Origin of the sequence: Gemella bergeri ATCC 700627, assembly GCF_000469465.1 — a bacterium.
In the GTDB taxonomy this organism is placed as follows: domain Bacteria; phylum Bacillota; class Bacilli; order Staphylococcales; family Gemellaceae; genus Gemella; species Gemella bergeri.
This window is the reverse complement of the sequence record NZ_KI271806.1, coordinates 18,814-71,560: the sequence shown is the minus strand read 5'-3', so window position 1 is coordinate 71,560 and position 52,747 is coordinate 18,814. Positions and strand designations below refer to the sequence as shown.

48 protein-coding genes, 1 tRNA gene and 2 pseudogenes are annotated in these 52,747 nt (G+C 31.0%); 15 read left to right on the top strand and 36 right to left on the bottom strand.

Features of this window, described 5'->3' with window-relative positions:
* Positions 1-85: 85 nt before the first annotated feature.
* The 6 genes from HMPREF1983_RS01385 to HMPREF1983_RS01360 form a co-directional block, all read right to left on the bottom strand.
* A complete protein-coding gene (locus HMPREF1983_RS01385; RefSeq protein ID WP_021752492.1) occupies positions 86-2,074 on the bottom strand; it encodes an endonuclease/exonuclease/phosphatase family protein in 1,989 nt (662 codons plus the stop codon).
* Positions 2,075-2,211: 137 nt separating this feature from the next.
* Positions 2,212-3,984 (bottom strand): aspartate--tRNA ligase, encoded by a 1,773-nt coding sequence (gene aspS, locus HMPREF1983_RS01380; RefSeq protein WP_021752491.1) that lies wholly within the window; start codon positions 3,982-3,984, stop codon positions 2,212-2,214.
* Positions 3,984-5,264 (bottom strand): histidine--tRNA ligase, encoded by a 1,281-nt coding sequence (gene hisS / locus HMPREF1983_RS01375; protein ID WP_021752490.1) that lies wholly within the window; start codon positions 5,262-5,264, stop codon positions 3,984-3,986. Before hisS ends, aspS begins: the two co-directional genes overlap by 1 nt.
* Before the next feature lie 503 nt (positions 5,265-5,767).
* Positions 5,768-6,151, bottom strand: a complete 384-nt coding sequence (locus tag HMPREF1983_RS01370) for a RidA family protein (RefSeq protein ID WP_021752489.1) — start codon at positions 6,149-6,151, stop codon at positions 5,768-5,770.
* A 24-nt stretch (positions 6,152-6,175) separates the two neighbouring features.
* A complete protein-coding gene (locus tag HMPREF1983_RS01365; RefSeq protein WP_021752488.1) occupies positions 6,176-7,315 on the bottom strand; it encodes a trans-sulfuration enzyme family protein in 1,140 nt (379 codons plus the stop codon).
* A gap of 1 nt (position 7,316) precedes the next feature.
* Positions 7,317-7,979: a helix-turn-helix transcriptional regulator gene (locus tag HMPREF1983_RS01360; protein WP_021752487.1), complete on the bottom strand. Its 663-nt coding sequence runs from the start codon at positions 7,977-7,979 to the stop codon at positions 7,317-7,319.
* A 297-nt stretch (positions 7,980-8,276) separates the two neighbouring features.
* Here HMPREF1983_RS01360 and HMPREF1983_RS01355 point away from each other — a divergent pair, with 297 nt between their 5' ends.
* The 5 genes and pseudogenes from HMPREF1983_RS01355 to HMPREF1983_RS01340 all read left to right on the top strand — a co-directional run bounded on the left by HMPREF1983_RS01355 (position 8,277) and on the right by HMPREF1983_RS01340 (position 10,885).
* Positions 8,277-8,939 (top strand): TIGR01906 family membrane protein, encoded by a 663-nt coding sequence (locus tag HMPREF1983_RS01355; protein WP_040460772.1) that lies wholly within the window; start codon positions 8,277-8,279, stop codon positions 8,937-8,939.
* A 73-nt stretch (positions 8,940-9,012) separates the two neighbouring features.
* Positions 9,013-9,330, top strand: a pseudogene (locus HMPREF1983_RS08045) (YuzB family protein); the annotation flags it as partial.
* Between the two features lie 12 nt (positions 9,331-9,342).
* The gene (locus HMPREF1983_RS08040) at positions 9,343-9,558 is read left to right on the top strand and encodes an immunoglobulin-like domain-containing protein (RefSeq protein WP_425402390.1); all 216 of its coding nucleotides are present in this window, start codon (positions 9,343-9,345) and stop codon (positions 9,556-9,558) included.
* A 124-nt stretch (positions 9,559-9,682) separates the two neighbouring features.
* A complete protein-coding gene (locus tag HMPREF1983_RS01345; RefSeq protein ID WP_021752484.1) occupies positions 9,683-10,171 on the top strand; it encodes a universal stress protein in 489 nt (162 codons plus the stop codon).
* A 213-nt stretch (positions 10,172-10,384) separates the two neighbouring features.
* The gene (locus HMPREF1983_RS01340) at positions 10,385-10,885 is read left to right on the top strand and encodes a universal stress protein (RefSeq protein ID WP_021752483.1); all 501 of its coding nucleotides are present in this window, start codon (positions 10,385-10,387) and stop codon (positions 10,883-10,885) included.
* 98 nt (positions 10,886-10,983) lie between these two features.
* On the opposite strand, the gene HMPREF1983_RS01335 is transcribed toward HMPREF1983_RS01340, so the two are convergent.
* The 8 genes and pseudogenes from HMPREF1983_RS01335 to nrdG all read right to left on the bottom strand — a co-directional run bounded on the left by HMPREF1983_RS01335 (position 10,984) and on the right by nrdG (position 18,201).
* Complete coding sequence (locus tag HMPREF1983_RS01335; RefSeq protein ID WP_021752482.1) at positions 10,984-12,213, bottom strand: sensor histidine kinase; 1,230 nt, start codon at positions 12,211-12,213, stop codon at positions 10,984-10,986.
* Entirely contained in the window at positions 12,197-12,883 is a 687-nt protein-coding gene (locus tag HMPREF1983_RS01330; protein WP_021752481.1) for a response regulator transcription factor, read from the bottom strand. Before HMPREF1983_RS01330 ends, HMPREF1983_RS01335 begins: the two co-directional genes overlap by 17 nt.
* Before the next feature lie 180 nt (positions 12,884-13,063).
* Positions 13,064-14,149, bottom strand: a complete 1,086-nt coding sequence (locus tag HMPREF1983_RS01325; RefSeq protein ID WP_021752480.1) for a GTP-binding protein — start codon at positions 14,147-14,149, stop codon at positions 13,064-13,066.
* Between the two features lie 30 nt (positions 14,150-14,179).
* A complete protein-coding gene (locus tag HMPREF1983_RS01320) occupies positions 14,180-14,992 on the bottom strand; it encodes an MIP/aquaporin family protein (protein ID WP_021752479.1) in 813 nt (270 codons plus the stop codon).
* A 282-nt stretch (positions 14,993-15,274) separates the two neighbouring features.
* Positions 15,275-16,930 carry a YhgE/Pip family protein gene (locus HMPREF1983_RS01315; RefSeq protein WP_021752478.1) on the bottom strand — a complete coding sequence of 552 codons (1,656 nt, stop codon included), beginning with the start codon at positions 16,928-16,930 and terminating at the stop codon, positions 15,275-15,277.
* A 51-nt stretch (positions 16,931-16,981) separates the two neighbouring features.
* Positions 16,982-17,194, bottom strand: a pseudogene (locus HMPREF1983_RS08015) (YhgE/Pip domain-containing protein); the annotation flags it as partial.
* Entirely contained in the window at positions 17,191-17,424 is a 234-nt protein-coding gene (locus HMPREF1983_RS07920) for a YhgE/Pip domain-containing protein (RefSeq protein WP_021752476.1), read from the bottom strand. The gene HMPREF1983_RS07920 and the pseudogene HMPREF1983_RS08015, both read right to left, overlap by 4 nt.
* Positions 17,425-17,646: 222 nt before the next feature.
* Complete coding sequence (nrdG, locus tag HMPREF1983_RS01310; RefSeq protein WP_245576415.1) at positions 17,647-18,201, bottom strand: anaerobic ribonucleoside-triphosphate reductase activating protein; 555 nt, start codon at positions 18,199-18,201, stop codon at positions 17,647-17,649.
* Between the two features lie 416 nt (positions 18,202-18,617).
* Here nrdG and pcp point away from each other — a divergent pair, with 416 nt between their 5' ends.
* From pcp to HMPREF1983_RS01295, 3 genes are all read left to right on the top strand, one after another.
* Complete coding sequence (pcp, locus tag HMPREF1983_RS01305) at positions 18,618-19,265, top strand: pyroglutamyl-peptidase I (RefSeq protein ID WP_021752474.1); 648 nt, start codon at positions 18,618-18,620, stop codon at positions 19,263-19,265.
* A 280-nt stretch (positions 19,266-19,545) separates the two neighbouring features.
* Positions 19,546-19,962 (top strand): MarR family winged helix-turn-helix transcriptional regulator, encoded by a 417-nt coding sequence (locus HMPREF1983_RS01300; protein WP_021752473.1) that lies wholly within the window; start codon positions 19,546-19,548, stop codon positions 19,960-19,962.
* 40 nt (positions 19,963-20,002) lie between these two features.
* A complete protein-coding gene (locus HMPREF1983_RS01295) occupies positions 20,003-21,382 on the top strand; it encodes an MATE family efflux transporter (protein WP_021752472.1) in 1,380 nt (459 codons plus the stop codon).
* Positions 21,383-21,575: 193 nt separating this feature from the next.
* Here HMPREF1983_RS01295 and HMPREF1983_RS01290 read toward each other — a convergent pair whose 3' ends face one another.
* From HMPREF1983_RS01290 to lplA, 5 genes are all read right to left on the bottom strand, one after another.
* Complete coding sequence (locus HMPREF1983_RS01290; RefSeq protein WP_040460771.1) at positions 21,576-21,914, bottom strand: hypothetical protein; 339 nt, start codon at positions 21,912-21,914, stop codon at positions 21,576-21,578.
* A gap of 2 nt (positions 21,915-21,916) precedes the next feature.
* On the bottom strand, positions 21,917-22,168 hold the full coding sequence (locus HMPREF1983_RS01285) for a hypothetical protein (RefSeq protein ID WP_021752470.1): 252 nt from the start codon (positions 22,166-22,168) through the stop codon (positions 21,917-21,919).
* Between the two features lie 307 nt (positions 22,169-22,475).
* Positions 22,476-23,291 (bottom strand): class B sortase, LPKTxAVK-specific, encoded by an 816-nt coding sequence (gene srtB, locus HMPREF1983_RS01280; RefSeq protein ID WP_021752469.1) that lies wholly within the window; start codon positions 23,289-23,291, stop codon positions 22,476-22,478.
* A 90-nt stretch (positions 23,292-23,381) separates the two neighbouring features.
* Entirely contained in the window at positions 23,382-23,702 is a 321-nt protein-coding gene (locus tag HMPREF1983_RS01275) for a heavy metal-binding domain-containing protein (RefSeq protein ID WP_021752468.1), read from the bottom strand.
* Between the two features lie 166 nt (positions 23,703-23,868).
* Entirely contained in the window at positions 23,869-24,858 is a 990-nt protein-coding gene (gene lplA / locus HMPREF1983_RS01270) for a lipoate--protein ligase (RefSeq protein ID WP_021752467.1), read from the bottom strand.
* A gap of 204 nt (positions 24,859-25,062) precedes the next feature.
* Between lplA and trpS the strand changes: the two genes are divergently transcribed.
* The 3 genes from trpS to tehB all read left to right on the top strand — a co-directional run bounded on the left by trpS (position 25,063) and on the right by tehB (position 27,940).
* A complete protein-coding gene (gene trpS / locus HMPREF1983_RS01265) occupies positions 25,063-26,079 on the top strand; it encodes a tryptophan--tRNA ligase (RefSeq protein WP_021752466.1) in 1,017 nt (338 codons plus the stop codon).
* 54 nt (positions 26,080-26,133) lie between these two features.
* Positions 26,134-26,871, top strand: coding sequence for a DNA/RNA non-specific endonuclease (locus HMPREF1983_RS01260; RefSeq protein WP_040460770.1), 738 nt, complete (start codon positions 26,134-26,136; stop codon positions 26,869-26,871).
* Between the two features lie 205 nt (positions 26,872-27,076).
* Positions 27,077-27,940 carry an SAM-dependent methyltransferase TehB gene (gene tehB, locus HMPREF1983_RS01255; protein WP_021752464.1) on the top strand — a complete coding sequence of 288 codons (864 nt, stop codon included), beginning with the start codon at positions 27,077-27,079 and terminating at the stop codon, positions 27,938-27,940.
* Between the two features lie 45 nt (positions 27,941-27,985).
* On the opposite strand, the gene HMPREF1983_RS01250 is transcribed toward tehB, so the two are convergent.
* From HMPREF1983_RS01250 to HMPREF1983_RS01225, 6 genes are all read right to left on the bottom strand, one after another.
* The gene (locus tag HMPREF1983_RS01250; protein WP_021752463.1) at positions 27,986-29,167 is read right to left on the bottom strand and encodes an MFS transporter; all 1,182 of its coding nucleotides are present in this window, start codon (positions 29,165-29,167) and stop codon (positions 27,986-27,988) included.
* A gap of 11 nt (positions 29,168-29,178) precedes the next feature.
* Positions 29,179-29,931, bottom strand: coding sequence for a type I 3-dehydroquinate dehydratase (aroD, locus tag HMPREF1983_RS01245; protein WP_021752462.1), 753 nt, complete (start codon positions 29,929-29,931; stop codon positions 29,179-29,181).
* 251 nt (positions 29,932-30,182) lie between these two features.
* Positions 30,183-31,070, bottom strand: a complete 888-nt coding sequence (locus HMPREF1983_RS01240) for a shikimate dehydrogenase (RefSeq protein WP_021752461.1) — start codon at positions 31,068-31,070, stop codon at positions 30,183-30,185.
* 29 nt (positions 31,071-31,099) lie between these two features.
* Complete coding sequence (locus tag HMPREF1983_RS01235; protein ID WP_021752460.1) at positions 31,100-32,302, bottom strand: MFS transporter; 1,203 nt, start codon at positions 32,300-32,302, stop codon at positions 31,100-31,102.
* 102 nt (positions 32,303-32,404) lie between these two features.
* Positions 32,405-33,256 carry an SDR family NAD(P)-dependent oxidoreductase gene (locus tag HMPREF1983_RS01230; protein WP_021752459.1) on the bottom strand — a complete coding sequence of 284 codons (852 nt, stop codon included), beginning with the start codon at positions 33,254-33,256 and terminating at the stop codon, positions 32,405-32,407.
* A 17-nt stretch (positions 33,257-33,273) separates the two neighbouring features.
* Positions 33,274-34,119 (bottom strand): sugar phosphate isomerase/epimerase family protein, encoded by an 846-nt coding sequence (locus HMPREF1983_RS01225; protein ID WP_021752458.1) that lies wholly within the window; start codon positions 34,117-34,119, stop codon positions 33,274-33,276.
* A gap of 134 nt (positions 34,120-34,253) precedes the next feature.
* Between HMPREF1983_RS01225 and HMPREF1983_RS01220 the strand changes: the two genes are divergently transcribed.
* Positions 34,254-35,138: a LysR family transcriptional regulator gene (locus tag HMPREF1983_RS01220; protein ID WP_021752457.1), complete on the top strand. Its 885-nt coding sequence runs from the start codon at positions 34,254-34,256 to the stop codon at positions 35,136-35,138.
* A gap of 61 nt (positions 35,139-35,199) precedes the next feature.
* Here the strand turns inward: HMPREF1983_RS01220 and HMPREF1983_RS01215 are convergent, their stop codons facing one another.
* Both HMPREF1983_RS01215 and HMPREF1983_RS01210 read right to left on the bottom strand, forming a co-directional pair.
* Positions 35,200-38,103, bottom strand: a complete 2,904-nt coding sequence (locus tag HMPREF1983_RS01215) for an NADH-dependent flavin oxidoreductase (RefSeq protein ID WP_021752456.1) — start codon at positions 38,101-38,103, stop codon at positions 35,200-35,202.
* Between the two features lie 324 nt (positions 38,104-38,427).
* Positions 38,428-38,524, bottom strand: a tRNA-Sec gene (locus HMPREF1983_RS01210).
* Between the two features lie 184 nt (positions 38,525-38,708).
* Between HMPREF1983_RS01210 and HMPREF1983_RS01205 the strand changes: the two genes are divergently transcribed.
* Together HMPREF1983_RS01205 and HMPREF1983_RS01200 are read left to right on the top strand one after the other, a co-directional pair.
* The gene (locus HMPREF1983_RS01205; RefSeq protein WP_004633292.1) at positions 38,709-39,161 is read left to right on the top strand and encodes a LytTR family DNA-binding domain-containing protein; all 453 of its coding nucleotides are present in this window, start codon (positions 38,709-38,711) and stop codon (positions 39,159-39,161) included.
* Positions 39,162-39,167: 6 nt separating this feature from the next.
* The gene (locus HMPREF1983_RS01200; protein WP_021752455.1) at positions 39,168-39,857 is read left to right on the top strand and encodes a LiaF transmembrane domain-containing protein; all 690 of its coding nucleotides are present in this window, start codon (positions 39,168-39,170) and stop codon (positions 39,855-39,857) included.
* 63 nt (positions 39,858-39,920) lie between these two features.
* On the opposite strand, the gene HMPREF1983_RS01195 is transcribed toward HMPREF1983_RS01200, so the two are convergent.
* From HMPREF1983_RS01195 to HMPREF1983_RS01175, 5 genes are all read right to left on the bottom strand, one after another.
* Entirely contained in the window at positions 39,921-40,496 is a 576-nt protein-coding gene (locus HMPREF1983_RS01195; RefSeq protein ID WP_021752454.1) for a TVP38/TMEM64 family protein, read from the bottom strand.
* A gap of 10 nt (positions 40,497-40,506) precedes the next feature.
* Positions 40,507-41,991 carry a TIGR04282 family arsenosugar biosynthesis glycosyltransferase gene (locus HMPREF1983_RS01190; RefSeq protein ID WP_245576413.1) on the bottom strand — a complete coding sequence of 495 codons (1,485 nt, stop codon included), beginning with the start codon at positions 41,989-41,991 and terminating at the stop codon, positions 40,507-40,509.
* Positions 41,992-42,054: 63 nt separating this feature from the next.
* The gene (locus HMPREF1983_RS01185; RefSeq protein ID WP_021752452.1) at positions 42,055-42,879 is read right to left on the bottom strand and encodes a rhodanese-like domain-containing protein; all 825 of its coding nucleotides are present in this window, start codon (positions 42,877-42,879) and stop codon (positions 42,055-42,057) included.
* Positions 42,880-42,911: 32 nt separating this feature from the next.
* On the bottom strand, positions 42,912-43,637 hold the full coding sequence (locus HMPREF1983_RS01180) for a rhodanese-like domain-containing protein (protein WP_021752451.1): 726 nt from the start codon (positions 43,635-43,637) through the stop codon (positions 42,912-42,914).
* A gap of 304 nt (positions 43,638-43,941) precedes the next feature.
* Positions 43,942-44,661: an HAD family hydrolase gene (locus HMPREF1983_RS01175; protein WP_040460765.1), complete on the bottom strand. Its 720-nt coding sequence runs from the start codon at positions 44,659-44,661 to the stop codon at positions 43,942-43,944.
* 416 nt (positions 44,662-45,077) lie between these two features.
* Here HMPREF1983_RS01175 and HMPREF1983_RS01170 point away from each other — a divergent pair, with 416 nt between their 5' ends.
* Entirely contained in the window at positions 45,078-47,021 is a 1,944-nt protein-coding gene (locus HMPREF1983_RS01170; protein WP_021752449.1) for a 5'-nucleotidase C-terminal domain-containing protein, read from the top strand.
* 116 nt (positions 47,022-47,137) lie between these two features.
* Here HMPREF1983_RS01170 and dnaJ read toward each other — a convergent pair whose 3' ends face one another.
* From dnaJ to hrcA, 4 genes are all read right to left on the bottom strand, one after another.
* Positions 47,138-48,292: a molecular chaperone DnaJ gene (gene dnaJ / locus HMPREF1983_RS01165; RefSeq protein WP_021752448.1), complete on the bottom strand. Its 1,155-nt coding sequence runs from the start codon at positions 48,290-48,292 to the stop codon at positions 47,138-47,140.
* Positions 48,293-48,365: 73 nt separating this feature from the next.
* Positions 48,366-50,189 (bottom strand): molecular chaperone DnaK, encoded by a 1,824-nt coding sequence (dnaK, locus tag HMPREF1983_RS01160; RefSeq protein WP_021752447.1) that lies wholly within the window; start codon positions 50,187-50,189, stop codon positions 48,366-48,368.
* A 144-nt stretch (positions 50,190-50,333) separates the two neighbouring features.
* Positions 50,334-50,897: a nucleotide exchange factor GrpE gene (grpE, locus tag HMPREF1983_RS01155; RefSeq protein ID WP_021752446.1), complete on the bottom strand. Its 564-nt coding sequence runs from the start codon at positions 50,895-50,897 to the stop codon at positions 50,334-50,336.
* A 13-nt stretch (positions 50,898-50,910) separates the two neighbouring features.
* Positions 50,911-51,921, bottom strand: coding sequence for a heat-inducible transcriptional repressor HrcA (gene hrcA / locus HMPREF1983_RS01150; RefSeq protein WP_021752445.1), 1,011 nt, complete (start codon positions 51,919-51,921; stop codon positions 50,911-50,913).
* Between the last annotated feature and the right edge of the window lie 826 nt (positions 51,922-52,747).

Below are 52,747 nucleotides of genomic sequence, written 5' to 3'. Positions count from 1 at the left end.
TATTGTCAATACTTTTTTATAAAAAAATATGAACGATTGATAATCGCCCATATTTTACATATTTTATATATTTTTTATAATTAAATTATTTTACTTTTTTTCGCAGTAAATATAATGCACTCACAAGTGTTAATAGTCCTATTAGTGAGGTTTCAGCTACTAATCCCGTTTTAGGCAGTGTTTTACCACCCTTATTATTGTCGCCTTTATTTTCTCCGTCAGGTTTTGTGCCGCCTCCCTGTTCTTCGATTTTTTTACTAAAATCTATTTGAACAATAACAGGGTCATGATCTGATGCTCTTCCATGTTCTTCCATAAACGAAGCATTTATATGAACTGGTGAAAATACCACTTTATTTTCTATATTTTTAGATACAAAAATATTATCTAAACTTTGATTACTTCCACGATAGAAATAAGAATAGCGATCTGCTGCCGGATGTTTTAACATTAAATTCACTAATTCGTCACCAGCTATCAAACGTGCTGTTTCTGAAAAATCAAAGTCATTGAAATCTCCCGTTAAAACAAATTTTAAATCAGGATTTTGATTTAAGCCTTCTTTTATAAAATTATTTAAAATTTTTGCCTCTTCCAATCTTTTTGGTAAAGTATTTTGAACTGCCGGCTGTGTTGAACCGTAAACTGCATCATCACCCAATTTTGATTTCAAATGATTCGCTATAACTACAACTCTTTCTCCCTTAAAATCAAATTCTGCAGCTAATGATTTTCTTACTTTATCAAATGATGGATTCATTGGATCTATTCTTGACGGATTTTTTTCTAAATGTCCGTTTTTGAATACTGCAGCTTCCGTACTGCTACCTTTTTCTTTTTCTACTAAGGTCACTCTTTTCGGATTATATAAATATGCTACTCGAATATTTGCTCCCGGTTTACCTCCATCTTTTCCGTCAACGGGTGCTATTTCTGTATATTTATATTCTTTACCACCTAATTCCGCTATACGTTTAGCTAATTTTTCTCCACTTTTATCTCCATCAACAGTTCCGTCATTTATACCCCCATTATTATCTTGAACTTCTATTAATGTAACAATATCAGGACTATGTATCTCATCAATAAATGATTTTGCTATTTTATTTACTTTTTCTTCAGGTGTTTCATCATGACCATTTGCATTCGCTGAAAAATTCTCAATATTATAAGAAGCTATGGTAAGTTTATCTTCTGCAGGATATATTTTTGAAATTTCTCTAGTTAATCCACCGTCTTGAAGTGCTGGAATATTTTTCGGATCTATCTTGTATGTTTTGTTTTTATATGTCACTACACCTTTAATATCTTCATTAAAGTAGTCTTTAGCTTTAGCTATAAATTTATTCCCCACGATAATTGGTAATGTTTCTGTATTTTGAACATTAGGGCGTAAATTTACACCACCTATATTATTAAGCGTTAATCCGTTATAATCGCTCGGTAAAACGTAAATATCTCCTTTATACTGCGGACCAAGAACACGTGGTTTTTTAACAGTTGTCAGCATCCCTTCTAAACTTTCCCAATAATCTAGCGCTTCAGTTTCCGGTTGATATGAGTTAATATTATTATCCACTATATCTTTCGGCATCTTTTTAGAAATATCTATCGCTTCCGGCAACGATGATGTTCCGTTTTTCTCAACTTTAACATCTACTAACTGTGTAACAGTAAGACTACCTGTTGGAGCTTTGAAAGTTGTACCGGATTTGATACTATATTCTTCCATATACCCTTCTTTAACTGTACCCTCTATTGTCAACTTATCTCCAACTTCTACTTGAACATTACTTACAACATAAATAGCATCTGAAGTTTTACTGTTATTATCGGGAGTTATGTCTTGAACATAAAACCCTGTTTTATCTTTATGTGTAACTACTACATTGCTAACTTTTACTTTTTTTCCTGCTAATACCGATTGATGCCCTTCACCTTGAATCTCTCCAATATTTGCTACTATTTTTGCATCATCTATAGCTTTTACTGCATTTATATTTACGGTAGTACCTATCGTACCTATTGACAGCACCGTAGTTGCCATAATAACTGATATTGTCCTCTTTTTCATTATATAGTCTCCTTTTTTGTTTATTGATAATATTATTTTACTACTTATATCAAAAAAATTCAACAAACGTTTTCATAATATCTTTCTATATTAAGAAAAAACGCCAAAATAATTTCGATTTCAGCGTTTTTATATAATTATTTTCTTAGTAATGAAATATTCAACTCCAATAATTGTTCCAAATCTACCGGCGATGGTGCTTGTGTCATCGGATCAGCTGCATTTGCCGTTTTAGGAAACGCTATTGTATCACGTAAATTATCACGTCCTGCCAATAACATAACAAACCTATCCAACCCTAATGCACACCCACCGTGCGGTGGCACTCCATATTCAAAAGCATCTAATAAGAAACCGAATTGGTCTTGAGCTTGCTCTTCTGTAAATCCTAATGCCTTAAACATTGAAGATTGTATTTCTCTATCGAAAATACGAATACTTCCACCACCTAATTCATACCCGTTAAGAACAATATCATACGCCTGAGCATATGCTTTTTCAGGTGTTGTTTCCAATAACTCAACATCTTCTATTTTCGGCATAGTAAACGGATGGTGTGCTGCACTATAACGACCTTTTTCTTCATCATATTCCAACAACGGCCAATTTACTACCCATAGATAATTATATTTATTTTTATCTATCAAATCTAAATCAGCTGCCAATTTTTGTCGTAAAGCTCCCAATGAAGCGTAACAAACTTTTTTACTATCCGCTGCAAATAAAATAATATCCCCTACTTCCGCATCTACTCTAGCCACTATTTCCTGTGCCACTTCATCTGTAAAGAACTTGGCAATCGCTCCGCTAAAACCATCTTCTGTAACTTTTACCCAAGCTAAACCTTTTGCACCGTAATTGGCTACATATTTTCCTAATGCGTCAATGTCTTTTCTTGAGTATTTTTCTGCACAGTTTTTAGCAACAATACATTTTACAGCTCCGCCTTGTTCCACTGCATTAGAAAATACCTTAAAGTCTAAATTTTTAACTAAATCACTAACATCTTTCAGTTCCATGTCAAAACGAGTATCCGGTTTATCACTACCGAATCTCTCCATTGCTTCTTCATAGTCTAAGCGTGGAAATGGTAAAACTACATCTACTCCTTTTACCTCTTTCATAACATGAGCAATTAACCCTTCAATTATAGAAATAATTTCATCTTGTGACATAAAGCTCATTTCCATATCTATTTGAGTAAAATCCGGTTGTCTATCTGCTCGTAAATCTTCATCTCTGAAACATCTTGCAATTTGATAATATCTGTCAAATCCTGCTACCATTAATAGTTGCTTAAATAATTGTGGTGATTGCGGTAAAGCATAAAATTCTCCGGGATGAACTCTACTTGGTACCAAATAGTCACGTGCTCCTTCCGGTGTTGATTTTGTTAAAATTGGTGTTTCAACATCAATAAATAACTGACTATCTAAATAATCACGTGTTGCTTTAGTTATTTTTGAACGCAGTTGCAAAACTTCTGCTAATTCACTACGTCTTAAATCAAGATAACGGTATTTTAATCTTAATTCTTCGCTTGATAAAGAAGGGTCATCTAAGACGAACGGTAAGGTTTTAGCCGTTGATAAAATTTCCAATTTGTCGGCAATAATCTCTACTTTACCTGATGCTATTTTTTCATTTATTGTATTTTCACTACGAGGAACTACCTCTCCTTCAATAGAAATAACAAACTCATTTCTCAATGTTTCAGCTAGTGAATGTACTTCAGCATTTTTCTCTCCTGAGAAAACACATTGTACTATACCCATTCTATCTCTCACATCAATAAAAATAAGGCTTCCTAAATCACGACGTTTACTTACCCAACCTTTTATCGTTACTCTCTTCCCGATATATTTCTCATCTATATGACCGGCATATTCTGTTCTTCCGTATGCACTCATTACTGTTCTCCTCTCAATTTCATCTCTAAATATGATATTATATTCTCTTGTTTTATATTTTCTTGCTCAAAGTTTTCCATATTTTTAATAATCACTTCTGCCGTTTCAAGCTCACTTTCTCCTACAATAATAGAAAATTTTGCATTATATCTATCGGCTATTTTCATCTGTGTTTTCATTTTCTTATCAAAATAATCATTTTGAACTTTAAAACCTGCTAAACGTAAATCATTTGTTAGTTTTACACCATAAGTTCCGGCTTTTTCTCCCATAGATACTATAAATACATCAATAGTTTCTTCAATAGGTAATTCTATATTTTCGCTCTCTAATGCTAACAATAATCGCTCAATACTAAGTGCAAAACCTATACCTTTTTTATCCTCGGGACCTTCCAATAATTTTATCAATCCATTGTAACGACCACCGCCACAGAGTGTTTTTAATTCTACATTCGGATTATCTATCATTATTTCAAATGCGGTATGAGTATAATAATCTAAGCCTCTAACTAAATTGTGATCAACTTCATATTTTACTCCTAAGTTATCTAAATGCTTAAGAACTTCTGCGAAATATTGTTTTGATTCTTCTCCCAAATATTCTAATAACTTAGGTGCTGTTTTTACTAATTCGTGATCAGCATCTACTTTGCAATCCAATATTCTCATCGGATTCTTATATAACCGATTATTACAGTCCTCATCAAACTCATGAATACGCGGTTCAAAATGTTTAATCAACGCTTCATTATATGCTTGTCTTTCTTCCGGATTACCTAGTGAATTTATACTGACCTTTATATTTTCAATTCCAAACATTTTATATATATTATACGCAAGACTAATTACTTCTGCATCAATTTTAGGACTTTCATCTCCGATAACTTCTACACCATATTGAACAAATTGACGGTAACGCCCTTTTTGTTTTCTTTCATATCTGAACATCGGCCCAACATAATACAATTTTTGCGGTTGAATTGTTTTAGCAAATAATTTATTTTCGATATAAGAACGAACAGTTCCCGCTGTCCCCTCCGGTCTTAAAGTTATTGAACGATTCCCTTTATCTAAAAAAGTATACATTTCTTTTTGAACAATATCCGTTGTATCACCAACACCTCTACTAAATAATTCCGTAGATTCAAACATAGGTGTTCTTATCTCTTCGTAACAAAAGTTATTACTAATTTCTCTTAATTTATTTTCTATATATTGCCACTTTTTGCTCTCTTCCGGCAAAATATCTTGTGTACCTCTCGGCATTGTTATAACCATAATATTCTCCTTTCTCTCTAAATAAAAAAACCCACACAAGCCTCAGCTCATATGGGACGATATTATTTCTCGTGGTGCCACCCTAATTCGTACTAATCAATTACAATTAATACCTTATTATCTCTATTAAATTGTGCAAAAAGCGTTCTTTATTTTACTTATTATTATCTAATCTTTCAGCCATTGGATTAAACTCTCTTCTAAAATTATAAGAATATAAAATAAACTTCTTTTTACCTTATTTGTCACTGTTTACTTAAATATATTATACTAAACTAAAGTTGTTGTCAAGAACTAAAATATATATTCAGTTAATTTCTCCATAAATTTTCATTTTGTTATATTGTAAAATAAAATTAATAGAAATAAACAACTTTCTTTCCATAACTATATTTATTTACTATTCTTAACAAAACTAATAATATAACAATAGCGCATAAAATAATAAATTAAGACCGAAGAACATTAACCCCGATCTTAATTTTATCCTGTCTAATATAATGCTATTTTTCTACAGCAATAACTTCAATTTCTATATTCCCGCCCAACGGCAATGCTGCTACTTGGAACGCTGAACGTGCAGGAAGAACATCGTTAAATTGTTCTGCATAAATTTTATTTACTTCTGCAAAGTCTGCAATATCTTTCAAAAGAACCAATGATTTTACTACGTGATTCATTGAACTTCCTGCTTCTTCTAATACAGCTTCAATATTTTTAAATACTTGTTTTGCTTCTTCTAATACTCCACCTTCTACTATTTTTCCGGTTTCCGGATTAATACCTAATTGTCCTGAACAAAAAATTAAGTTTCCTACTTTATTCGCCTGAACATATGGGCCAACCGCTTTAGGTGCTTTCTGAGTATTTACTTTTTCTATTTTCATCTTAAAATCTCCTTAATTAATTATTTATTTTAATGCCTGTTCTAAATCTTCCACCAAATCTTCTAAATCTTCTACACCACAAGATAATCTTAAAAGAGTATCCGTAACTCCTTGAGCTAATCTGTCCTCTTTACTCATACAAGCGTGCGACATAGTTGCAGGATGTGAAATAATAGATTCAACCCCCCCAAGACTAACCGCAAAAATCGGAATAGTTATTTTCTCTAAAAAACTATCCATATCTTCCTTAGAATAAAAATCGAAAGATAAGACAGCTCCTCCCGAACTAGCTTGTTTAGAATGAATATCAAAATATTGACAACTGGTAAGTTCAGGATAGTAGACTTTTTTAATTTTTTCTTGTCTTTCTAAAAATACAGCTAAACTTAGTGCATTGGTAACTGATTTCTCCATTCTAAGTCCCATAGTCTTCATACCACGAAGAGTTAGCCACGCATCTTCTACCCCCATTATACCACCAAAGTTTTTCTGAAGTAAACAAATTTCTTTGGCAATCTCTTCATTATTTGTAGCTATCGCCCCCGCTACTACATCACTATGACCGTTAATGAATTTTGTCATACTTTCTACAACTATATCACAGCCAAGTTCGAGCGGTTTTTGATATATAGGTGTCATAAAAGTATTATCAGCAATAGTTCTAATATTATTTTTTTTCGCTAACTTAACTATTTCTATTATATCTGAAATCTTTAATAACGGATTTGACGGTGTTTCTATATAAATAATCTTTGTATTATCCTTAATATGTTTTTCAACATTATTTAAATTACTATAATCTATAAACGTAGTTTCTATCCCATATCTCGGTAATATTTCTGAACAAAATTGATAAGTACCGCCATAGACCTCTATCGGAAGTATAATATGCTCTCCTGTTTTCAAAGTCATAAGTGCAGTTGTTATAGCTGCCATTCCGGAAGAAAAAGCAAAGCCATATTTAGCATTTTCCAATTTTTCTATAGCTTTTTGCAAAGCAACTATTGTCGGATTGGCAAATCTGCTATAGCAATATTTTTTCCCGTCAGTATAAAAATCCTTTTGATCAAAAGTAGAAGTTTGATATTTAGGAATAGATGCCGCTCCTGTATAATTATCTATTACCGGATAACCATGAAGTAAATTTGTATTTACCCCTTTCATTTTATTCGTCCTCCTTATTTTTTATTTCTTGAATATATTTATAAATACTCACCTCTGACATATGAAATATAGCAGCAACCTGTGAAATGGATTCTTTTAAGGTGAAAAACCCACGCTCGTTTAAAATGCTCACTATCTTTAATCTATCATCTTTTTTTAATTTTACATTGTCTAAATTATAGTGCCCTGTTACTTTATAAATGGTATCTTCAATTATATTATCAACTGTTCCATATAAATTTTCAATTTCATCACTTTGTTCTTTGTTATAAAAATCTTTATTATTAACCTTAGAAAATTGTTCAAGAAATTCCTCTAACTTGTTAAACATCATCAATTCTTCTGAATAATCTATATTAACACAAATCATTCCAATTAATTCATTACTACTATTTTTTATAAAAAAACTGGATGATTTAAACTTTTTACCATTTTCTGAACGACTTTTATAATTTGTCAGATAATTTTTTTTCTTATATGTTTTTTTATTGAGAACATCAACTAATAAATCCGTCGCGGGTGAACCTATTGTTCTCCCCGATAAACTGTTCTTTATATAAATAACACTCTTATTCAAATCTCCACGCAAATCATGAAGAACTACTTCACATTTTTCGCCGAGAATTTCCGCTATAAAATCGACTATCGGTATGTACTGTTTCATTTTATCTATCCTTTATAAAATTTTATAACTCTATTATAAATTATTATAAAATATAATAAATTTATTTGCAAACGATAACAACTAAAAAATTATAATTTCGTTAAAAATCAATTTTGTTGAGTTCTCCACGTATAATTTATTAGATTCGAGAAAAATTCTTTAAAGTAAATTTTCAAGTTAGTAAACTTTTTGTGTTTAACTACTAATAAGTAATTCCTATTAAAATTTTAACTTTTAGATTAATACTATCATTTTGAATCTTTCAATTTATGATATAATAAAATTATGGAGGACACTATGAACAAAATAAAAATTAATCTACTTATTATTATTCAAACTATTTCTTTATTAATCAGTTCTATTCTAGCTATTATTTTTTATAATTGTTTTAATTTTTCCTTTTATGAAAATTTCTATAAAAAAGAAAATTTAGCTGATAATATTGGTACAACCTATCCTGAGCTTATTAATAATACTCATAATTTATTGGATTATTTAAAAGGAGATGCCGCTTTAAACACCACTTGGTACTCTACTAAAGACATTCTTCATATGGTAGATGTAAAAAAACTTTATGGCATAAGTTATTATATTATGGTTAGCGGTTATATAATTTTTGTTTTTTTGACAATACTTTTATTATTTTTGTTAAAATGGAAATTTTTAAATTACCTGACTGCTATTTTTAACAAAGTATCAATTTCCTTTGTACTTGCAGTTGCTATTCTTGGAATTGTTATTTCTGTTAACTTCAATACATTTTGGTTAAAATTTCACACTATCCTTTTTTCAAATGATTTATGGCTTCTTAGCCCGGATGAGTCTAACTTAATTAAAATGGTTCCTGAAGAATTTTTTACAGCACTCGTTACAAAAATTGTTGTTCATGTTTTAATTTTCTTCGTCTGTTTAATAGTTGCTAATAGTGTTTTTAAAAAATACTTTTCAAAAACAAGGTAAAAAATTTTATTTAAAGTGTATATATGTTATAATTGGTTGGTCAATAATTAAAAATATATGAAAGGATACTACAATGGCTGAAAATAAAAATAAAGACATTATCACAGAAGATAAAGTTACTTTCAGACTATGTGACGATTGTCTTGGAGTAAACTTAAAAACTCTTATTCCAAAATTAAAGAAAAAAGCTCCTAATGCTGAATTTATTATCGGCTGTCAATCATACTGCGGTCCGGGTAGAACACAAACTTTTACCTTAGTAAATAGCAGAATCTGTATCGCAGATACCGAAGTAGAACTTATGCCACTCGTTGATGAAAAATTAAGAGACAGAATGAGTGCCGAAGATGAAGAAAAATATAGAAAACGTCTTGAGCGTCGTCTTGAACGTACATTTTATTTTATTGTACCTGAAAATATCACGGTAAAAGTTGGAACCGAAATCCCCTTAGACGGCACCGATGTTATTGCACGCAAAGCCGGTCAGTCTTATTTAGATAAACTTATAATAGAAAGTAATTTTGACAAAAACTTACCGGGAACTTATGAAGTTATTTACAAAGTAAATATTGATGGAAAAGAACATAAAAGAACCAGATTAATAACCGTAATTGAATAAAGTATATAGTCGGAAGTAATAAATATATTATTTCCGACTATATTTTCTATATAAGAAAACGTTTTATTTTTAAAGTGTAATATGATATGATATAAGTGTATACACTACAAAGGAGGCTTTACATATGGAGAATAATTATTCAAATATTTTAGTTGCTGTTGATGGTTCGTATCTAGCTGAGTGGGCTTTTGAAAATGCGGTATCTATCGCTAAAAAAAATAATGGTTCTCACTTATTTATTGTTTCTGTTGTTGATAAAACAATCTCAAGTACAAATAGTTTAGGAAATAATTATATTACTAAACACTTAGAATTCGCTGAAAAATTAGTTAACAGCTATGCAACCGCAGCAAAAAAACACAGAATTGCTGCTACAGGAATTGCTGTAGTCGGTATTCCTAAAATCGTTATTACTGAAGATATTTTAGAAAAATATAATATTGATTTAATTGTTTGCGGATCTTCCGGACTAACCGGTCTCAAACGTGTCTTAATCGGTTCTGTTTCAGAAGGAATAGTAAGATACGCAAATTGTGATGTTATCGTTATTAAGCATTACTCTATTCCGGAAAATTATACAGCAAAGATTATTTCAGAATTAAGTGATAAATAATTAACTATAAAAAATAAATTTAACTACTATAATGTAATCGTTAACTAAAAAAATAAAAATTATATAACTTTCTATCAATTAATATCTCGATTATCTAATTGTTTTATGGCTTTATCACTAAAAAATTTAAGTAAGTTTTTTGAAAATAATTTTACTTTCTTTCGAAATATGTTATAATGTAAGTAAAGATAATAAGGTTTGGAGGTTCTCGCTATGGAAAACAAATACTCAAAAATATTAGTTGCAGTTGATGGTTCTAAACAAGCTGAATGGGCTTTTAAAAACGCAGTAGCTATTGCCAAAAGAAACGAAGATGCTGAGCTTTATATAGCTTCTGTTATAGATGCAACAATCGCTACTTCCGGATTATCAGACCCTTATATTTTCAATTCATTCTATAAAAGAACAAAAGAATTAGTTGACAGCTATGTGGAATCTGCTAAGAAAGACGGTTTAACAAAAGTATTCGGCATTGTTGAACAAGGTATTCCTAAAATTGTTTTAAGTGAAGACATTGTCGACGAAAAAGGCATTGACCTTGTAGTTTGTGGATCTTCAGGTTTAACAGGATTCAAGCGTATGTTAATGGGTTCTGTATCTGAAGGTATTGTACGTTACGCTAAATCTGATGTAATCATTATCAAACAACGTTCAATACCGGATGATTTTGAAGCTACTATCGCTAAAAAATTCCAAGAAGAACAAAACAACTAAAAAAGTTCAAACAGGAAATTTTAAAATTTCCTGTTTGAACTTTTTTCTAATAAAATAAGAAGGTGTACTTGATAATACAACTTCTTATTTACTATACACTATTTATGCTCATCAAGGGTAAAACGCACTTCAATTTTAAAAATCCCATCTTCAGGTGCATAAGCCTTAATTGTTTCTTTATGTTTTTCTGCGATTACTTGTGCCATCGACAGACCTATTCCATACCCTTTAATATTACTATTTCTTGATTCATCCAAGCGATAAAAACGATCAAATACTTTTCTTAAGTCACCTTTTTTTACGTTTGCCACATTTGATACTTTTAACGTTGCATGACGACGATTTTTCTTCAAGGATACATTTATCTGCGTATCCTTAGGAGCGTATTTTATAGAATTTTCCAGTAATATATCCATTAACTGAACTATTGCCTGTTGTTCTCCGCTATAATGCACATCATTATCTATATCCGTAATAAAATGTTTTTTTTGAAAATTTGCAAGCTCTTCAAAATCTTCTATTCTTGTTTTTAAACATTCTGAAAGATTAAATTTAATTTTCTCTACATTATCTTTTTCTTCCATTCTGCTAAAGACAACCAAACTATTAACTAGGCTGGTCAATCTATCAACTTGATTTTGAATATTTTTTGTCCATTTAGAATCCCCGTTTTCGAGTTCAAGAACATCTGTATTAGAGCGTATTATAGCAAGCGGAGTTTTAAGTTCATGACTGGCATCTGTAATAAACTGCTTTTGTTTTTGATAACCTTGCTGAATTGGCAAAATAACTTTTTTAGACATTAAAACTATTAAAACAAATACGGATAATATAACTATTGTCGATATAATAACAGTATTTCTTACAAATGAATGATATGAATCTAATTCACGCTGAATATTAAGAAATAAAATTAAGTCACCAACACTTGTTTTTACTTTAAGAAACCTATAACTACCTACATAACCATTATTATATGGTCTTTCCACCGCTGCATTAGTCAATTTTTGTACGGATTCGTGATTTTCTAACAGTGAGTCATCTCTATAAGAGCGAATTACCTTCCCTTCCGAATTAACTTTAACTACGGAAAAACCATTATAAGTAGTTGCACTGGAAGCATTTTTGGTAATAACCAAATCATCACCATCTTCACTAAATACTGCTGTTAAAGTTGAAGAATTTGCCGCTTCATACAACGTTGCATCAACACGTTGCCCTATTTTATAATAATTGATAAAATTTAATGTTCCTGCCATAAGAACTATAACTACCGTTACACTCAAAACGGCAGTGGTTATAAATTTTCTTCTAAGACTCTTGAACATCTATTATCTCCAATGTATAACCAACATTTCTTGTTGCTTTAATTTGAATATTTGCATCTAAGGCTTTAAGTTTTTTTCTAAGATATGAAATATTTACCCAAACAACATTTATCTCAGAATCACTGTCATACCCCCATATTCTCTCTAAAAATTGCTCTGTCTGAATAACATTTCCCGGGTTACGCATTAACATCTCCATCATTTGATATTCCTTATTCGATAACCTTACCTTATCTTTTTCAGTAGATAATTCAAAAGTATACTTACTCAGACTTACATTTCCAAGTTCAAGGACATTACTTGTAAATGTAGCTTGTCGTCTTGTCATCGAACGTACACGTGCTAATAGTTCTTTTATAACAAACGGTTTTGTCAAATAATCATCTGCTCCGCTATCAAGACCGTATACTTTGTCCTCAACCTCTGATTTTGCTGTTAATAGTAAAACAGGAGTATTTTTCTTACTTTCTCTTAACTTTTGAACGACGGTTACCCCATCCATTTTAGGCATCATTACATCTAAAATAGCTCCGTCATAATCATCCAGTAATAAATAATCCAACGCATCCTGCCCATTATCAACAGTATCAACTGAATAATTATTATGTTTTAGCATCGCCTCTAGGGCATCTGATAAATCTCTTTCATCTTCAGCAAGTAATAATCTCATTTCTTACACACCTCACTATAATTATAATTGCAACCTAATTATACAAATATTAATTAAAATTTAGTTAAATATAAATCATAAACTATAAACATATTTATAAGATTAAATAACATATCTTTAAAACATTAAAACAGACTATTGCTCTTACAACAACCTGCTTTTAAACTTATCTATACAATCTTATAATTTAACTATTTCTCTGTATCTAAATGTTGGATTTGGTCTGCCCGGAATTAATGCGTTCAGTTTTTCTTGTTTATAACCTACTTTAGCAAACACACGGTCAACCTCTTCTTTAATTATTTCTACCAGTTTATCCGGATGTACTTCTACACGTGCATTAACTGTTAGGAATATCTTATCGCTCTGTCTATCCAATGTTCTTAAACTACCGGTTTCTTTTTTCCCGACAATATTACCGACAATACCTTCATTAGCACCTTGTAATAAAAATTTCACATGACCTACATTTAAGTTAAGCGAGTCAAAACGTTCTCCTAAATTAGCTAAAAAGTTCTTAGCCAATTCATCGAAGTTTTCTTCTTTTTCAATACTGTATGTACCGTTCAACCAACCAAATAATGCTTCTCCGTCTGCATATGTATCATAATCAACTTCTACAATTCTACGTCCAACTTCTTTTTTACTATTGATAATATAATCAAACCACACATCTAAACCTTCACCTGTTTTAACACTGGCTGTTAAAACATTTTCGTTATTAAATTCTTTTTTAGTTTTTTCTACTAAATCGTTTAATTCGTCTTCTGACAATAATTCTATTTTGTTGATTAAAATTACATCAGCTTCTTCAAATTGTTTATAAATAATGTAATCACCTGAATTAGAATGATCTTTTAATACCGCTTTTAAACGTACCGGATCAGCTAATGCTGTTAATTGTTTTAGATTTACACTATTACTATATTTTTCTTTTAGCGGTTGCATAATTGTTGCTGAAAGGTCAGTACAACTACCAACAGATTCTGCTAAAATAATATCGCTGTTGTTCGCTTCTTGTAAATGGGCGATTGCATCTGCAAAACCACCGAAGTTACAACAAAAACAACTTCCGCTTACTTCTTCAACAATGTCATTATTAGTTTCTAAAAACGAAGTATCAACCAGCTCACTTGCTTGGTCGTTAGTAATTAAACCGACTTTTTTCCCTTTTTTATTTAAACGTTTTGCTATTTCCCATAAAAGACTGGTTTTCCCCGCTCCTAAAAAGCCACCTACTAAAATTAAATCTGTTTTATTAGTCATATTAGGACTCTCCTTTGATTATTAAAGTTTTTACTTGTTTAACTCTTTTTGTTTTTTTAATGCCGGTTCTAATACCTTAGTAAAGAAGAAGCCGGCTAATATACCCGCAACAATCGGCGCAAGAATGTATACCCAGAAAAATCCACCGCTTGCATCAGGGAATGCTGCACTACCCCAACCGAACATCCACGCTACCAGACGTGGTGCAAAATCACGTGTCGGATTCATACCGGCTTGAGTAATTGATGCTAATAATGCTAATAATGCTCCAACTGTTAATCCTATTAGAATCGGTGCCGTATTATCATTCGGTCTTCCTACATTTGCTCCTTCCGTAAATAAGAAAATCATAAGAACCAATAAGAATGTTCCCAGTGCTTCGACAAAAATTGCCAATGGCATTGAAATTGAATAACCGCCCGGTTGATTATAATACTCACCGAACATTTTAGCAGTTGTTACCGATTCAAATGTCCCGCGCACAATATTTTTCTTAGCTTCATATTGAGAAATTGACGAACCATATACTCCATATACCGTTAATGCTCCTAAAAATGCACCAACAAACTGTCCTAAAATATAAGTCGGCAATCTCTTAGCACTCATGCGCCCCGTTAAAACCATGGCAACCGATACAGCCGGATTAAAGTGTGCATTACTTAAATTTCTTGTCATATATATACCAAACGTCACAGCTAATGCCCATAGCATTCCTATCTGAAATAAACTTTGATGTGCATCGTATAATACAGCTGCTGCCACAGCCCCCGTTCCAAATAAAACTAAAATAAAAGAACCAATTGCTTCCCCTAGGAAGTCATTTTTTAATGAATATTTCTCCATGAATATCCCCTTTCAAAAATTTATAGTTATATTATAACAAAAAAAGTAAGATATTTACAACCTTTAATTTTATTAAAAATCTCTATATAACTTTTTCAGATAATTATATTTATATAAAAAGTATACTCAGAAATATAATTCTAATTTTATAATTCATCAAAAATCTTGTATTCTATAACAAAACTTTAAAATATAAGAAAAAATATTCTTATATTTATTTTTTGAAAAATTAAGAAAAGAGATAATAACTCTCTCTAAGTTTCTTATCTCTCTTTATTTTAATTATAAAAATAATTTTGATTTCCCTCGTTCTCTACTTAATCTTTCAGATTTTGCTATAAGACTTACTGCAATAACACCTACTACCAACACTATTACCAAGTAAGTTAATAATATTTTCATATCACGCTCGACAGTAGGTATGTAGACTCCACCTACCGCTTCACGCAATAAACCTATTGAATATGTGAACGGAACTTTCGGATATAAAGTTTGGAAAAATTTTGCAGTCATTTGAATAGGAAAAGTTCCCCCTGAACTCCCAAGCTGTAATACCAACAATATAATGCACAGTGCTTTACCAATATTTCCAAAAATATAAACCAATGTATATATAATTGATGAGAATAATAAAGCAATTAACAGACCATATACTACAAAACGATATGGCGATACCGCCTGTGTTCCTAGGACATACATATCCCCAAGTGTTACTATCATACTTTGGAATAATGCTATTATCATAAACAACAACCAACGCCCGAAATATTTTTCATAAGGTTTGTACTTTTTATCTTCATCTTCAACTTTTGTTGTTAATAATGAAGATATTAATAGTGAACCTACCCAAATTGAAAGTACCGTATAAAATGGCGTCATAGCTGAACCGTAATTCGCAATATGATATAATTTATTTTCCTGCAAATTTACAGGATTGGCAAAAAATTCCGCTTGTTTCTTATAATCCACTTTTAAAAGATTAAAAAGTGAATTTGTATCAACTTTACCTTCCGCTTCTTTTATTTCTTCTGACAATTTTTTAATTTTTTCTTTTATTGTCGGCATTTCGGAACTTAATGTCAGTAACTTATTATGAGCCATATTAACTTTCATTTCCGCTTCACTTAATTTACTAGAAACGATCGGAAGTCCCCCTTGTGCTTCATAAATAATATTTGAAAATTTTTCCGCATTTACTTTTGCTTTTGATAATACTTTTTCTATCAACGGTGCTACTTCACCGTTTAATCCTTGATTAAAATTATGTGCCGTTTCATTAATATTGTGTGTCCCCTCTACAAAACGTTCCTTAGCATCTGTAGTTATTTCGTCATACTTATCAATATTATTGTAGAGATTTTTATTTAATTCACTTATTTTTTCAATATCAGCAATTAAATTATTTACTCTATTCAACTGATTGTTAAATAAATTTTCATCAGACAGTTTGTTAAAATAAGAAAAAATATTTTTCGCAAGCTCTAAGCGTTGAATGCCGGTAGAAAATCTACTATCTAAAGTTTGCATTTTAGCTTTTAATTCATCCTTTTTAGTTGGATTATTTTGAAATTCAAGCGCTATTTCATGGGCATCTTTAGAAATATTCTCAACTTCTGATAAATGTTCACTTATCTTTGGTAATAATTTAGCATTAAAACCTTCTATATTGTTAATAGCTATCTCCGCTTTATCAGCCAACATAATACTATTGGTAGCTACCTTATCTACTTCCGGTAGAGTTGTATGTATGGCATTTATAATATTTTTTCCACGTTCTACCTTATTAATTAATTCATTTAAAGCGCTTTCATAATTTAAAAAATTGTCATTTAATTTTAATATTTCTTCTTTTGTTTTCTCAATAGACGGTAAATTTTCTTCAAATTTTATGCCGGCTTCATGAAGTTTTTCAAAGATAATTCCATTTGCCGTTTCCACAAAAGATTTACTAATGTTATTTGCTATTGCTGAAGCTCCACTATTTGTTATTTTAGGGCTAATAGCATTTATTTTTTCATTTACCGTATATTCTATTGTTGCTTTTTCCGGTGTACCTCGTGTAATTGATGTAAGATCTTCGGTGAAATTTTCCGGTATTACTATACTGGCGTAATAATCACCTATCTTAACACCATCTTCTGCTTGTGCCTTTGTTTCTACAAATTGCCAATCAAGATTTTTATTACTTTTTAATCCCTCTATAAGATTTTCCCAAGATTTATCTTATTATTTTCAACTGTTGCTCCCTTATCTTCACTCACAACAGCAACCTTTATCTGATTAGTGTGTCCGTATGGATCCCATGATGACAGTATATTAGGCCACGCATACATCGACGGCAGTACCATAAGACCTATTATAATTAACCACGTTCTTATCTTTCTGAATATTTCTTTAATATCATTTCTAAATATCTGAAATATGTTTTTCAAATAAAAAACTCCTCTCTTTTCTACTGATAATAATACATAAAAATTTTAAAGGGAGCGACTAAAAAATTATGATTTTTAAATAATCATTTTTTAAAGTCACCCCCGCAAGGTTTACTAAATGCTCTGAAAATTTTTTGAAGCAAATTTAAGCACCTGTAAACTACTGCGTCATAATAAATATAGACACTTTTATAAAAAATGGAACTTTCAATAAGCCAATTTTTAGTCCAAATATAAAACAACATTTTCCACTGTTGATTTATGTAAATCTATTATTCTTTGATTACTACTCCCGCGAAATCTAAGCCCTAAATCTTTTAACGCTATTATAAAAGGTCCATCAACAAGAACGTCACAAAGTGCCAATAACTCCTTTTTATCATCGCTGGATTTTAATAGTTGCTCGTAGGTATAACCGCTATACACCCAAATATCTTTAGTATTACCAAATTCCATTCTTACTCTTTTTGCTAATGATAAAGCAACCTTAGTATTTAAAAACGGCTCTCCTCCTAAAATTGTTAATCCCTGAACATAGGGATTTCTTAAATCGGAAATTATTCTATCCTCCAACTCCATAGTATAATCTTTTCCGGCATTAAAATTTTGAATACTTTCATTAAAGCATTCTTTACAACCAAACAAACAGCCGCTAAGATATATTGAGCATCTTACACCTTCACCGTCTACAAATTGAAATGGTTTGTAATCCGCATATTTATTCTTAGAGTATTTTGAAGCCAGCCAAAAATCTTTTGCTTCGCGGAATGTCTTCATTTCACAAGAGTTTACATTAGCCTTTTTTCTTTTACTATAGTCCGATGTATCAATAGTTTGAATAATTGTTTTAAATTTTTCTTCTCTTGACATTCTCTCACCCCTATTTTAAATATAATAGCACTTTTTTAGATGAAATACAATTTTAAATAGTTATTTTTTTAACAGAAAAAAATTATTTCTTTATATTTTTACTTGACAATGTATATTCCGATAACAATACTTATATATGTTTTGTAAAATCAAGAGAGTTAGAAATTCTGACTCTCTTTTTGTATTAACTTTTATATTTTTAAATATATTTTATATGAAGAAAATTCAAAAAAATATATATATCAAAAATGTGAATTTTTTATTTTCAAAAAGAAAAAATTATTTTATAATGAATAATAAAAACTTTATTAGGAGAAAATTTTATGAAAGTATTAATTACAGGATTTGAACCGTTTAATAACGAAAATATAAATCCATCCGAACTTGCAGTCCGATCTTTACCCAATTCTATTAATAATATAACAATTAAAAAAATCATACTCCCTACGGCGTTTAAACATAGTAGCTTATTATTAAAAAAGGAAATCGAAAATTTTAAACCACATATTGTTATTTGTGTTGGACAAGCCGGCGGTAGAAAAAATATTTCATTAGAACGTATCGCCGTTAATATCGATGATGCTCGTATACCGGATAACAATGGCTACGCACCTATTGATACGCCCATTCGTAATGACGGCACAAACGCTTATTTTTCCACCCTCCCGATAAAAGCAATCGTAGAAAACTTAAAAAAAGAGAATATCCCTGCTGATATTTCCAATACAGCAGGAACTTTCGTCTGCAATCATGTTATGTACGATGCTCTGTATTTTTCCGAAAAGGAAGATATCTCTTTTTCCGCCGGTTTTGTTCATATCCCTTATATAAAAGAACAAATAGTAGATAAACCTGATATGCCATTTATGGAACTGAATATTATTGTAAAATCATTGGTATCAATAATAAAAACAGCTACAAAATACTATAAAAAAGATGATATTTCTATACCCGGTGGTAAGGAAAGTTAATAATATTCAAGAAACTTGCCAAAAAATCTCAATTTTTAATAAAAATACTTTTATTTGATTTCGGTTAGTAATTTGTCGGTGTCCAAATTTACCTTACAAACACTTCTGAATACTCGGTAAATTTTATGGTAGGAAAAATTAACAAAATTTGATTTCTTAAAATTATATTTTTAGAATTATTTCCTTTTTTATTATTTTTGATTTAAAAATTATGTTTCTATTGACAAATGATATATCAGGTATATAATATATAGAGTATATTATTTTAAGGAGAATTATTATGCTACTTAAAGACACGCTAAGTCATCAGTTTATAGGTGCATTGGAAATTATTCGAAACTACCCTAAAGATCTCTTAACTGAGATTGGTATTACCTACGGTAACTTTATCACCCTTATTTTTATTGCTGAAAATGAAGGGTCAACGCAAGCACAACTTGCCCAAATTCATAAAAAAGATAGAAATGTAATAGGACGCCACATTGATGTTCTTGAACAAAAAAACTATGTTGAACGTAAACGAGGAATTGTAGATCGCAGATCTTATACATTATTCTTAACAGATAAAGGTAAGGAATTTATTCTTAACAATGAAAATATTATCATCAAAAGTGAGCAACATGCACTAAAAAATTTAACAAATGATGAAATTTCTACATTATATAAACTAATGAATAAAATAACTTCAGATGCGTAAAACATTACTATCACAATTATAACTTTAAAAGGAGATTTTTATGCCACAATCTATGACCCAAAACCCGCTCGGAACAAAGCCGGTAAAAAAACTACTCATATCTTTTGCATGGCCTGCAATTACAGCTAACATAATTAACGCACTCTACAGCATTATTGATCAAATATTTATAGGACAAGGTGTCGGCTATCTGGGTAACGCAGCTACAAATGTTGCTTTCCCTATTACTACTATTTGCCTTGCCGTAGGGCTTATGATTGGAATTGGCGCTGCCGCTAACTTCAATTTGGAACTTGGCCGTGGAAATCCCGACAAGGCAAAATCGGTTGTCGGGACGTCTGTAATGTCATTATTTATTATCGGAATAATACTTACTATTTTAGTTCATATCTTTTTAGAACCATTAATGTACGCATTTGGTTCAACAGATGAAATACTTAGTTATGCCAAAACATTTGCCAGCATTTCATCACTTGGAATACCGTTTCTACTTATTTCTATAAGTACAAATCCTATTGTTCGTTCGGATAACAGTCCAAAATATTCAATGATTGCTATTGTTTTCGGCGCTATCCTTAATACCATTTTAAACCCAATATTTATTTTCGGTTTCAAGTGGGGGATTGCCGGTTCTGCTTGGGCAACAGTAATTAGTCAATTTTTATCAGCTATGATTTTAATATTTTACTTTCCTAGATTTAAGAGCGTTAAATTTGAGAAAAAGGATTTTATTCCCCAAATATCATTGTTAAAAATTTCTATTTCACTTGGAATGACTTCTTTTGTTTTTCAAGGATCTAATATGATTATTCAAATAGTAACAAATAATTTACTAAATATTTATGGTAAAGAATCTGTTTATGGAAATGATATACCTATCGCTGTTGCCGGTATTGTCGCTAAAATTAACATTATTTTTATCGCTATCGTTATCGGTCTTGTTCAAGGCGCTCAACCTATTTTCGGTTTTAACTATGGTGCTAAAAAATATGATAGAGTTAGGGAAACAATGAATTATATGATGAAATATGCAATAATTATTTCTGTAGTGTTCTTTGCAATATTCGAAATATTTCCTAAACAAATTGTCGCTGCTTTTGGTAACGGTAATGAACTATACTTTGAATTTGCTGTTAAGTATATGAGATTTTTCTTGCTATTTACTTTTATTAACGGTATTCAAATTTCCAGTTCAACATTTTTCGCCGCTATTGGAAAACCGAAAATCGGGGTAACTATAGCACTAACTAAACAAATAATTATTCTTCTACCAATGTTATTTATGCTGTCTCATGCATTCGGCATTGAAGGAATTATCTATGCAACACCGATAACTGATATTTGTGCATTTAGTGTGTCGGTATTCTTCTTGATAAGAGAATTTAGACTAATGCCGAAAAATAATATAGTAGAAGTATAAAATAACCTAATAAGAGCAGCCCTTAAATCGATTTTAAAAAATGATTTTTAGAGTTGCTCTTATTGAATTTATTAAATATTCGCTTAACTTAGAAAGTAAAAGTAGATATTAATAAAATATGATTTCTGGTATTAACAAAAAATTGGCCGCACAAAATAAACTATATAAATTCCTTAAATTTTTTATAAACAATCTATCTAATTAAAAACCGTGCGAACACTAACATACCTACTGCTGTAATGATAAATATATACCCCACCATTTTTGCTAATTTTATTACTTTCATTTCTTCTTTAGGATTATTTTTTATTTTAGCTGCTTTTTCTTCCGTCATACCTGCTAGTAAATTATAACTTTTTTTGACTATTAATAAATAGGCTGTATATAGAAACCATATCAATAGAGTAAAATACACTATAATAATTACTATATTTTCATATTTAGTATTATCAAATACCTGTGCTAACAAACATAGTATAAATAGTATAAATGCCGTAATCAACATAATGATTATATAGGTTTTTCTTTTCATTATTAACTTAATACCTCCCTTTCTATAATAGTAAAACATTTATTGCTTTCTCTTAATTCTGAATTTAGTTTTTTTGACAATTTAGTTAATATATACTTCAGTAATTTGACTTTTTCATTAGTATCAAATTTGTCGTTTAATAAATTATCTATATTTTCTAAATTAGGGAATATTGTATACGCTATATTTTTAATTCTTTCTTTTGACTGATTTATACTATATCCATAATATTTAGTTTTAATACTTACTACCATATAAGCATTTTCATCTTCAATGTAGCACTATTAGAGTACGCTGTCAAATATTAACTAAAAATCCATTAAAATATTAATATAAATATATTTATGTTATGCTTTTAACCATTGAATATACAACACTTAGCTTGGTTTACGATTTTTTATAAAAATGAGAATAAATATTAACATTCATTCTCATTTTAGTTTCATTTTCACTTAACTTATTTTTATACTCAAACTATTTTACATATCTATAAATCACTATTATCTAAATCAAGAAAAAACAACCTGCCGATTTTCATCAATAGATTGTTTTTATTATTTATTATCTTGTTGCTACGTATTTTAATTCATCTTTATGTTCTGCCAAAAAATCATTCATTTCTTCATCCGGAATTAAACGTAAGTAAAGATTAGAACGAATTGTTTCATCTTCTTCACGGCATGTTGATAATACAAGATATTTATCATTACCTTTTAATACCACATTATCATTTTTAGTCTTAGCGTCTTTTTTAACATCTGTTAATTGCTTTAAAAAATCATTATCATTTTCAAAGTCTAAACGATAGAATGATGTTGTTTCCGGCACAATAGTTAAAAATGCCGCTTCGTAGTAATACTTACGTTCCGGTGTTTCTACAACCACATATTTATGTTTATTCATATAATCTTGCTTGTCGTAAAAGTTAACATCATTAAACATTCTATGATCCCCTACTTTACTACCACGAGCATGTCCGAATAACCACGTCAGCCTATCACTAAAATTCTTTTTATTGTCCATATCCATAAACACAGTTCCTAAATATGGTACATTTCCACCTTCAAATGTTTTATTCAAATATGTTTCATTATCATTTGTTTGCACAACAGGTTCATCTAACTCAGTTCCCGGTGCATATATATATGCTACTGTTTCATTATTTACTTTTGATAATTCTGAAAAACGCTTATTTAAATAATCTTTTTCCTCTTGACTTACTTTATACCCTGCAGTTGTAGTTGTTGCTGTATTTGATGAAGGAGAATTTGAACTGCTTTTTTTATTATACTCAGTCACCGCCACAGCTGTGATTACTAAAGTAAATACTAACAATAAGATAGCAAATAACTTCTTAATGTTAAATACTTTTTTCATTATTTAAGTCCTTCCTTTTATAAAAAATTTTACTGTATATACGTTTTGTTACATACATTATAAACTATTTTTTATTATTTTTCTATTATTTTAGCGAACTACCACCGCTGTACCGGTAGCTGTGACCAATAACATAGACCCTCCTTGACCAAGTGTGTCAAAGTCTACCCTTATACCAATCACAGCATTTGTTCCCATATTAGCGGCACGTTCTTGTAATTCTATCAATGCCTCTTTTCGTGCTTGAATAATTTCTTCTTCATAGCCTTGACTACGTCCGCCAAAAAAGTTACGTAAACCTGCTCCCATGTCCCGTAAAAAATTAATCCCTGCAACTACTTCCCCGGTAGCGAAACCTCTATATTCTACTATTTCCATTCCCGGAACATTAGATGTTGTTGTTATAATCATGATTATAATCCTCCTTATTTATAAATAATATAAAGTTTAAAAATTATACATAACATTTTAGTAACTGAGAATTTCATTATAGTCATACTTCTTGAAATTCAAGTTCTTGTTATATGTTTTACTTTATTTGTTAAATTTATTAAATTGATAAAATAATGTATACTTTTTAATCTACTAAAATATCCACTACTTCTTCTAGTGTCGCACCTAAAAAGTAAGAATTAATGTCCACTTGTTCCAGTGCTTTTTTTACAGCTTGCTTGTTATATTTTATTCCTATCAATTTTTCAGCAATATCTTCTACATCCATAACACCGAAAAAATCTCCAAAAAACTTAATACTGGTGATAATACCATGTTCAACCATTATATTAGCTTCTATTTTTCCTGTTTTTAATCTTCTGTTACGTTTAATATTGAAATCCGGATTTTTTCCATATACCCAATCCCAAGAATTATTTTTTTCATCTTGAATTTTTGCTATTGCTTTTTCGTCTTCTTCAGTTGGTATAAAATCCACCATATCATATTTTTCATTCATATAATTTTTAAGTGCTTTTTCAAAATCTTGAACGGTCATTTCTTGATTTGGTAGATGTTCTTTAATATTTGTTACCCTTGAACGAACAGATTTAATTCCTTTTGATTCAATTTTATCTTTTGACACTTTAAGGGCATTTGCTAAAACGGTCGTGTCAACATCAAATAATAAACATCCATGGTGCATAATTCTTCCAGAACGAATATATTGTGCATTCCCACAAAACTTTCGCCCGTCTATTTCAAGATCATTACGTCCGGTAAATTCTGCTTTTACTCCCATTGAAGCCAGAGCATCTATTACCGGTTGTGAAAATGATTTAAAGTCAAACTCTTCTCCACTTCTTCCGTTAGAAATAATAGTGTAATTTAAGTTGTTCAAATCATGATACACTGCACCACCACCACTTACACGACGTACTATTTTTATTCCATGTTCATCACAATATTTTTGATTAATTTCTTCTGTTGTATTTTGGTTTTTCCCAACAACAATACAAGGTTCATTTATCCATAACATGAATACATCATCTTCTTTCGCAAGTTCATTAAAAGCATAAAATTCCAACGCTGTATTGTAACGGGGGTCGTTACTTTTTGATTCAATATAAATCATATTTTTTCTCCTAACATAAATTATTTACTCGTTATACATTATACAACAAAAAGGATTTTTTCAAAATAAAATTACACTTTTTTTCTTTATTTCAACCACTTAACTTTAATTATATGATATAATTTAAAGGATATTAGTTATAAATAATATTTTTTATGACATTATTTTAGAAATTTATAAATTAAATAAAAGGAGTTTGCTATTATGACAAAAATTATTTTAACCGGAGATAGACCAACCGGAAAGTTACATTTAGGTCACTTCGTTGGCTCTCTTCAAAATCGTGTAAAATTACAAGCTGAAAATGATACAAATGTTTTTATTATGATTGCAGATCAACAAGCCTTAACAGATAATGCCAATAACCCCACTAAAGTTATTGAAAACATTACAGAAGTCGCACTTGATTATTTGGCAGTTGGTATAGATCCGACAAAAACAACGATTTTTATCCAATCACAAATACCGCAACTTGCTGAACTGAATATGTACTACTTAAACTTGGTTACTGTTTCCAGATTGCACCGTAATCCGACTGTTAAACAGGAAATTAGCGACAAAAAATTCGGTGAGAGTATTCCGGCAGGATTTTTCACCTACCCTGTAAGCCAAGCAGCCGATATTACAGCATTTAAAGCAACACATGTACCGGTAGGTGAAGATCAGAAACCGATGATTGAACAAACCCGTGAAATTGTCCGTGATTTTAATAGAACATACAACAAAGAGGTACTTGTTTTACCTGAAATAGTCCTACCTCCAAAAAATCACGCCCGTCTTGTTGGAATTGACGGACAAGGCAAAATGAGTAAATCACTAAATAACGGTATTTATCTTGGAGATAGTGAAAAAAATATTAAAGCAAAAATTATGAAAATGTATACTGATCCCAATCATATTCGCATTGAAGATCCCGGCCAAGTAGAAGGAAATGTTGTCTTTAAATATCTTGACATTTTTGATCCACGTAAAGATGAAATTGCCGAGTTGAAAGAACATTACAGCCGTGGCGGTCTTGGTGATGTTAAGTTGAAAAATAGATTAAATGAAGTAATGCAAGAATTTTTACTGCCTATTCGCTCACGTCGTGAAGAATTTGCTAAAGATAAGGCGGAATTATACAATATGTTAAAAGCCGGCAGTGAAAAAGCGGAACGTGTAGCAGCAACTACACTTGATGAAGTAAAAGATGCGATGGGAATTAACTATTTTAAAAAATAACGATAACTATTAAGAGTGGCTCATCCACTCTTAATTATTTTACAAGGAGAATATATGGCAAGAAAAAGAAAAAATAATCTATTTACTATTATATCAATTATACTTGTTATTCTAATTGCAATTTTTATTGCTAAACATACTTATAAGTCAAGTCATTCCACACAAAACACTGATTTTTCCACTACCGGAGATATTCCTCGAGAAATTATAACTTCTCTTAATGCTCCTGATGAGAGTAAGGCAACTAATAATAATAGCTATAAAGTATTAAATAACAATACCCCCTACTTTAGCAAAGAAGATCTATCTATTAAATCATTCGAAAATTATTCTAACTTAGACAATCTGGGTAGAGTTGGACAAGCCAATGCCGTTATTGGTGTTGATCTTATGCCTACAAATAAGCGAGAAGAAATCTCTCATATTCGTCCTAGCGGCTGGCAATCTAATAAAACCGCACATGTTTACGATCGCTCCCACTTAATCGCTTTCCAACTATCCGGAGAAAATGCAAATGAAAAGAACCTTATGACAGGAACAAGATTTATGAATCATAATATGATTCCTTTTGAAAATCAAGTCGCTGAATATGTTAAAAAAACAAAAAAACATGTTCGCTATCGTGTTACGCCAGTGTTTAAAGATAATGATTTAGTCGCACAAGGTGTAATTATGGAAGCTATGTCCGTTGAAGATAATGGTGCCGATATTAAATATAACGTCTTTATTTACAATTTTCAAAAAGGAGTAAATATTGACTATAAAACCGGAAAATATACTTTATCAAAATAAACATTATTGTTATCCTTTTTTAAATTTTAATTTATTGGATTGGGATTGATTCAAAAATAATAAAAATCTATATCTGTAAAAATGAAATGCAAACAAAAGTGCCACACTTAGCCAATTATAAATATAAAGATCAATTTAAAATTTTGATTTTATTTAAGTTAGTATCATGTTATAATAGAAAAGAATTATATTAAAGGAGATAATTATGAACAAAGATCTTGTCTGTTGTAAACGGCTACCTAACTGGAATGCTTTATCTATTCCTAAAGAGTTTAGAGAAAAACATAACACCCGTACGGGTATTTGGGCTAAATTGACTATTTTAAAAGGAAAGTTAAAATTTGTTTCTCTTACTGAACATGGTGATATTATAGAAGAATTTATCTTTACACCCGAAACTGATATTCCTTTCATTGAACCCGAAGTTTGGTATAGAATAGCACCGATGTCTAAAAACTTGGAATGTTATTTCGAACTTTATTGTGAACCTAAAGATTACTTTTCTAATAGATATAACCTTAATCCTGCACATTCTGAAATAGTAGAAGCTGTTCAAACTATTCCAAAATGTAAAGCACTTGATCTTGGTTCCGGTCAAGGAAGAAATGCTTTATTTTTGTCTTCTCTCGGTTTCAATGTAACCGCCCTTGACACAAACTTTGAAAATTTACAATACTTAGCTAATATTTCACAAGAAGAAAATCTGAATATTATTGTAGCTAACTACGATATTAATACAGCCAATATTCGAGATAAGTATGATTTTATTTATTCAACTGTTGTTTTTATGTTTCTTAATCCTACGAGAATTCAAAGTATTATTTATAATATGCAAAAACAAACAAATATTGGCGGTTATAACTTAATCGTTTCTGCTATGTCTACAGATGACGCCCCATCTCCTATGCCATTTCCTTTTACATTTAGAGAAAACGAATTAAAAGATTTTTATAAAGATTGGGAGCTTATCAAATATAATGAAGATTTTGGACATCTACATAAAACAGATGCTAATGGCAATCGGTATAAGCTAAGATTTGCTACATTGTTAGCGAAAAAAATAAAATAATAGCAAAAAGCACTCAATATGAAAAATCATACCAAGTGCTTTTTATTATGCCAATTTTAATTTGAATTGTTTTCTTACATACAATGCCAATAAAACTCCGATTAATGTTATACCCGCATTAAATAAAACAATATTTACCGGACCATTAGCCGGACTTGCTTTTGTGATATACCCCGCAATTTCAAGTATTACATAGTTGGCAACACTTGATGAAATCATTACGATTGAGGTGATTTTACCTTTATTTGTTGGGAATAATTCATTGGCTGTTGATACCGCAAGTTGTAATACTCCACCCGCTCCTGCATATCCAATAACAAAACCTGCTACTAAACAAATAGTTGGAGTTTTAATGAAGTATGTAACTAACAACATTATAAATGAAATAGCTGGATATAATACCAAAACATCAACAGGTTTTAATTTCTTCAATACTACCAACGCTGTAAATAATACCGCACAGATAGTTCCGGCTGCATACATAGTTTGAATCATTCTCGGGTTGGCTAAGCCATACATTTTTCCTAATTCTTGATTACAATTTAACCATAGTTGGAATGTTGCTGTACATGTTAGACCGATTAGTATTAATGAGATTGCTGTAGAATCAAATTTCATTTTTGTTTCTTGTGCTTTTTCTCCGGCATCAGCATTCATTTTCGGGAATTTTAAGAAGATAATTAGTAATCCGTCCAATGCAATTAAAATACCTGCCAAATAAAATAGTGTTGTATATGGCAAACTCATACCTGATACTATTCCAATACAAAATGGCAGTACTAATTGCCCAATAGAAATTGAGAATTTAGTAAACATATTTGCTACCGCACCTTTTTCTTTAAAAATTTCCAAAATTGACGGTGTTACACATGTATCTAAAAACGAGTTAGCAATACCGCCCATAACGGCAAAAGCATATGCGATCCACATTGAAGTTGACGTTGCTACTCCGATAAAATACAATACATAAAAGGCTATACCAATTAATCCTGACGTTTTACGCCCAAATTTATCTGAAATAACACCTGAAAACGGCAGTGAAATAAGACACCCTAATCCTAGTGCGGCACTGACACGAATTACTAACCCTAGGTTACTTTCACCCCATGCAGCTACCAAATCACTTTTATATTGTGCTAAAATTGATACACCTATACCATGAATAAAATATGTAAAATACAGTGCTAATGCTGTAAGAATAAATGGATTTTTTGCTTTTTGTACCATTGTTTTCTCCTTTAATTTAATTTTAATGTATCCAGTATCTCTCTTAACTGGGCTACCGGTACTTGTCCCGGTGCTGATGATTGTTTTGCAGCACCAAATGTTGCTGTTGAACCGAATACTTCTCCTGAAACACGACTAGTCATCCCCAATGCTCCCATTGACATTGTAATCAGGGGTTTATTAATTTTTTCTTTTGCAATACGTGTTGCATCTAATAATGTTATAACATCTTTATTACTATTTGGCATTACCGCAATTTTGCAAATATCTGCACCTTTTTCGCTCATTGTTGTTAAACGATTTACAATTTCATCACGCTCCGGTGTTTTATCAAAATCGTGATTACACATAACTATTTTTACGTTATTGGCGTGTGCTTTTTCTATCAGTGCCGATACTTCTTCAACAGGCATAAATAACTCAACATCTAATAAATCTATATTACCATTTTCTACTACTTCATTATAAACTTCAAAATATTTATTATCCGATAATTCCAGCACCCCACCTTCTTTTTTAGTTCTAAACGTTACTAAAAGAGGTCTGTTAATTATTTTTCTTATCTTTTTAGACAGTTCGGATACTTCACCTTGTTCTTCCACTTTATCAAAAAAATCTATTCGCCACTCTACCAAATCACAGTCAATAGTTTTAATATCACTTGCTGCTTCTAGTATTTCTTGTTCATTTTTCCCAACGATAGGTACTATTATTTTCGGACGCCCTTCTCCAAAAACTACACCACCAACAGTTAGTTTAGCCATAATTTTTCTCCTTATAAAATTTATTTCCAAAACTGATAACTTACAAATTTTATTCTTTTTTTATTATTTGACAATGTTATATAGCTGAGCAAAAATTTTTCAACATCTCTTCTTATAGATGAATTTTATATATTTTCAGTTAGAACATAAGAAAAAACTTCTAAAAATAAAATGTCTAAATTATTTTTAATTACTCCGCTATAAACATTGCTCAAAAATTAAGTATAATATTATTTTTTATCAGCTAATTTTTATTCATCAAATAGCACACTTTTAACATGATCTACAGGCATATCTTCTCCGGTAAATAGTTTGAATGCTTCTGCTCCTTGATAAATCATCATGCCAAGACCGTTAATCGCTTTTTTAGCTCCATGTTCTTTAGCAAATTTTAATAATTTAGTTTCTCTCGGTGAATAAACTACATCAAATACTACTAAATCAGGACGAATTACCGCCGGATCATCGATTAATTTTTCATTTTCTAACGGTTTCATACCAACGCCAGTTGCATCAATGTAGATACTGCTTTCTGCAATTGATTGTTTAAATGCTGCTTGATCTGCTAAATCTGTCAGTGTTGCTTTACATTTTGTATGTTCATTAATTTTTTTAACAGTTTCTTCTCCATTGGCAAATGTGGCGTCTTTAATATTAAAGATACGAAGTTCTTTTGCTCCGTCCAATGCTGTTTGTATTGCTATTGCTGTACCGGCTCCACCACAACCAGTTAAGGTAATAATTTGATCTTTAATATCTACACCTTCTTCTGCTAATGCACGAACAGCACCGGTTCCGTCTGTTACATGACCTACTAAATGTCCTTTACCGTCTTTATTGACTACCGTATTAACTGCTCCAACCAATTTTGCTACCGGAGATAATTCATCTAAATAAGGAATAATCGCTTGTTTATTTGGCATTGATACATTTGAACCACGAATACCTAAAGCACGAATACCTTGAACTGCATCTTTTAATTCTTTATTACCTACTTCAAATGCAAGATAAGCGTAATCTAAACCTAGTTTTTTAAAACTTTCGTTGTGCATTGTTGGTGACATACTGTGTCTAATTGGTGTTGCGATTAAACTGATTAATAATGTGTGTCCTGTTAAACGTTCTGTAATTTTTGTCATTTTCTTTACCTCTTTTTCTTTTTAAGATTTTATTTTACTTTTAACGGTTTTAAAACTTTGTTATAGCGATATGTTACTATTAATAATAAAATCATCCCTATAGTCCCTAAAAGCATATTATAGGCAAAAACCGTTTTTATTGATTGTTTTGCGATTAACCCTGTTAAATATGGTGTTACCATTAATGAAATAGATGTTGATAGCGAATACATACCGGTGAATTTCCCTTTATTATCCGGAAAAAATTCTAGTAGAAGCGATACACCTAATTGCCATATCCCTCCTGCCGCAAAGAAACCTACCGCTAAGCTAACTATAGTTATCGAAGTTATTGAAGTGTTTATCAACATATTAATTTGTGCCAATGCTGTGACTATACAACAAAATGCCATATACATCGGAACATTAAGCCCTTTTTTTACCATAAAGGACGTTACAAATACTGATACTATTGAACAAACACTATAAATAGTTACAAATGTTAAACTCTGAGATTTTCCAATATTTATAGTTTGCTGTGCAAATTTCGGTATCCATATAATAAAAATATTAAATAATGATGCTGATATAAACGAGAACATTAAAAGTGCAGCTCCCTCAATACTTATTTTTGATTTGGGTTTTTGCACAAGATCCTCTTTTTCTTTTACTATTTCTTTATACATCGGAGGAAATTTTATTCTGGAAATTATCACAAAGTTAAATACTATACATATAGCAATAATTATAAACGGCCACCCGAAATATAGATTTCTAAGTAATACAAATTGTGTCATTAAAGGTAGTATAAATTGTCCACCTGATATACCTGCCTTAACAAAGACATTAAACGAACTGCTATCTTCTTTATAAGCATCTGATATTGCCGGATAAGTCGCTGTATCTAAAAACGCATTCCCTATCCCTGCTATCATTGTTAAAATAAATGCTGCTATATAACTTGGAAATAATAACAAGCCTATGTAAAAAATTAAATAACAAACTAGGCCTATATAAATCCCTTTTTTTCTTCCATATCTGTCTGAAAAATATCCTGCATAATTTATACTAATAATTCTACCAACACCTAATGCACTTATTACTAAAGCAACTTTACTCTCCTCAACTCTCCAAAATTCTTCGAATGTTGACATATTTTGAGAAATAATTATTTGATCCATTCCTTGAAATATATAATTTATTAGTAAAAATGCTATAAGTGGAAGATAATTTTTATTATTGTTACTCGCCATACACTATCTCCATAAATTTTCTAATTATAGTATGACAGATAGATAAGTATTAATACTATTTTATTTTCAAAATTTCAACACTTATCTATCTTGTGACATATCTTATTTTTTGTTTATTCTTTTTAGATATGCTTCATGTTCTTTCACAGCAAACTCACGACGTCCACCGGGTTTCGGTGTCTGATCACCCATCATAATTCCGAATCCACCTTCTACTCTTAATTCATGACCATTTGTATAATTAGAGCGATCACTCGCTAAGTACAATACCGCATTAGCAATGTCCATTGTGTTCCCGATACGTTTGTTTGCTGTTAATGCTTTACGACCTTTTTCTACTTCAGGATCTGCATAGAATGATTCTGATAATGGAGTTTTAACAAAACATGGTTGAATACAGTTACTACGTACTCCAAATTCTCCCCATTCTGCAGCTATTTGACGTGACAGCATATTTACCCCGGCTTTACTTGGGCTGTATGCTGCACTATATGTTTCGGGGAATACTGACGCAATCGTTGAAATATGAATCATATTACCATATTTTTGTTCAATCATAAGACGCCCGAAGCGTTGTGATACTAAGAAGTAACCTGTTAAATTAACATCAATAGTTTGTCGCCATTCGTCTAATGGTAAATCTTCCAGTGGGCATGCTCTTAACATCGCTGCTGTATTTACCAAAATATCCACACGTCCAAATTTTTCTTTAACGGCTTCTACCGCTTGATCTACTGTATCTTCTTTTGTTGTATTTACTGCTAAACTCAATGTTTCCACACCGTAAGTAGCTGTTAAGTATTGAGCATATTCATCAGCTTTATCTTTAAATAAGTCCAACAGTACAATTTTTACATTTTGTTTTGCAAATTCTTCACAAATTGTTCTACCCATTCCACCTACAGCACCTGTCACTACTGCTACTTTTCCGTCTAATTCTAACCATTTATCCATTTTTTTACCTCTTTTTCTTATTTATTTTCCGGAAGTTGTTCTTTCCACACTTGACCTAATACTTTAACTGTATTATCAAAATTATACTTAGCAGCTTCTTTTATCCCTTTTGCTAAAATGCTGTCGGAAATCACCTCAACACCAATCACTTTTGGATTAATACCGGATTCTTTAATCATCCTTACAAAACCTGCTGTATCTTTAGCTCCCGTTCCCGGTGCTAAACGATCGTGCATACTCTCATCACGTAAGATTGATTTTGCGTAAGGTCGTTCATAAGCATCATTAATTTGAATTGAAATAATTAGTTCCGCTTCTTCTTTTGTTAATGTACGATATGATTGATCGGCTCTTACCCAATGCCATGAATCTAAAATAATTTTTGCATTTTCTACACCGGCTTTTTTTACTACAGCATACGCTTTATCAAAATCCGGAATTCCGCTATAAGGCATCGGCTCTACTCCGATAACATACGGATATGAACGCTGACAAAGTTCTTTTAATTTTTGTGCTGTATGTTCTACCGAATAATTTTCCATTAGACCGACATTAATGTGATTTACTCCAAAAAGTTTGCACATATGGAAGCATAACTGCTCTTTATATTTTTGTTCATATGAACGTTTATCCTCTGCCCATTGAACTATATATTCAACTTCAGTTACTTTGATATTATATTTTTCTAATATTTTCAATATATCATCATCATGTAACCCTTCTGCTAAGGCATCAACATATGTTTCAGCACGAAGACCGATTCCTTCAAATCCTGCATCTTTAGCTGCTTTTACTCTATCTTCAAATTTACACTCATCTCCAAGTGTCCATGAACTAACCGTTATAGGTGCTTGTTTACTCATTGTTTATTCCCCCTTGAGTATTTGTATATTTTTTATTATTGTTATTTGTAATTTTAATATATTTTATATAAAATTAATGAATTTTTTTAAAATAAATGATAGAATATATTTATCAATAAATAAGGAGTCTATACATGAACATATCACAACTCGAAGCATTCGTACTTTTAGCGGAAACGGAGCATATGACTCAAACCGCTAAAAAACTTAATACTTCTCAACCAAATCTTAGCTACACTATTTCTGAACTTGAAAAAGAAATCGGTATACCGTTATTTAAAAAGGTAGGACGCAATATCCAACTTACTAAATACGGTCACATTTTTTATAACCACGTAGTAGTAGCACTCGGTAAACTTAACCAAGCTATCTCTATTATCAACGAAGAACTTAACCCAAATTCCGGAACGATAAACTTCGGTTTTGTTTATACGGCAGGTTCTGAAATAGCACCAAGCCTTACCAGAAACTTTCTTGAACAAGAAGAAAATCACAATGTGAAACTTTCTTTTACCCAAGGTAATTCATTCCAACTACTAAAAGGTCTTGAAGATGAAACAATAGATATTGCCATTACATCATTTGTTAAGGATATTGATAATATCGTTTTTGAACCGCTTATTGAACAAAATGTTTATTTAGTAGTTCCTAATGATCATCCATTGGCGAATAAAACATCCGTATATCTTAAAGATACTGCCGATTATCCTTACGTATATTTTGATAAAAATAGTGGTCTTCGACCATATCTTGATAATCTGATGAAATCTGTTAACTTTGAACCGAATATTGCTATTGAAGCGAATGAAGACCATACTATCTTAGGCTTTGTTTCTCAAAATCACGGTATAGCAATTATGCCAAATATCGTTACTATACAAGCATATCCTGTCAAAGTTCTTGAAATTCTTGATAAACATGAACCACGTTGGTTATATCTTGCCACAAGAAAAGACGGTTTTATAACTCCGGCTGCTTTACGCTTTAAAGATTTTTGCAGTCATTATTTTGATAAATAAATTTTATATCATTAAGTTGTTTTCTGTGCAATTATAATTATGCACAGAAAACTTTTTTATTTTACTTTTTAAATTTACTTTTTATTGATTCTGCCGCCAGTTTTCCTGAAGTTAATGCCCAAGCATTATTAGCACCTGACGGTGAATCTGTTCCCATTACACCACCGACTACTTCTCCGGCTGCATACAATCCATTTATAACTGTACCTTTTTTGTTAACTACCTCTAAACTGTCATTAACTACTAAACCACCCATAGTTGTTGCAAAACGTGGTTTTTGTTCTACCAGATAATAGGGCCCTGAACCAACTTCTTTTTGTAAGAAACGTAATTCTCTATTAAAATCTTCATCTTTTCCGTTCTTAACAAAACTGTTATAACGTGATACTGTTTGTGATAAACTTTCTTGTGGCATATGTGCTAATTCAGCTAATTTTTCTAGCGTATCAGCATGGAAAAATTGCGGTGTTGTTTCACCATTATTATCTAACCAACGCTCAATATCCTGTTCAGAAATTCCACCTTCCGCTACCGCTTCTTTAAAAATGTCAAAGTGCTCTTGATCTAACAATATATATAAAGTTTGATCTTCTTGCTCCATTAATACATCCAATATATCATGGTTACTTGCTCTTTCATTTACAACACGTACGCCGAATTTATTTACTAACAATCCATTTTCACGAAGTACAACGATGTTCCCTCCGATTGTAGATTTAGCGTACCCTTTTGATACTTCAATCCCATTTGGATAAATTTTTCCATATTCCATTAGGCGAGTCGCTGCATCAACCCCTTCTTTTGTAGCCATAACCAAGCCTTCTCCATTTGAGCTTTTCGTTCCGTAGAATAATACTTTTCCTAATTCTTTACTTAGAAGTTGTTTATTATTACCATACCCACCTGTCGTTAAAATAACAGCTTTTGCAGAAATAATATGTTTTCTACCCGTTTCTTCTCGTGCTATTAATCCTGTAACATTTCCATTATTATCTAAGATTAACTCTTTTGCTTTAGTTTGAAGTAGTAATCTCACATTACTATTAGCTATCTTGTTTCTGGCAGCTCCGGCAAAACCGTGACCGCCATGATTATAAGCTAACTCTCTATCTTTGCGGTATTCCGCTAAAACATGCAATCCTCCTTTAAGGTCATATTCTACACCAACATAATCGGTTAACCAATCTGTTGTTTGACCAACATTATTTGCCAGCAGGTTAAGCAACTCAGGAACATTTTTATTATTCCCATTTTTCATAAAATCTTCAAACATTAATTCAGGAGTATCATCGGTAACCCCTAGTTCTTTTTGTAATTTAGAACCAATTACTACTTGATTACCTCCACTTATCGAAATAGCCCCTCCGATAAATGATTGTTTCTCAATTAAAGTAACTCTTAACCCTAACTCGTCAGCTCTTAATGCTGAGGCAATTCCTGCTGCCCCGCCACCGATGATTATTACATCAGTTTCTTCTTCGACTACTTCTTTAACCCATTTTACCACCGGTTTAGGTCTTACATATAACACCTCCGGATCAGCACCTGCTAATTTAACAGCCTCTTCTACACCTTCTATTAAACCTTTACTTGAAGATGATGCTCCTGAGATAGCATCAACATTTAATGTTTGCCCCTCAATAATCTGTTTTGGAAGTCGTTTAAATACTTGTTCTGATAATCCTTCAGATTCTTCACTATTATCTACTTCAATTTTTTCGATTTTGTTTTTAGAGAATGTTACTTTCATTGGAAGACTATTATTATGCCCTCTTGCTTCTACATCATAACTTCCCTCTTTAAATTCTAACTTAACTTGTTGTAGTTTTTTAATACGTTCATGTTTTGCTTTTTCTATTTCCGGGTCAGATACCATATATGACATAAAATCCCACAATGGCGCCGGTATTAATAACTCGTGTTGTAAATTTTTATCAGCAAAATCCGGTACGGCTTTATCCGCCTTAATTGCACTTACCCAACGTGGTTCTATTAAGAAACCTTTACCTACAGACACTATATCATACCCTAATTTTAACGCCTCTTCTACATCTTTACGTTGTAATATTCCACCTACACCGACGACCGGTATTTTAGCGAGTTCAGATGAACGACGTGCTAAAAATTGTGTAATCAATTCTTCCGGATCATCAGTATCTACTATAGAACTTCTCGTATATATTCCCATTGAAAAATGAACATAATCTAAATCATGTTTTGCAAGCTCATTCAGTAAATACATTGTATCTTCAAATCGAATACCGGGTATTTCTAATTCTTCAGGAGAAAATCTATATCCGATAATAAAATTTTCTTTCTTAGATTCTTTTACAACTTTTTTTATAGCTTCTAAAACTTCAATAGCAAATCTCGCTCTATTCTCTCTATTACCACCCCAACGATCTTCTCTTCTATTTGAATGTGGAGAGAAGAATTGTTGAACGATAAATGTATTTGCGCCATGAATTTCCACTCCGTCAAAACCGGCTTTTATCGCACGTTTTGCCCCGTCAGCAAACATTTGAATCATAGCTAATATTTGCTCTTCACTCATTTCTCTTGGAACAGGTGCATTAGGTCTGAGTGCAGCTACCGGGCTTGGAGCAACCGGTTCAGCACCGCCATTGTATTCCGGCCATGCCATTCTACCTGCGTGATATAATTGAATAAGCGCTTTTGAACCTGAATTTTTAATAGCTGTTGCTAATTTAGTTACACCATATATTTTGTCATCACTATCAATACCTATAGCTCCCGGAAAACCTCGTCCATGTTTTTCAACAAAACAACTTTCTACCACTATCGCACCGGCTTCGCCTGCTCTATGTTCATAATATTTTACAATTTCATCTGTTATTCCGCCGTCATAAAAAGCTGATTGTGTCGTCATTGGTGCCATAAATATTCTATTTTTCAACGTTGCACCGGATTTTAATTTCAGCTTATCAAAAATTTCTTTTGCCATTATTGCCCTCCATGAAATTAATAAATTTAATTTATCAATAATTATTTATGTATAAATATATTATATAACTTCTGTTTCATATTGTAAAGTATTATATACATGTTTTTTAATTAAAAATCCTTGATATAACTGTTTTAATCTGTTATAAAATAAAACAAAACAGTACATTTTTCATACTAACACTTCAATTAATAGCGTTTAACTAAATAAAAAATATACTGTTTCATTTTTTTAAATTAAAAATTTAATTTTTATGGTAACTAAAAAAACGATACAAAGTTAGGAACTCCTAATTTTATACCGATAATACATTATAAAAACATTTGGCGGGAATGTGTGGGAATCGAACCCACCCAAGAGGCTCCTAACCCCTCATACTAGTTTTGAAGACTAGAGAGCACACCAGAACTCATCCACTCCCACGTACAAGAGATATTATACAATAAAAAAATAAAAAAAGCAATAACTTACCATGGAAAGTAACATCACCTTAAACCTACTTTTTCTCCACTTACCACATCTTCTTTACCACTTACTAAAAAACTATTAATTTTCTTTCAAATATGTAGTATGATATACATATAAGAACGAAGAAAGGAGACAATATGAAAATTAATATTAAACTTGATTCAAATATTACGGATATAGAAGTTGTTATAAAATCTCCAGAGTTAAGTAATGATGTTATCGCGATAAAAGATTTAGTGGAAAAAGCTCTTGCAAGCACCCAAAAAATTATTTTTTATAAGGATGACACTGAATATTTTATTCCTCTTAGTGATATTTTATTTTTCGAAACCGATGATAATAAAGTTTACGCACACTCTTATGATAATTTTTACGAAGTGAAATATAAACTTTATGAATTAGAAAGTATAATTCCATTTTATTATTGTCGAGTTTCTAAATCTGCAATAATAAATCTTCGAGCAATTTACTCGCTAGAAAAATCTTTTTCAGGAGCGAGTACCGCATCTTTTTCAAAAAGTAAAAAAACTGTTCACATATCAAGACACTATTACAAAATTGTCAAAGAAAAATTAAAAGAAATGAGGTAAAAACTTATGAGAAAAAAAAGTCTAATAGGTTTACTATTTATTATTTTTGCAATATCAATCGCATTTGGCGAATTAAACTTCTTTCCATCAGGAATTATATTTCTAACTTTAGGAACTATTATTTTAGGATATTTTATTGTAAGAGGGTTAGCTGATTTGGATATTTTTGGAACGATATTACCAATAGCATTACTTGTTATTATTTATAACAAACACTTCCATTTTGCAGCTATATCTTCCGCTAAAATAATTTGGATTGCCATTCTTCTTAGCATAGGTATATCAATACTATTTCCTAAAAAGTTAAAATATAGCTTCCGACGTAAAAAAGATAGATTCCGCGGATATACTAAAAAAACAGAAACACAGGATTATTCTAACATTACTTTTGGTGAAAATGTCCGTTATATCAATATTAATGAACTAGACTATTTCAGATCAACTACAACATTTGGTAGTACAAATATTTATTTTGAAAAGTTAGATACTTATTCTATAAAAGATGTTCATATAAGTATTACAGCTACATTTGGAGATGTAAAAATATTCATCCCTAAAGAATGGTCTGTCGAAAACAGAATCTCTTCAATTTTCGGAGAGGTTAATACTCCATTTTCTTCTCCAAACGCTGATAATGTTAAAGTAATTTTAACTGGGAATGTTACTTTCGGTGAAGTGAGTATAATTTATATATAATAAATTGATAAAAACATGAAAAATCTCTTTAAGAGCTATTAAAGCCCTAAAGAGATTCTTTTTTTATTCTTGAGATTTTTTTTGTTGTTCTCTTTTTTCTACTATTTTTGACAAATAAATTGAACCCACTGTTAATAAAATAACAAGAAGTGATGCTATCAAAAATTCTTTACTAAAAATATTACTGCTTGTTGCTCCAAAGTTTAGAAAGACTATTGTTCCCGGTATAATTCCTAGAACACTTGCTATCATATATTTTGATACTGAAATATTAGTTAACCCATAACCGTAATTTATCATATTGTACGGTACCAATGGTATTAGTCTAAGAATTACTAAACTCATCATTAATTTATCGTCACTTACATTAAAAATCCTATCGTGCTGTTTTGGTGACATTTTTTTCTTTAAATAATTTCTAACCCATTCCCGTCCAAAACGACGTGAAATTATAAACATTAAATAGCAATTCATCGAAGCTCCGACAAAAGTTAGTAAACTACCCTCTACAAAACCGAAAGCAAGCCCACCCGCTACCGCTAATATCGGCACCGGAAAGAAAAATACCGGTAAAATTGTAAACATCAATACATAGATTATTGGTGCTGCAACACCGAAACTTTGAATAAATTCTGTCATTACTTTCCTCCTAACTAAAATACCTTGATATTTTTTCCAAAAATTCTATACTAACATACGCGGATATTTTTTTAAATGTAAACTCATCCATTAACATTTTATCTTTTTCACTATATTGCCTAAATGCCATACTGCACCACGTCACACCTCGCAAACAATTAAAAATAAGATAGCGTTCAAAGCGTTCTTCATTATATGAACGATACTTGTTATATTCGGACAAAAACAAATCTATTTCATTTTTTGTTAATATTTTATCTGTTTTCCAAAATGTTGTCGTAGGCGCTAAAAAATGAGCTAAATCTTGTTCACATTCCCCAATTAATGCTTTTTCCCAATCAATGACATAACTATTTTCTTTAGTATCACCAATTAAAAAATTACCCGAGTTAAGTTCTGTATTGATAATACACGGTTTATCTATAATGTAATCTTCAGGGAGAAGTTTTTTACACTTATCTAAAAATAAATGAATATAACTACTAACAACACTATCTGCATATTCCCAATTAAGATACTCCCCTGCCATCGCACTACATTCATCATACATTAACTGAAACGGGTTAGTCGCATGGATTAAATTATTTTCTCCAAATGCTGTATTATGAATTGAACTAAGTAAATACGCTGCTATATTCATATCTTTATCATAATCTAATACTCTTCCGTTTAAAAATTCCATCGTCAAATATTTATATGGTAATAATTTTGTTTTAGTCACTAAGTCATACACTTTAGGTGTAACCTTACTTTTTTCCAATAATTTTAAAGTTTCGTATTCATACTCAATCTGATTTTCTAAGTTCATCTGACTTTTCATATTAATACGCAATACTTTTTTATCTTTATTGTTATCTGTAAATGTAAAATTGATATTATACTCTCCGGCTCCCAGCAAAACTATATCTTTAAATCCCGTTTCTGCTGATAATAAATCCTCCTTAGTATCAATGTCTAAGGCTGTTTCTCCTAAAAAATAACTAATCTTATTTTTATTACATACTCTTATCAGATTTTCCAGCACACTAGCATCACCATAACTAGGTAGTGCAAAAACCTCTTTTATCAGTTTTTTCATTCCTATTAAAAAATATCCGCCATCTTCACTTGGATTAATGACAACATCATATTCATTTAATTTTTTTAAAGCAAGTTCTATCATATTATTGTTAAGATTAAAAATATCCGATCCCATCAACAGTACTTTGTCAGCATTTACCAACTCTTTACTAATCGCATTGTACATCTTATCACCAAGTGTTTCTCCATTTTGATAATAAAAATCTTTGATTGATAACAAATCTTCCATATCGTTGTCGTCATTTTTATTTCCATCATGATAAATTTTTATTTTTCTGCCGCTATTTTTCAAAGTATTATAATTTTTTATTAATAGTTTTTTTTGAACCTCAACCGCTTGTTTTGGCGTTATAAAATCATAAAGTCTTGTTTTCGTAGTTCCTTCTTTAGGAACACGTGTAAATAATATAATCATTTCTTTCATCTTTATAGAAAAAGGGAAGACGATGTCTTCCCTGCCTTTCATCTTACTAATATTTTAGTGACTGTGCCCTTCATGTTTTTGTTCTGAATTATTATGATTTGAATGGTCATGATTTTCGTGACCTTCTTTGTTACCTTCCTTACAACAATCAGCCATTTCAAATTTATAATCATATTCTTTTGTTCCATCTAAGGCATTAAAAATATTTTTATACCCTAAATCTATCAATTTTTGTGCAATAACAGAAGAACGGTTTCCACTATAGCAATATGTATAAATTGGAGTTTCCTTATTTTCCGGTAAAATATCTTGAAGATTATCTAATTTCTTAGAATCCACATTTTTAGCACCGTCAACATGTTTTTCGTCAAAATCTTTCTTATCTCTGGCATCAAGAAATACTGCATCTTCTTTAGCTAAAATTTTATCTTGGAATTTTGCTCCTGTTAAACTTGTATATTTAACTAAATCATAATTAAAATCTTTAATGTTCTGTGCATTTGAAACATCTTTGAAGCCTTGTTTAACAAGTTTTTCAGCTGCTTCTTTCGTTTTTTTAGTGTCGTCACTATAAACAACAACAGATTTTTCTCTCCATGTTCTTAATTCCTCTATGCTTTTATCAATTTCTTCTACAGGTATATTAATGGCATGTTTTATATGACCTTCTTTATAGCTCTTAGCATCTCTTACGTCAATAACAAGATATTTTTCTTTTTCTTTATCATCTTTCTCAATTTTGTTAAGGTCCTCACCTTTTATTTCTTTTACCGATGTAGTTCCGTTGTTATCCTTTCCTTTACTTGTAGATGAACATCCCGTCAACGTTAATGTCAATAATGTTGCCATTGATACAGCTAATAATTTGCTATTCTTCATTAAATAATTATTCCTTCCTTTTTTACTAATTATTAAAATTTATATTCATGTTCTTTAACACCGTCAAAAGCATTGAACACATTTTTATAACCCAATTCTGTTAATTTTTTAGCTACAACCGCTGAACGATTTCCACTATAACAGTATGTATAAATCGACGCTTCTTTATCTTTCGGTAATTTTGCTTCTAAATCATCTAATTTTTTAGAATCTACATTAATAGCACCTTCAATATGTTTTTTATCATAATCTTTGCTATCTCTGGCATCTATAAATTGACCTTTTTTCTCATCAATAGCTTTTTGGAAATCATCCGCTAATAAAGTAGTAAATTTACTGATTTCGTAATCTTTATAATCTTTAACACCTTGAGCATTAGTTACATCCTTAAATCCTGCTTTAACAAGTTTTTCAGCTGCTTCTTTACTTTTTTTACCTGTATTACATACAGTCACTACTTTTTTATCTTTCCAAGCACTCAAACGATCTACATTTTTTTCAATATCTCCTACCGGAATATTAATAGCGTGTTTTACATGCCCTTCATTATATTCTTTAGCATCTCTTACATCGATAACAAGGTATTTTTCTTTTTCTTTGTCATCTTTTTCAATTTTGTTTAGTTCTTCTCCTTTCATATCTTTTACAGTCGCATTACCATCTGTTGAACTTTGATTTGATGAAGATTTACTACATCCTGCTAATGTAAATGATAGTAAAGTTGCCATTGAGATAGCTAATAATTTATGTTTTTTCATTGTAAATTTCCTCCCCCTTTAATATTTTGATTACTTAAGTAATCGCTAAGGTTTATTTACAATTAGTATTATAACAGATTTATATTTCCAATACAATCACTTTAACTAAAAAAATAATAATTTTTAAACTATCTATTTTTAAATTTATAAAATAAAACTGCTCCCAAACTCAAAAAATCCATTTTAATATTTTATTATTAAACATTTATAAAATCCGATTTTTAATTGATATAAAATAAATATTTTTATATATATTATATATTTTTAAACATAATTTTTAATTATTTTATTTTGTTCTGCACTTTTATACCTTTTTTAATAAGTTATCTAACACAATTTTTACATCATCTACTTTGTAACCGTCATAATTTAAGTTTTTACCGTCATCATCAAAATGCCATCTTCTATTTATAAGACACGTCCTACACCCTAATTTTTTTGCGGGCTTTATATCATAAAAAATAGAATCACCAATCATTAAAGTTTCTTCCGGCAAGAAATTATTTTCTTCCAATATATTAATAAATGCTTCCGGTTTCGGTTTACTAATATGCGTTTCTTCTGAAATATATAACTTAAATAAATTTTCCAAACCTAATTTTTTTATTTTTTGTCGTTGTTCAAGTGCTTTACCATTAGTCAATATCACCAAATTATATTGTTTTTTCAAATCTTTTATTTTATCTATTAACTCTATATCCGGTATAATTAAATCATTAATAAATTCAAACTGCTTTTCGTAATACACTTTACAATCATCATCCGTCAAAAAAATTTCGAATTTTTCAAAAGTGGTTACTAATCTTTCAAAACGTAATTTTTTAAATCTTAATTCACCTCTACGAATTTTCTTGACCAATTCATTGTTTACTTCCTTATACTTTAGAAAAAAATCTGCATAATTTATAAAATTATTATAACCAAAATAGTTAAACGTTCTCTCGTTTGATTCTTTCCATATTGAACTAAAATGATAAAGTGTATTATCTAAATCAAATATAATATTTTTTATATCACCAAACACAACCTCTTCCACCTAACTTTTATATTTAACAATATATTTTACAACTATAAAAAACAAAAACCAAATATTTTGCTTTGTACCTTATTCAAACCTATTTTAAAATTTTTCCTCCAACATACTGAATTATTACACTTATATACAGTAAATAAACACTATTTTATTAAAATATATAGTTAATAATTATAAATTTTCCACCTATATATTAATACAATTTATAATACTAATGTTATTAATATGCTGTCTTCAGTAATTAAATTAGGAGATTTATTAATATATAATAATATACTATAAAAACATTAACAAAAAAAGTTATATATTTTATATCACTTTATACAGTTATACTGAAAATTTATGTTATAATTTAAGTAAGCGTTATTTTTAACGTAAAATTTACTTTTTTATATTCAGGAGGAAATATGATGAAATTAAAATCATCTAAAATAGTAGCCTTTCTACTCACATTTATTATTTTAATATCACAGATATTTACGGGTTCGTTTGCATTTGCAAATAATGCAAATAACGTAAATGATAAAGTACCATTTACTATTTTTCATACTAACGATATGCACGGTCGTTTGGCATATGAAGAATATAAAGGTACACCATCGTCTTACGGCTCAGCTCGTGAAAAAACACTAATCGATAACGAAAAACAAAACAATCCGAAAAGAACAGTTATTGCCCTTGATGCCGGTGATGCCTTTCAAGGCCTTCCGATTTCCAACCAATCAAAAGGTGAAGATATGGCAAAAGCTATGAATAAAATCGGATACAAAGCAATGGCAGCCGGTAACCATGAATTTGATTTCGGTCTTGATACTGTAGAAAAATACAAAAACAATACAAGTAATGGTGGATGGCTTAACTTTCCCATCCTTTCTACAAATGTCTATAAAGATGGGAAGCGATTATTTAAACCGTCTACAATAGTTACAGAAAACGGTGTTAAAATCGGTATTGTCGGTGTTACTACTCCGGAAACAGCTACAAAAACCAACCCTGTGGGAATCAAAGGAGTAACATTCACTAAACCTATTCCGGAAGTTACCGAAGAAATTAAACGAATTAAAAACAATGTTGATTTTGTTGTTGTCCTAGCTCATCTTGGTGATGATACAACTACACTTGATGATGAAAAAGGTTCTACCCTTGCCGCCAGTCTAAAAGCAAATCCTTCATTTAAAGATTTATCTATTTTAGTTATTGACGGTCACTCTCATCAACTTGTTCAAGATAAAAAAAGTGAACCCGTTCAACACGTTCAGGCAAAATCTTACCTTGAATATATCGGTAAAATGACTTTTAATTTCAATAAAAATACTAAAAAAATCGAAGATTTTAAATCTGAAATGCTAGCTGCAAAAGATTATGCTAAAAACCTAATCCCTAATGCAGATGTCGAAAAAATTGTTAAAGCTGCTCAAGCTGAATTTGATAAAAAAGGCAGTGCAGTTGTTATTGACAAAGCTCCTTATACATTAGAAGGAACAAGCGAAAATGTCAGAACAAAAGAAACTAACCTTGGAAATTTAATCGCAGACGCACTCTATAATGCTAAAGTATTTAAACATGAGTCTGACTTTGCCGTAACTAACGGTGGAGGAATTCGTACCACATTGAAAAAAGATTCTCCTATTACTGTGGGTGATATTATTAAGGTAATGCCTTTTGGTAACCAACTTACCCAAATTCAAGTAAAAGGTACTGATGTGAAAAAAATGTACGAACACTCTCTTCGTGCATTAATAAACACTGATAAAGATGGTAAAGAAGTACTGGATGCCCAAGGAAAACCTCAATTAGGTAGTAACGGCGGTTTCTTACAATCATCCAGCTCTGTGAAAGTTGGTTTTGATCCACATAAAAAACCCGGTGAAAGAGTTTATTCTATTGAAATATTAAATAAACAAACAGGAAAATTCGAAGCTCTTGATCCACAAAAAACTTACTATATGGCTACCAATGATTTTCTAGCCGTAGGTGGTGACGGCTACACTATGTTGGGAGGAGCACGTGAAGAAGGTGGTGCTACCATGGATTCTATTGTTGTTGAATATTTAAAACAATTAACAAACGAACAATTTTTACAATATAAAGATCCGTTCCCATATTCTCGTATTATTCCGGGTGTTAAATCAACTGAACCTGTTAATCCAGGTAAAGATGATGATCACAAAAACCCACCGGTTGATGATAAAGACAGCAAGAAAACCAAAGAATTTGGCTCAGGTAAACCTACTAAAGATAATGTAAAAAAATTACCAAATACAGGAATTGCTACAGATACGACTACCGTTGGCGTTGGATTATTATTAACAACATCATTATTAATGACACGCAGAAAAAATGAGAAATAAAAACTAAAAATAAACGACGAGCATAAAAACTCGTCGTTTATTTTTTTATTAAACTATAATTTTTTTGACAAATATTTCCTTATTTATACCTACAAAACTTATAAATTTAAGAATTATTAATCAAACAAATCTTTCGCTTTTCTACTCACTTTATCAAGGAAACTTTCATCTTCTTCTACTTTTTCACCATTCAGTTTTGCTAATTCCAAATACAATTCACGTTCTTTTGATGATAGATTTTTTGGAATTTTGATTGAAACTACAATATAGTGATCACCGTGTCCATAACCCATTACATTTTTTACACCTTTACCGGATAGGCGGAATTTACGCCCATGTTGGGTTCCTGCCGGAACCGTCAATTCAATTTCACCGGTAAGAGTACGAACATCTATTTTAGTTCCTAATGCCGCTTGAGCCGGTGATATTTCCAATTCTGTATAAATATCATCGTCTTCTCTATGAAAATATGAATCTTCAGCTACTATTACTTCTATAAATAAATCTCCGGCAGGACCTCCATTCACACCGGCACCACCTTTACCTTGTAGTCTTACACGTTGACCTGAACTAATTCCTTCCGGAATTTCCACTTCATACTCTACTTCACGATTATTATACCCTTTTCCAAAACAATGTGAACATTTGTCTTTAATACCCTTACCCCGCCCGCCACATTCTGAACATGTTCTTTGACTTTGCATACGTCCAAATGGTGTATCTTGAATTACTGCTTCTTGTCCTGTTCCGTGACATCTATGACATTCGGTTACCGACGACGAATCTTTTGCACCGGTTCCATGACAATGGTCACATTCTACGTCTTTGCGTAATTTTATAGTTTTTTTAGTACCGAACACCGCATCAGTAAATGAAATGCGTATTCGATGCAACAAGTCTTCTCCTTGACGTGGGGCGTTCGGATTACGTCTGCCGCTACCACCACTGAAGAAGCTTGAGAATATATCTCCTAAGTCATCAAAACCACCTGAAAATCCGGAAAATCCTCCTCCAAATCCTCCAAAGCCGCCTTGACCTGCTCCACCGCCTTCAAATGCAGCATGACCAAATTGATCATATTGTGCTTTTTTAGTATCGTCGCTTAACACTTCATAGGCTTCTGTTATTTCTTTAAATTTATCCTCTGCTCCGGGTTCTTTATTAATATCCGGATGATATTGTTTCGATAACTTGCGATACGCTTTTTTTATTTCAGCAGCACTTGCACCTTTACTTAGTCCAAGCACTTCATAATAATCTCTTTTCGCCATCTTTATCTCTCCTATAATAGTAACAGGAGCATCGAGCTTTGCGCCCCTAGCTCCTGTTTGTTGTTATCTTAAATTATTTTTTTTCTGTAAAATCTGCATCAATTGTATCATCATCATTTTTTGAGTTTGTTGCTCCGGCATCTGTACCTTGTGCTCCTGCCGCAGCATTAGCTTGTTCGTACAATTTCATTGTCATTTCTTGAACAGCTTTGTTTAGCTCATCTTTTGCAGATTTAATTTCTTCTAAGTTATTATTTTTAATTGCTTCTTTTAGCGTATCATTTTTAGTTTTAATATTATCTAATAAACTTTGATCAACTTTGTCTTTTGCTTCTTCTAATGCTTTATCAGCTTGGAATGATAATTGATCTGCTTCATTTCGTACATCTGCTTCTTCTTTACGTTTAGCATCGGCATCAGCGTTAGCTTCTGCTTCTTTAACCATTCTATCAATATCTTCATCAGTTAACGAACTGCTAGATTCAATAGTAATTTTTTGTTGTTTTTGAGTACCAAGGTCTTTAGCTGTAACATTAACAATACCGTTTTTATCAATATCAAATGTAACTTCGATTTGAGGTACTCCACGTGGTGCAGGTGGTATATCTGAAAGTTGGAATCTTCCAAGAGTTTTGTTATCGGTTGCCATCGGGCGTTCACCTTGAAGTACATGAATATCTACTGCCGGTTGATTATCAGCTGCTGTTGAGAATACTTGAGATTTAGATGTAGGAATTGTAGTATTTCTTGGTATTAACACTGTCATCACTGATCCCATAGTTTCGATACCTAATGATAATGGTGTTACATCTAATAATACTACATCTTTAACATCTCCGGTAATTACTCCACCTTGGATAGCTGCACCCATTGCCACTACTTCGTCAGGATTTACACCTTTATGAGGCTCTTTGCCCATCTCTTTTTTAACCGCATCTTGCACTGCCGGAATACGAGTAGAACCACCCACCAAGATTACTTGATCAATTTCACTCGGATTTAAATCAGCATCTTTAAGTGCTTGACGAGTTGGAACCAATGTTCTCTCTACTAAACTATGAGTCAATTCATCGAATTTAGCTCTTGTTAATGTATTTTCTAAGTGAACCGGTCCACTAGCACCTGCCGAAATAAACGGTAGCGAAATTTGTGTTGAAGTTACACCTGATAAATCTTTTTTAGCTTTTTCAGCTGCATCTTTTAGACGTTGCATTGCCATTTTGTCTTGTGAAAGGTCAATACCTTGTTCTTTTTTAAATTCTGCTACTAAGTAATCAATAATTGCTTGGTCAAAGTCATCTCCACCTAACAAATTATCTCCTGATGTAGCTAATACTTCGAATACACCGTCACCTAGTTCTAAAATAGAAACGTCAAATGTACCACCACCAAGGTCAAATACCAATACTTTTTGATCAACATCAGTTTTTTCTAAACCATAAGCCAAAGCCGCTGCTGTTGGTTCGTTGATAATACGTTCTACTTCTAACCCCGCAATTTTACCGGCATCTTTTGTTGCTTGACGTTGAGCATCGTTGAAGTAAGCCGGTACTGTAATTACCGCTTTAGTTACTTTTTCTCCAAGATAACTTTCGGCTGTTGCTTTTAAGTTTTGTAGAATCATCGCTGAAATTTCTTGTGGAGAATATTTTTTACCATTCACATCTTCTTTGTAATCTGTACCCATGTGACGTTTAATTGAGATTACTGTATTTGGATTAGTAATTGCTTGACGTTTTGCTACCTCACCTACTTGAATTTCATCACCTTTGAATGCTACAACAGACGGTGTTGTTCTGTTCCCTTCCGGATTAGGAATTACTTTTGCTTCTCCACCTTCTAATACTGCTACACATGAATTAGTTGTTCCTAAGTCGATACCTATAATTTTTGACATATTATTGTCCTCCTAATATTTTCTTTATTTTTCAATTTTTTATGGCTTGGTATAATCATATAAAAATAATTTATATCACTATACTCCTTTTATTACGTAATTTTTACATCTTTATTTAGATGTTAAAAGTTTTAATAAGGCATTTTATGAATTAACTTTAACCATTGCAGGTCTGATTACTCTATCTTTTAATTTATAACCTTTTTGGAATGTATCCAATATCATTCCACTTTCTTTGTCGCTATCTTCACCTTGCATTACCGCATGATGAATATTCGGATCAAATTGAGCATTTTTAGTTTCTACTAATTCTACGCCTTCTGATTTCAGTGCTGCTTGCAGCCCCTCATAAACCATCTCTACACCTTTTAATATGGTTTTCACTTCTTCATTGTCTGTTTCCAACTGCAACGCACGTTCTAAATTATCTAAACTTGGCAAGATTTCTGTAATTATCTTTTGACTTTTATAAGTATTTATTGTATCAATCTCTTGATTTTTGCGTTTTTTAAAGTTTTCAAATTCTGCATATAGTCTTAAATACTTATCTTCAGAATCTTTAACTTCTTCTTTCAATTGCTCTACTTCTTCTTGCAATAATTCTTCAGCAGTTTTTTCTTCTGCCACTTCCTCTTCTACTTTTTCAGTAGCAACGACTTCTTCCGTTACTTCTTCTTGTAGAGTTTCTTTTTGTTCTTCAGTAGTCATCTCTACCTCCTATTTATTTTAAATTATTGTTAAGATTATCACGTACACATGAAATAAGTGTCATAATCTTTGAATAGTCCATTCTCTTTGGGCCAAACACTGCAATAATTCCTTGACCTTTTGATGTATTGTACTTGCTGGAAACTAGTGATAAATCATCTATATTCTCCAGTGCGAGTTCCTTTCCTATTTTTATAGAAGTTAATTCTTCACTATCACTGTTATTATCCAGCAACTCGACTATTTTATCATCTTCTAAGAGCGATACTACTTCTTTTAATTTATCTACATTATCTATATCGGGTTGTTTAAGTAAATTGTACTTCCCCCCTAATGCTATAGTTTTTTTAATTTTATTTTGCAATAATCTATTTAAAGCCACAACTATCATATTGTAATTATTCACCTTATCTTTTAAATATTGTTCAAGTTCTCCATGAATAATCACATGTGCCGTTGCCATATCTACGTCATAAAAATAACTTTGTAAGAGTTTATTCACCTCTGCTATATCTTCTGCGGTAAAATCTGCATCTAACTTATAGTTTTGTTGAAATACTTCTCCTATACTTGTTATTAAAATAACAAGAATACTGCGACTGCTCAATAAAATAACTTCTATCTTATTAATACGCCTATCTGTTTTGGTCGGCGCTAAAATAACCGCCGTACAATCTGTTAAATCAGAAAGAATAATTGCATTTTTTTCAAGATAGTTATTTTCTGAAACATACTTATCATTATCAAGTTCTTTTAGTTTTTCATTTTCACTATTAGATAGTTCATATTCTTTTTTGATATAATCTACATAGTAACGATAACCCTTTTCTGATGGAACTCGTCCTGATGAAATATGCGTCTTCCTTATCAACCCTTCTTTTTCCAGCTTACTCATATCGTTTCGTATCGTTGCCGAACTAAAGTCTATGTTTTCCGCTAGTTGCTTAGAGCCGATCGGTTGATTGGTTGTAATAAAATTTTCTACTATAGATTGAAGAATGAGTACCTGTCTTTCTATTAACATTTTTATCACCTATTCTTCAAATTGTATTTTAGCACTCTGATTACCTGACTGCTAATTACATAATACAATAATATCATTAAGGTCAAAAAAAGTCAATACCTTTTTTAAATTTTTTTGACTTTTTTTGACTTTAATGATAAATATCAATAGCACACCGTAAAATACACAAAAAAATTAGAAGCAGCATGTAATAATGATATTAGCTTCTAATCCATTTTGTTATTTTCTTTAATGAAATTTTTTTACTTTTTCGATTATTTCACATTATCCCTTTTTTAATTAAATAGTTTTTTTCAAAAAAATTAATAGTAAAAACGAGCTTTTTCTCATTCTACTATTTTGTCCTTATTTTTTCTATATACTCCGTATTTAACGTTAACTCAAATGCATAATATTTTCATTTGCTATTTTTTGTAGTTTTAAAATACTCAAAATTTGCAGATAACTCAAACCATCGTGTAATTTGTCTAGTAAAAAAGGAGGTTTTAGAATACTCAAAATTTGCAGATAACTCAAACGCTGCTGCTATGAGTTCTGTAGGTATTGAAGGTTTTAGAATACTCAAAATTTGCAGATAACTCAAACTAACTTCCTGGCTATAGGTTCATATTCATGTTTTAGAATACTCAAAATTTGCAGATAACTCAAACTTTAAACATTGGAAAAAGTTACTAAAAACAGTTTTAGAATACTCAAAATTTGCAGATAACTCAAACCTCAAATTAAAGTTTGGTATATATATAATTTCGAATATCTTCTTAAAAAAATCGCTCCCAATGAGCGACCTATCGGCAATTTAAATAAATTTTTATTTGAACTCTTTTGT

Coding starts and splice junctions, on each gene's coding strand:
- HMPREF1983_RS01275 (WP_021752468.1), bottom strand. CDS start 23,702: ATGATTATAACAACAACATCTAATGTTCCGGGAATGGAAATAGTAGAA.
- HMPREF1983_RS01235 (WP_021752460.1), bottom strand. CDS start 32,302: ATGGCGAGTAACAATAATAAAAATTATCTTCCACTTATAGCATTTTTA.
- HMPREF1983_RS01190 (WP_245576413.1), bottom strand. CDS start 41,991: ATGATTATATTATTTACACGTGTTCCTAAAGAAGGAACTACGAAAACA.
- HMPREF1983_RS01250 (WP_021752463.1), bottom strand. CDS start 29,167: ATGGTACAAAAAGCAAAAAATCCATTTATTCTTACAGCATTAGCACTG.
- HMPREF1983_RS01285 (WP_021752470.1), bottom strand. CDS start 22,168: ATGGTAGTAAGTATTAAAACTAAATATTATGGATATAGTATAAATCAG.
- HMPREF1983_RS01195 (WP_021752454.1), bottom strand. CDS start 40,496: ATGACAGAATTTATTCAAAGTTTCGGTGTTGCAGCACCAATAATCTAT.
- HMPREF1983_RS01300 (WP_021752473.1), top strand. CDS start 19,546: ATGCTACTTAAAGACACGCTAAGTCATCAGTTTATAGGTGCATTGGAA.
- HMPREF1983_RS01320 (WP_021752479.1), bottom strand. CDS start 14,992: ATGGAGAAATATTCATTAAAAAATGACTTCCTAGGGGAAGCAATTGGT.
- HMPREF1983_RS01325 (WP_021752480.1), bottom strand. CDS start 14,149: ATGACTAATAAAACAGATTTAATTTTAGTAGGTGGCTTTTTAGGAGCG.
- dnaJ (WP_021752448.1), bottom strand. CDS start 48,292: ATGGCGAAAAGAGATTATTATGAAGTGCTTGGACTAAGTAAAGGTGCA.
- HMPREF1983_RS01295 (WP_021752472.1), top strand. CDS start 20,003: ATGCCACAATCTATGACCCAAAACCCGCTCGGAACAAAGCCGGTAAAA.
- HMPREF1983_RS01220 (WP_021752457.1), top strand. CDS start 34,254: ATGAACATATCACAACTCGAAGCATTCGTACTTTTAGCGGAAACGGAG.
- nrdG (WP_245576415.1), bottom strand. CDS start 18,201: ATGAAGACATTCCGCGAAGCAAAAGATTTTTGGCTGGCTTCAAAATAC.
- HMPREF1983_RS01260 (WP_040460770.1), top strand. CDS start 26,134: ATGGCAAGAAAAAGAAAAAATAATCTATTTACTATTATATCAATTATA.
- HMPREF1983_RS01240 (WP_021752461.1), bottom strand. CDS start 31,070: ATGACAAAAATTACAGAACGTTTAACAGGACACACATTATTAATCAGT.
- aspS (WP_021752491.1), bottom strand. CDS start 3,984: ATGAGTGCATACGGAAGAACAGAATATGCCGGTCATATAGATGAGAAA.
- tehB (WP_021752464.1), top strand. CDS start 27,077: ATGAACAAAGATCTTGTCTGTTGTAAACGGCTACCTAACTGGAATGCT.
- dnaK (WP_021752447.1), bottom strand. CDS start 50,189: ATGTCAAAAATTATAGGTATCGACTTAGGAACAACTAATTCATGTGTA.
- HMPREF1983_RS01170 (WP_021752449.1), top strand. CDS start 45,078: ATGATGAAATTAAAATCATCTAAAATAGTAGCCTTTCTACTCACATTT.
- HMPREF1983_RS01230 (WP_021752459.1), bottom strand. CDS start 33,256: ATGGATAAATGGTTAGAATTAGACGGAAAAGTAGCAGTAGTGACAGGT.
- trpS (WP_021752466.1), top strand. CDS start 25,063: ATGACAAAAATTATTTTAACCGGAGATAGACCAACCGGAAAGTTACAT.
- HMPREF1983_RS01225 (WP_021752458.1), bottom strand. CDS start 34,119: ATGAGTAAACAAGCACCTATAACGGTTAGTTCATGGACACTTGGAGAT.
- lplA (WP_021752467.1), bottom strand. CDS start 24,858: ATGATTTATATTGAATCAAAAAGTAACGACCCCCGTTACAATACAGCG.
- HMPREF1983_RS01365 (WP_021752488.1), bottom strand. CDS start 7,315: ATGAAAGGGGTAAATACAAATTTACTTCATGGTTATCCGGTAATAGAT.
- hisS (WP_021752490.1), bottom strand. CDS start 5,264: ATGGTTATAACAATGCCGAGAGGTACACAAGATATTTTGCCGGAAGAG.
- HMPREF1983_RS01355 (WP_040460772.1), top strand. CDS start 8,277: ATGAACAAAATAAAAATTAATCTACTTATTATTATTCAAACTATTTCT.
- HMPREF1983_RS01290 (WP_040460771.1), bottom strand. CDS start 21,914: ATGAAAAGAAAAACCTATATAATCATTATGTTGATTACGGCATTTATA.
- HMPREF1983_RS01360 (WP_021752487.1), bottom strand. CDS start 7,979: ATGAAACAGTACATACCGATAGTCGATTTTATAGCGGAAATTCTCGGC.
- HMPREF1983_RS01335 (WP_021752482.1), bottom strand. CDS start 12,213: ATGTTCAAGAGTCTTAGAAGAAAATTTATAACCACTGCCGTTTTGAGT.
- HMPREF1983_RS01385 (WP_021752492.1), bottom strand. CDS start 2,074: ATGAAAAAGAGGACAATATCAGTTATTATGGCAACTACGGTGCTGTCA.
- HMPREF1983_RS01180 (WP_021752451.1), bottom strand. CDS start 43,637: ATGAAAAAACATAAATTATTAGCTATCTCAATGGCAACTTTACTATCA.
- HMPREF1983_RS01370 (WP_021752489.1), bottom strand. CDS start 6,151: ATGAAAATAGAAAAAGTAAATACTCAGAAAGCACCTAAAGCGGTTGGC.
- HMPREF1983_RS01205 (WP_004633292.1), top strand. CDS start 38,709: ATGAAAATTAATATTAAACTTGATTCAAATATTACGGATATAGAAGTT.
- HMPREF1983_RS01185 (WP_021752452.1), bottom strand. CDS start 42,879: ATGAAGAATAGCAAATTATTAGCTGTATCAATGGCAACATTATTGACA.
- hrcA (WP_021752445.1), bottom strand. CDS start 51,921: ATGTTAATAGAAAGACAGGTACTCATTCTTCAATCTATAGTAGAAAAT.
- HMPREF1983_RS01345 (WP_021752484.1), top strand. CDS start 9,683: ATGGAGAATAATTATTCAAATATTTTAGTTGCTGTTGATGGTTCGTAT.
- srtB (WP_021752469.1), bottom strand. CDS start 23,291: ATGAAAAAAGTATTTAACATTAAGAAGTTATTTGCTATCTTATTGTTA.
- HMPREF1983_RS01215 (WP_021752456.1), bottom strand. CDS start 38,103: ATGGCAAAAGAAATTTTTGATAAGCTGAAATTAAAATCCGGTGCAACG.
- HMPREF1983_RS01330 (WP_021752481.1), bottom strand. CDS start 12,883: ATGAGATTATTACTTGCTGAAGATGAAAGAGATTTATCAGATGCCCTA.
- HMPREF1983_RS01340 (WP_021752483.1), top strand. CDS start 10,385: ATGGAAAACAAATACTCAAAAATATTAGTTGCAGTTGATGGTTCTAAA.
- grpE (WP_021752446.1), bottom strand. CDS start 50,897: ATGACTACTGAAGAACAAAAAGAAACTCTACAAGAAGAAGTAACGGAA.
- HMPREF1983_RS01200 (WP_021752455.1), top strand. CDS start 39,168: ATGAGAAAAAAAAGTCTAATAGGTTTACTATTTATTATTTTTGCAATA.
- pcp (WP_021752474.1), top strand. CDS start 18,618: ATGAAAGTATTAATTACAGGATTTGAACCGTTTAATAACGAAAATATA.
- aroD (WP_021752462.1), bottom strand. CDS start 29,931: ATGGCTAAACTAACTGTTGGTGGTGTAGTTTTTGGAGAAGGGCGTCCG.